Annotated in this window: 52 protein-coding genes (2 of these 52 cut by a window edge); 23 read left to right on the forward strand and 29 right to left on the reverse strand. The window is 51.9% G+C overall.

Annotation, left to right across the window (positions count from 1 at the left end):
* Positions 1-383, reverse strand: the 5' end (the start) of a protein-coding gene (bglX, locus tag OGY72_RS10485; protein WP_003834471.1) for a beta-glucosidase BglX. It extends 1,915 nt beyond the left edge of the window; 383 of the gene's 2,298 nt are visible here — the first part of the coding sequence; it begins with the start codon at positions 381-383; its stop codon lies off the left edge, out of view.
* 232 nt (positions 384-615) lie between these two features.
* Here bglX and dld point away from each other — a divergent pair, with 232 nt between their 5' ends.
* Positions 616-2,325, forward strand: a complete 1,710-nt coding sequence (gene dld, locus OGY72_RS10490) for a D-lactate dehydrogenase (RefSeq protein WP_003834473.1) — start codon at positions 616-618, stop codon at positions 2,323-2,325.
* A 101-nt stretch (positions 2,326-2,426) separates the two neighbouring features.
* On the opposite strand, the gene pbpG is transcribed toward dld, so the two are convergent.
* Positions 2,427-3,374 carry a D-alanyl-D-alanine endopeptidase gene (pbpG, locus tag OGY72_RS10495; protein WP_048234922.1) on the reverse strand — a complete coding sequence of 316 codons (948 nt, stop codon included), beginning with the start codon at positions 3,372-3,374 and terminating at the stop codon, positions 2,427-2,429.
* A 180-nt stretch (positions 3,375-3,554) separates the two neighbouring features.
* Entirely contained in the window at positions 3,555-4,142 is a 588-nt protein-coding gene (locus OGY72_RS10500; protein ID WP_003834475.1) for a Yip1 family protein, read from the reverse strand.
* Between the two features lie 248 nt (positions 4,143-4,390).
* Here OGY72_RS10500 and OGY72_RS10505 point away from each other — a divergent pair, with 248 nt between their 5' ends.
* Positions 4,391-4,960, forward strand: a complete 570-nt coding sequence (locus tag OGY72_RS10505) for a DedA family protein (protein ID WP_003834476.1) — start codon at positions 4,391-4,393, stop codon at positions 4,958-4,960.
* A gap of 37 nt (positions 4,961-4,997) precedes the next feature.
* Here OGY72_RS10505 and mdtQ read toward each other — a convergent pair whose 3' ends face one another.
* Entirely contained in the window at positions 4,998-6,437 is a 1,440-nt protein-coding gene (mdtQ, locus tag OGY72_RS10510) for a multidrug resistance outer membrane protein MdtQ (protein WP_286547746.1), read from the reverse strand.
* 169 nt (positions 6,438-6,606) lie between these two features.
* Between mdtQ and OGY72_RS10515 the strand changes: the two genes are divergently transcribed.
* On the forward strand, positions 6,607-7,341 hold the full coding sequence (locus OGY72_RS10515; protein ID WP_286547747.1) for a class I SAM-dependent methyltransferase: 735 nt from the start codon (positions 6,607-6,609) through the stop codon (positions 7,339-7,341).
* A 70-nt stretch (positions 7,342-7,411) separates the two neighbouring features.
* Positions 7,412-7,495 (forward strand): small membrane protein YohP, encoded by an 84-nt coding sequence (yohP, locus tag OGY72_RS24925; RefSeq protein ID WP_015572324.1) that lies wholly within the window; start codon positions 7,412-7,414, stop codon positions 7,493-7,495.
* Positions 7,496-7,598: 103 nt separating this feature from the next.
* On the opposite strand, the gene dusC is transcribed toward yohP, so the two are convergent.
* From dusC to mhbT, 6 genes are all read right to left on the reverse strand, one after another.
* Positions 7,599-8,543, reverse strand: coding sequence for a tRNA dihydrouridine(16) synthase DusC (gene dusC / locus OGY72_RS10520; RefSeq protein ID WP_003834483.1), 945 nt, complete (start codon positions 8,541-8,543; stop codon positions 7,599-7,601).
* 61 nt (positions 8,544-8,604) lie between these two features.
* The gene (locus tag OGY72_RS10525; protein ID WP_286547748.1) at positions 8,605-9,798 is read right to left on the reverse strand and encodes a 3-hydroxybenzoate 6-monooxygenase; all 1,194 of its coding nucleotides are present in this window, start codon (positions 9,796-9,798) and stop codon (positions 8,605-8,607) included.
* Between the two features lie 14 nt (positions 9,799-9,812).
* Entirely contained in the window at positions 9,813-10,457 is a 645-nt protein-coding gene (gene maiA, locus OGY72_RS10530; protein WP_003834489.1) for a maleylacetoacetate isomerase, read from the reverse strand.
* An 8-nt stretch (positions 10,458-10,465) separates the two neighbouring features.
* Positions 10,466-11,167 (reverse strand): fumarylacetoacetate hydrolase family protein, encoded by a 702-nt coding sequence (locus OGY72_RS10535; RefSeq protein WP_063940516.1) that lies wholly within the window; start codon positions 11,165-11,167, stop codon positions 10,466-10,468.
* Between the two features lie 15 nt (positions 11,168-11,182).
* Positions 11,183-12,220, reverse strand: coding sequence for a gentisate 1,2-dioxygenase (gene gtdA / locus OGY72_RS10540; RefSeq protein ID WP_240389222.1), 1,038 nt, complete (start codon positions 12,218-12,220; stop codon positions 11,183-11,185).
* Between the two features lie 11 nt (positions 12,221-12,231).
* Positions 12,232-13,590 carry a 3-hydroxybenzoate transporter MhbT gene (mhbT, locus tag OGY72_RS10545; RefSeq protein WP_128611991.1) on the reverse strand — a complete coding sequence of 453 codons (1,359 nt, stop codon included), beginning with the start codon at positions 13,588-13,590 and terminating at the stop codon, positions 12,232-12,234.
* Positions 13,591-13,716: 126 nt separating this feature from the next.
* Here mhbT and OGY72_RS10550 point away from each other — a divergent pair, with 126 nt between their 5' ends.
* The 6 genes from OGY72_RS10550 to OGY72_RS10575 all read left to right on the forward strand — a co-directional run bounded on the left by OGY72_RS10550 (position 13,717) and on the right by OGY72_RS10575 (position 18,011).
* Positions 13,717-14,625, forward strand: coding sequence for a LysR substrate-binding domain-containing protein (locus OGY72_RS10550; RefSeq protein ID WP_286547749.1), 909 nt, complete (start codon positions 13,717-13,719; stop codon positions 14,623-14,625).
* A 131-nt stretch (positions 14,626-14,756) separates the two neighbouring features.
* Positions 14,757-15,161: a CidA/LrgA family protein gene (locus OGY72_RS10555; RefSeq protein WP_003834497.1), complete on the forward strand. Its 405-nt coding sequence runs from the start codon at positions 14,757-14,759 to the stop codon at positions 15,159-15,161.
* Complete coding sequence (locus tag OGY72_RS10560) at positions 15,158-15,853, forward strand: CidB/LrgB family autolysis modulator (protein ID WP_003027380.1); 696 nt, start codon at positions 15,158-15,160, stop codon at positions 15,851-15,853. The genes OGY72_RS10555 and OGY72_RS10560 overlap by 4 nt, the downstream gene beginning before the upstream one ends.
* A gap of 148 nt (positions 15,854-16,001) precedes the next feature.
* Complete coding sequence (cdd, locus tag OGY72_RS10565) at positions 16,002-16,886, forward strand: cytidine deaminase (RefSeq protein WP_003834500.1); 885 nt, start codon at positions 16,002-16,004, stop codon at positions 16,884-16,886.
* Positions 16,887-17,049: 163 nt separating this feature from the next.
* On the forward strand, positions 17,050-17,769 hold the full coding sequence (gene sanA / locus OGY72_RS10570; protein ID WP_003027383.1) for an outer membrane permeability protein SanA: 720 nt from the start codon (positions 17,050-17,052) through the stop codon (positions 17,767-17,769).
* Positions 17,770-17,771: 2 nt separating this feature from the next.
* Entirely contained in the window at positions 17,772-18,011 is a 240-nt protein-coding gene (locus OGY72_RS10575; protein WP_003834502.1) for a DUF2542 family protein, read from the forward strand.
* 51 nt (positions 18,012-18,062) lie between these two features.
* Here the strand turns inward: OGY72_RS10575 and mglC are convergent, their stop codons facing one another.
* From mglC to folE, 6 genes are all read right to left on the reverse strand, one after another.
* On the reverse strand, positions 18,063-19,073 hold the full coding sequence (gene mglC, locus OGY72_RS10580) for a galactose/methyl galactoside ABC transporter permease MglC (RefSeq protein WP_003027393.1): 1,011 nt from the start codon (positions 19,071-19,073) through the stop codon (positions 18,063-18,065).
* A gap of 15 nt (positions 19,074-19,088) precedes the next feature.
* Positions 19,089-20,609 (reverse strand): galactose/methyl galactoside ABC transporter ATP-binding protein MglA, encoded by a 1,521-nt coding sequence (gene mglA, locus OGY72_RS10585; protein WP_003027396.1) that lies wholly within the window; start codon positions 20,607-20,609, stop codon positions 19,089-19,091.
* Between the two features lie 71 nt (positions 20,610-20,680).
* Positions 20,681-21,679, reverse strand: a complete 999-nt coding sequence (mglB, locus tag OGY72_RS10590) for a galactose/glucose ABC transporter substrate-binding protein MglB (RefSeq protein ID WP_003027399.1) — start codon at positions 21,677-21,679, stop codon at positions 20,681-20,683.
* 293 nt (positions 21,680-21,972) lie between these two features.
* Entirely contained in the window at positions 21,973-22,998 is a 1,026-nt protein-coding gene (gene galS / locus OGY72_RS10595) for an HTH-type transcriptional regulator GalS (protein ID WP_032943995.1), read from the reverse strand.
* 144 nt (positions 22,999-23,142) lie between these two features.
* Positions 23,143-24,300 carry a DUF418 domain-containing protein YeiB gene (yeiB, locus tag OGY72_RS10600; RefSeq protein WP_148361742.1) on the reverse strand — a complete coding sequence of 386 codons (1,158 nt, stop codon included), beginning with the start codon at positions 24,298-24,300 and terminating at the stop codon, positions 23,143-23,145.
* Between the two features lie 14 nt (positions 24,301-24,314).
* Positions 24,315-24,983, reverse strand: coding sequence for a GTP cyclohydrolase I FolE (gene folE / locus OGY72_RS10605; RefSeq protein ID WP_003027410.1), 669 nt, complete (start codon positions 24,981-24,983; stop codon positions 24,315-24,317).
* A gap of 322 nt (positions 24,984-25,305) precedes the next feature.
* Here folE and fghA point away from each other — a divergent pair, with 322 nt between their 5' ends.
* Positions 25,306-26,142, forward strand: coding sequence for an S-formylglutathione hydrolase (gene fghA / locus OGY72_RS10610; protein ID WP_008785267.1), 837 nt, complete (start codon positions 25,306-25,308; stop codon positions 26,140-26,142).
* On the opposite strand, the gene OGY72_RS10615 is transcribed toward fghA, so the two are convergent.
* The gene (locus tag OGY72_RS10615) at positions 26,143-26,532 is read right to left on the reverse strand and encodes a helix-turn-helix transcriptional regulator (protein WP_198579349.1); all 390 of its coding nucleotides are present in this window, start codon (positions 26,530-26,532) and stop codon (positions 26,143-26,145) included.
* Positions 26,510-27,892: an L-serine ammonia-lyase gene (locus tag OGY72_RS10620; RefSeq protein ID WP_095533120.1), complete on the reverse strand. Its 1,383-nt coding sequence runs from the start codon at positions 27,890-27,892 to the stop codon at positions 26,510-26,512. The genes OGY72_RS10615 and OGY72_RS10620 overlap by 23 nt, the downstream gene beginning before the upstream one ends.
* Before the next feature lie 216 nt (positions 27,893-28,108).
* On the opposite strand from OGY72_RS10620, the gene serB reads away from it, so the two are divergent.
* The 3 genes from serB (at position 28,109) to OGY72_RS10635 (ending at position 32,670) form a co-directional block, all read left to right on the forward strand.
* Positions 28,109-28,996 (forward strand): phosphoserine phosphatase SerB, encoded by an 888-nt coding sequence (gene serB, locus OGY72_RS10625; protein ID WP_148361740.1) that lies wholly within the window; start codon positions 28,109-28,111, stop codon positions 28,994-28,996.
* Between the two features lie 31 nt (positions 28,997-29,027).
* On the forward strand, positions 29,028-30,350 hold the full coding sequence (locus OGY72_RS10630; protein WP_125112601.1) for an MFS transporter: 1,323 nt from the start codon (positions 29,028-29,030) through the stop codon (positions 30,348-30,350).
* A 334-nt stretch (positions 30,351-30,684) separates the two neighbouring features.
* The gene (locus OGY72_RS10635) at positions 30,685-32,670 is read left to right on the forward strand and encodes a ligand-gated channel protein (protein WP_198579351.1); all 1,986 of its coding nucleotides are present in this window, start codon (positions 30,685-30,687) and stop codon (positions 32,668-32,670) included.
* A 65-nt stretch (positions 32,671-32,735) separates the two neighbouring features.
* On the opposite strand, the gene lysP is transcribed toward OGY72_RS10635, so the two are convergent.
* Together lysP and yieE are read right to left on the reverse strand one after the other, a co-directional pair.
* Complete coding sequence (gene lysP, locus OGY72_RS10640; protein WP_003834517.1) at positions 32,736-34,205, reverse strand: lysine-specific permease; 1,470 nt, start codon at positions 34,203-34,205, stop codon at positions 32,736-32,738.
* A gap of 193 nt (positions 34,206-34,398) precedes the next feature.
* Entirely contained in the window at positions 34,399-35,280 is an 882-nt protein-coding gene (gene yieE, locus OGY72_RS10645; protein ID WP_003834519.1) for a DNA-binding transcriptional regulator YeiE, read from the reverse strand.
* Between the two features lie 244 nt (positions 35,281-35,524).
* Between yieE and OGY72_RS10650 the strand changes: the two genes are divergently transcribed.
* Positions 35,525-36,574 (forward strand): YeiH family protein, encoded by a 1,050-nt coding sequence (locus OGY72_RS10650; RefSeq protein ID WP_043016967.1) that lies wholly within the window; start codon positions 35,525-35,527, stop codon positions 36,572-36,574.
* Between the two features lie 71 nt (positions 36,575-36,645).
* Positions 36,646-37,503, forward strand: coding sequence for a deoxyribonuclease IV (gene nfo, locus OGY72_RS10655; protein ID WP_003834523.1), 858 nt, complete (start codon positions 36,646-36,648; stop codon positions 37,501-37,503).
* 32 nt (positions 37,504-37,535) lie between these two features.
* Here the strand turns inward: nfo and hypT are convergent, their stop codons facing one another.
* Positions 37,536-38,447, reverse strand: a complete 912-nt coding sequence (gene hypT / locus OGY72_RS10660; RefSeq protein ID WP_286547750.1) for a hypochlorite stress DNA-binding transcriptional regulator HypT — start codon at positions 38,445-38,447, stop codon at positions 37,536-37,538.
* 352 nt (positions 38,448-38,799) lie between these two features.
* Here hypT and cuyB point away from each other — a divergent pair, with 352 nt between their 5' ends.
* Together cuyB and OGY72_RS10670 are read left to right on the forward strand one after the other, a co-directional pair.
* Complete coding sequence (gene cuyB / locus OGY72_RS10665) at positions 38,800-39,519, forward strand: cysteate racemase (protein WP_286547751.1); 720 nt, start codon at positions 38,800-38,802, stop codon at positions 39,517-39,519.
* 75 nt (positions 39,520-39,594) lie between these two features.
* Positions 39,595-40,893 (forward strand): anaerobic C4-dicarboxylate transporter, encoded by a 1,299-nt coding sequence (locus OGY72_RS10670; protein WP_286547752.1) that lies wholly within the window; start codon positions 39,595-39,597, stop codon positions 40,891-40,893.
* A gap of 106 nt (positions 40,894-40,999) precedes the next feature.
* Here OGY72_RS10670 and fruA read toward each other — a convergent pair whose 3' ends face one another.
* Genes fruA through fruB form a run of 3 tightly spaced genes read right to left on the reverse strand, consistent with a single transcriptional unit; the run spans position 41,000 to position 44,773 of the window.
* On the reverse strand, positions 41,000-42,688 hold the full coding sequence (fruA, locus tag OGY72_RS10675) for a PTS fructose transporter subunit IIBC (protein WP_286547753.1): 1,689 nt from the start codon (positions 42,686-42,688) through the stop codon (positions 41,000-41,002).
* A 16-nt stretch (positions 42,689-42,704) separates the two neighbouring features.
* Positions 42,705-43,643, reverse strand: coding sequence for a 1-phosphofructokinase (gene fruK, locus OGY72_RS10680; RefSeq protein ID WP_003834544.1), 939 nt, complete (start codon positions 43,641-43,643; stop codon positions 42,705-42,707).
* Positions 43,643-44,773, reverse strand: coding sequence for a fused PTS fructose transporter subunit IIA/HPr protein (gene fruB / locus OGY72_RS10685; RefSeq protein ID WP_279275694.1), 1,131 nt, complete (start codon positions 44,771-44,773; stop codon positions 43,643-43,645). Before fruB ends, fruK begins: the two co-directional genes overlap by 1 nt.
* A 368-nt stretch (positions 44,774-45,141) precedes the next feature.
* Here fruB and setB point away from each other — a divergent pair, with 368 nt between their 5' ends.
* A complete protein-coding gene (gene setB, locus OGY72_RS10690; protein WP_016150664.1) occupies positions 45,142-46,323 on the forward strand; it encodes a sugar efflux transporter SetB in 1,182 nt (393 codons plus the stop codon).
* On the opposite strand, the gene OGY72_RS10695 is transcribed toward setB, so the two are convergent.
* Positions 46,320-46,574, reverse strand: a complete 255-nt coding sequence (locus OGY72_RS10695; protein ID WP_081364641.1) for a YkgJ family cysteine cluster protein — start codon at positions 46,572-46,574, stop codon at positions 46,320-46,322. The genes setB and OGY72_RS10695 overlap by 4 nt on opposite strands.
* Before the next feature lie 157 nt (positions 46,575-46,731).
* On the opposite strand from OGY72_RS10695, the gene yeiP reads away from it, so the two are divergent.
* Positions 46,732-47,304: an elongation factor P-like protein YeiP gene (gene yeiP / locus OGY72_RS10700; protein WP_003027452.1), complete on the forward strand. Its 573-nt coding sequence runs from the start codon at positions 46,732-46,734 to the stop codon at positions 47,302-47,304.
* 716 nt (positions 47,305-48,020) lie between these two features.
* Here yeiP and torD read toward each other — a convergent pair.
* From torD to torC, 3 genes are read right to left on the reverse strand one after another with little or no spacing between them, the layout of a single operon-like run.
* On the reverse strand, positions 48,021-48,653 hold the full coding sequence (gene torD, locus OGY72_RS10705; RefSeq protein ID WP_063940528.1) for a molecular chaperone TorD: 633 nt from the start codon (positions 48,651-48,653) through the stop codon (positions 48,021-48,023).
* Positions 48,643-51,141, reverse strand: a complete 2,499-nt coding sequence (torA, locus tag OGY72_RS10710; RefSeq protein WP_286547754.1) for a trimethylamine-N-oxide reductase TorA — start codon at positions 51,139-51,141, stop codon at positions 48,643-48,645. The genes torD and torA overlap by 11 nt, the downstream gene beginning before the upstream one ends.
* Positions 51,142-51,150: 9 nt before the next feature.
* Entirely contained in the window at positions 51,151-52,284 is a 1,134-nt protein-coding gene (gene torC, locus OGY72_RS10715) for a pentaheme c-type cytochrome TorC (RefSeq protein ID WP_286547755.1), read from the reverse strand.
* A gap of 165 nt (positions 52,285-52,449) precedes the next feature.
* On the opposite strand from torC, the gene pdxR reads away from it, so the two are divergent.
* Positions 52,450-53,922 carry a MocR-like pyridoxine biosynthesis transcription factor PdxR gene (pdxR, locus tag OGY72_RS10720; RefSeq protein ID WP_286547756.1) on the forward strand — a complete coding sequence of 491 codons (1,473 nt, stop codon included), beginning with the start codon at positions 52,450-52,452 and terminating at the stop codon, positions 53,920-53,922.
* 45 nt (positions 53,923-53,967) lie between these two features.
* Here the strand turns inward: pdxR and uxuA are convergent, their stop codons facing one another.
* Positions 53,968-55,158 carry a mannonate dehydratase gene (gene uxuA / locus OGY72_RS10725; RefSeq protein WP_048215901.1) on the reverse strand — a complete coding sequence of 397 codons (1,191 nt, stop codon included), beginning with the start codon at positions 55,156-55,158 and terminating at the stop codon, positions 53,968-53,970.
* 202 nt (positions 55,159-55,360) lie between these two features.
* Here uxuA and OGY72_RS10730 point away from each other — a divergent pair, with 202 nt between their 5' ends.
* Together OGY72_RS10730 and OGY72_RS10735 are read left to right on the forward strand one after the other, a co-directional pair.
* Positions 55,361-56,827, forward strand: a complete 1,467-nt coding sequence (locus OGY72_RS10730) for a mannitol dehydrogenase family protein (protein ID WP_008785284.1) — start codon at positions 55,361-55,363, stop codon at positions 56,825-56,827.
* 119 nt (positions 56,828-56,946) lie between these two features.
* On the forward strand, positions 56,947-57,671 hold the 5' portion of the coding sequence (locus OGY72_RS10735; RefSeq protein WP_198579356.1) for a CobW family GTP-binding protein. It continues 262 nt past the right edge of the window; only the first 725 of its 987 coding nucleotides appear in the window; it begins with the start codon at positions 56,947-56,949; its stop codon lies beyond the right edge, outside the window.

Here is a 57,671-nt window from a genome sequence, read left to right on the forward strand (position 1 = left end):
GATGCCAGGCCGAGACTTATCGGGAACACGGTACGCTGGCCGTGCAATACGTCGTAGGCAAAAAAGAGAGGAATTTTCAGGCGGCTGAGCTCCATCACCTGATCCTGCATTTTGCGGATATCCTGGCGCGTGACGGTGTTAAAAATTGCCCCAACCTGCCCGTCTTTGATCATCTCTCGGATGGCTTCTTTCGGGTTATCAGGCCCGACGCTTATCAAGCGTAGTTGCCCAATTTTCTCATCCACGGTCATCTGTTTAAGTAAATCGGTAACGAATGCATCCCGCGCTTCTGGCGTCAGAGGATGGTTACCAAACAGCGTGTCCGCCAGCGCTGGTTGCAACGCCAGACTCACCGCGACACCTACAGAACATAGCCATTTCATGTTGATTCTCTCTTTATTTTTTCCCGACCAGGCAGCGAAAATATAACAAAAACCGCAGTTTGCCGTAAGACTAAACGGGAGTGATAAAGAAAGCTAAGGTTATTCTCCTAATTTTCAAAACCAGCGCGAATCAGTAGAAGACGAACCAGAGACAATATGAATGAGAAAGCGTATTGTCATACAAAGCGCTATGCTTGTTCCTGATATTGAGTCCCACCACAAGGAGTGGAGAATGTCTTCCATTACAACAGATAATAAAGCTTTTCTGAATGAACTAACCCGTCTGGTAGGTCATTCACACCTGCTCACAGACCCTGCTAAAACCGCCCGCTATCGCAAGGGATTCCGCTCCGGTCAGGGCGATGCACTCGCCGTGGTGTTCCCTGGCTCGCTTTTAGAACTGTGGCGCGTCCTCAACGCTTGCGTCGCCGCAGATAAAATTATCCTGATGCAGGCCGCCAACACTGGCCTGACCGAAGGCTCTACGCCGAGCGGTAATGATTACGATCGCGAGATTGTCATTATCAGCACCCTGCGCCTTGATAAGCTGCACGTCATCGGCAAAGGCGAACAGGTGCTGGCCTATCCCGGCACCACGCTTTATTCACTGGAAAAAGCGCTCAAACCGTTTGGCCGCGAGCCGCATTCGGTGATCGGATCTTCCTGTATCGGCGCTTCAGTGATTGGCGGTATTTGTAACAACTCCGGCGGCTCGCTGGTTCAGCGCGGTCCGGCATACACGGAGATGTCGCTGTTTGCGCGTATTGACGAGCAGGGTAAATTACAGCTGGTTAACCATCTGGGTATCGAACTGGGCCAGACCCCGGAACAGATCCTTAGCAAACTTGATGACGACCGTATCAAAGATGACGATGTGCGCCACGATGGACGTCATGCACACGATCACGACTACGTTACCCGCGTCAGAGATATTGAGGCGGACACGCCCGCTCGCTATAACGCCGACCCGGACCGGTTGTTTGAATCATCCGGTTGTGCAGGCAAGCTCGCGGTTTTTGCTGTGCGTCTGGACACCTTCGAAGCCGAAAAAAACCAGCAGGTCTTTTACATCGGTACCAACCAGCCAGAGGTGCTGACGGAGATCCGCCGTCATATTTTGGCAAAATTTGAGCATCTGCCGGTCGCCGGTGAATATATGCACCGCGATATTTATGACATCGCTGAGCAATACGGCAAAGATACGTTTCTGATGATCGACAAGCTCGGCACCGACAAAATGCCGTTCTTCTTCACCCTGAAAGGCCGCACCGATGCGATGCTGGAAAAAGTGAAAATTTTCCGTCCGCACTTTACCGACCGGGCAATGCAGAAATTTGGTCATTTGTTCCCCAGCCACTTACCCGCGCGCATGAAAAGCTGGCGCGATAAGTACGAACATCACCTGCTGTTAAAAATGGCCGGTGGCGGCGTGGCTGAAGCGCAAAACTGGCTAAGCGAGTTTTTCAAAACCGCTGAAGGCGACTTCTTTGCCTGTACGCCGGAAGAAGGCAGCAAGGCGTTTTTGCATCGCTTTGCGGCGGCTGGCGCGGCGATTCGTTATCAGGCAGTACATGCCGATGAAGTGGAAGATATTCTGGCGCTGGATATCGCACTGCGTCGGAACGATACCGAATGGTACGAGCATCTGCCTGCAGAGATCGACAGCCAACTGGTGCACAAACTCTATTACGGCCACTTTATGTGCTACGTCTTCCATCAGGATTACATCGTGAAAAAAGGCGTGGATGCGCATGCGCTGAAAGAGCAGATGCTGGAGCTTCTGCACGAGCGCGGAGCACAGTATCCGGCAGAGCATAACGTCGGACATCTGTATAAAGCACCGGAAACATTAACCCGTTTTTACCGCGAGAATGACCCCACCAACAGTATGAATCCGGGGATTGGTAAAACGAGTAAGCAAAAGTTCTGGAAAGAGTCGTAAACCAGAAAAAGATAAGCGCCACCGGGCATGTTGCCGGGGGCGCTTCGCTTGCCCGGCCTACCGCTACATTAGCTATGTGCATGCCGGATGAGGTGTCTTATTTAATCGTTCTGTGCAGTTTGCTCGCTCGTCGCTGAACCCGCCGCTGCCATCTGCGCCGCTTTTTGCTTTTTATAGCTCAGCGCCGCCGCCGGAACCGGCATTACCTTGCCCGTTTCGATCCAGGTACGTAAACGACTGGCATCGGCAAAGTGGGTATATTTACCGAACGCATCCATCACCACCAGCGCCACCGGTTTGTTATTGATCACCGTGCGCATCACCAGACAGTGTCCTGCCGCATTGGTAAACCCGGTTTTGGTTAACTGAATATTCCAGTTATCGCGGTATACCAGATGGTTGGTGTTACGGAATGGCAGCGTATAAGCCGGGTTGGCAAAGGTCGCCATATCTTCACGCGTGGTGCTTAACTGGCCAATCAGCGGATACTGCTTGCTGGCGATCAGCAGCTTGGTTAAATCACGGGCGGTCGATACGTTATGAATCGATAAACCGGTTGGTTCCACAAATCGAGTCTGAGTCATGCCGAGCGCTTTCGCTTTGGCATTCATGGCCTTAATAAACGCGTTATAACCGCCAGGGTAATGATGCGCCAGGCTCGCCGCCGCACGGTTTTCTGATGACATCAGCGCCAGCAACAGCATGTCTTTACGGCTAATTTCACTGTTCAGTCGCACACGAGAGTAGATGCCTTTCATTTCCGGCGTCTGACTGATATCAACTTTCAGTTTCTCATCCAACGGCAGTCGTGCATCAAGCACCACCATCGCGGTCATTAATTTGGTAATCGACGCAATCGGACGCACAAGGTCCGGGTGGTTCGAATAGATAACTTTGTTGGTATTCAGATCAACAATCATCGCGCTACCGGACGCTATCTCAGGTTGAGAAGCCGCTGCGGTAGTTGCCGTTTTAGCCACGGCTTGGGGTGCAAAAGGAACGGCCAGCACCAGGGCAAGGCTTAATAATGAAACTCGGAATTTCAGCATGATGAGATTTCTGATAATGGTTCACGCACGTCACAACGCACACCGCCAGAGACTAAGTATTATCTCAAGCTAGCTCAGGCATCATAGCGATCCAGCAGGTTTGCCGCCACAGGAGAATCGTCTCGAAATGCTGCGTTGCTGACTTTTACGTCAACAACGCAGCGCAGACAGGTTTATCCGTCAGAATAACCGATAGCCGTAACCCCACAGGATTACCGTAATCGCCAGCAGAACTTCCAGTACCAGCACACCGATCGCCAGCGTCGAACTGGAAAAGCTCAGGCCTTCCTCTTTAGAGATATTCAGGAACGTCGGTATGCCGAGATAAAGTAAATAGCCGGTGTAAAATAGCGCGATCGTTCCTACTAATGCACACAGCCAGACCAGCGGATAAAGTGCGACCAATCCGCTTAAAAACAGCGGCGTCGCGACATATCCTGCAAAGACCATACAGTGGGCCAACGACGGACGCTGCGGGTAATTACGTGCCATCCACCAGATAACCCGGCCCATGACAGCGACGCCTGCCAGCATGACCCCGTAAAACAGAATTGCCATCGCAAATCCGGTCAACAGAGATAACTTCAGGATATTGCCATCACCAAAATTCCAGCCGATTTGCGTGGTACCGATAAATGCGCAAACAACCGGGATTGCCGCCATCAGCAGTACATGGTGGGTATAGTGATGCGAAACACTTTCGTTTTCGCTGTTGATCACGTGCATTTCACGATCGGGATGGGAAAACAGCCCCCAGACATGGTTCATACCGCCCCCTTCTTGTCAGCTCCGGACCTCAACACTTCAAGTATAATTCAGCTTTTGATTATTTTATGTACACATGAAAAATACCGAAGCGCCGGGTAAAAAGTGTGTAAGCCGTAGGCTTGATAAGCGAAGCGCCGAAGCGCCATCAGGCATTAGGGAACTGAACGACGTTAAGCGCTACTATGCGTCTTTTCCGGCATCAAGTATTCATTGGGTGTATGCTATGACCAGTGGAGGTCATACAACGTATGGATATAACGCATTATGTTGCGCAATACGGCTATGCTGCGTTAATCATCGGCAGCCTGGCAGAAGGTGAAACCATTACCCTGTTAGGCGGCGTCGTGGCGCATCAGGGAGTCCTGAAATTCCCGCTGGTGGTGCTCTCGGTCGCGCTGGGTGGGATGATTGGCGATCAGTTGCTCTATTTACTCGGACGTCGTTTTGGCGGCAAAATTCTGCGTCGTTTCTCGCGCCATCAGGCGAAAATTCATTATGCGCAGAAAATGATCCAACGACGTCCTTACCTGTTTGTTGTCGGTACTCGCTTTATGTACGGCTTTCGCGTTATTGGTCCCTTACTGATTGGCGCCAGTCACCTGCCGCCGAAGATCTTTTTACCGCTGAATATTCTTGGCGCGTTTGTCTGGGCATTGCTATTTACCACCCTCGGCTACGTCGGTGGTGAAGTGATCGCGCCGTGGCTGCACAGCCTTGACCAGCATATCAAGCATGGCATCTGGCTGGTGCTGGTTATCGGGATAGTCGCGGGCGTCCGCTGGTGGATGAAACGCCGAAGCACGCGTAAAGCGCAATGAAGATGGCCCGACAGCGGAACACCGGCGGGCCGAACAATCAGGATGCGTGATAACCGCCACCCAGCGCGCTGGTCAACTGGATTGAGGCATCCAGCCACTGCCCTTGTAAAAGCAGACCGTTGCACTGCTCACGTAATGCCGGGATCTTTGCCTCGCTGACCCTGGAGCCCGCAATAATACCCGCATTAAAGCGCGCCTGTGCCAGCCCCACTACGCGCTGAGCGTCATGTTCAATCTGCTGCTGATGCTGATTTTTCTGCGCCAATGTTTCTACCTGCGATGCCGCACGTGCCACGTCATTCACCGCATCCACCACAGCTTTGTTGTAATTCGCCACCGTCAGATTACTTTGCGCTTTCGTTATATCGAGATTCGCATTCAGCCTGCCACTGTCAAAGATAGGCAGCGTCAGCCCGGCGGTTACGCCCATTTGCTGCGCGGAATGGCGGAACAGGTCACTCAGATGTAACGCATCCTGTTGTAAAAATGCCATCAGATTCACATCGGGATAAAACGCCGCTTGCGCCGCATCAATGCTACTCAGCGATGACTCAATGTACCAGTGAGCCGCCTGCAAATCTGGTCGACGGGCAAGCAGCGAATAACCTAGCTGGGACGGGAGCTGACTTTCAACCACGGGCAGTTTGGTCGAATGGAGCTTCAGGGCAACGGACTGCGAGTTGCTCAACGCGCTTAGGCGCGCCTCAATCACCTTCATTTTACCGCTGACATCATTCAGCTGCTGCTCTGTTTTGCTGGAATCGATATCGGTTTCGACGCCTTCCACCGAAGAAGTGAGGCCGTTTTGATACAGTTGACGATCGACGGTTATCACATTTTGCTGCTCGCTTTCGATTTGCGTCAGCACGGTTTTCAGCGCCGCCTGCGTCTGCCATTCCCAGTAAAGGCGGGAGACACCGCTCGCCAGCAGCTGTCGGGTTTGCTCGCGCTCAGCCTCACGCGCCTTAACGGCTCCTATACGCGCAGTCACTTCGGCTCGATTCTTACCCCACAGATCCAAATTCCAGCCTGCAGTTAAACCAAAGGTACCGTTGGTGTACCACGGCCCTGTTGTTCCAGCGGCGGGATCGGTAAGGGCAAACGGTCCCATCAGTCCTTCGGCTGACATTTTCTGACGCTCAACGTCTGCGGAGAAGTCGATCTCCGGGCCATCCTGCGCTTCCACGGCCTTGGCCTGCGCCTCCGCCAGTTGAATGCGCTGTTCCGCGACCTGCATATCAGGAGAATTTCGCAACGTGCTGTCAATCAACGCATTAAGCTGGGGGTCGTGATATGCCTTCCACCACTGGCTGTCCGGCCAGCCATTTTTTAACGCGGCAGGCAATGTGGTATCGACATTTGCGGCAGGCGTCTGCTGTGACAGAGACTGGCGGTCATCATGCATCGGCGCGCAGCCAGACATCAGAACAAAAAGCGGCAACAATGCCGTCGTGACAAACACAGAATTACGATTCATGGAGATATACAGGTAAGAAAAGATGTGCAGAGATTACGACTTGTCGCTGTTGCTTTTTTAGTTACGCGTGGCAATACATCTTTGGCAATAAAAATATATAATCAGAAAAATATACACCTCGCGAATAATATAGATTAAATAATTTTAATAATTAATGGATGGAGATGTTATGTCACAGAATATCTATGACGATCCTGAGTTCTTTGCCGGATATGCCACGCTGGATCGTTCAGTAAAGGGACTCGACGGCGCGCCAGAATGGCCGACAATACAAGCGATGCTCCCCTCTCTTCAAGGCAAAAACATTCTTGATTTGGGCTGTGGATATGGTTGGTTTTGCCGCTACGCGCGCGATAATCAGGCAGCCAGCGTAATGGGACTGGATATTTCACAAAAAATGTTAACCCAGGCACACAGTATGACGCAGGGTAATGGCATCGTTTATCAGCGTGAAGATCTCGAAACGCTTACCCTGTCCCCAAATTCCTTTGATTTGGTTTATAGCTCGCTCGCCCTGCACTATTTGCGCGATATAGAACGATTATTCGTAACCATTTACCAGTCATTAACACCGGGAGGCATGTTGGTTTTCTCTGCCGAGCATCCAATTTATACCGCACCGCTTAACCAGGGCTGGATAAAAGATAAAACCGGGCAACTGTCCTGGCCGGTTAATCATTATCAGCAGGAAGGTGAGCGCATCAGTAACTGGTTTGCTGAAGGCGTCAAAAAACAGCACCGTAAGCTGGCGACCTGGATTAATGCGCTGATTGCCGCCGGATTCGAGATCGTTTGTCTCGATGAATGGGGACCTTCCGGGCAACAGATTGCTGAAAACCCGGCTTTAGATGAAGAAAAAGAGCGGCCGATGGTGTTTCTGCTCAGCGCACGTAAACCAGCATAACAACGCCCCCAGGCAGAATGATTGATACTTTCCTATACTCAATCTGAACTTACCAAAAAAAGGAAAGTTAATGAAAATTCTGCTGTGGGTAATTCTGATTATTTTTCTGATTGGGCTATTGGTGGTAACAGGCGTGTTTAAGATGATTTTCTGATGTCGTCATTTCGCCCAAGCCTGATAGCAGAAATCTCAGGCTATTATTCTCTCTGATGCCGGATGGCGGCGTAAACGCCTTATCCGGCCTACTGGATCTGTGATCAGGCAGTAATCTCGATAGCCTGAATCGCTCGTGCGATATCCGGCGAATTATTTAACGCACGAATTTCCTGAAACAGTTCTGTTGCCTCTGAATATTCTTTGCGCAAATACCCTAACCACTGCTTAATCCGCGCTACATGATACAGCCCGGTGTCCCCCTGCTTTTCAAGGCGGGTATATTTTTGCAACAGCGTCACGACTTCAGGCCACGGCATACGCGGCTCGTTGTATTTCACCACGCGGCTCAGGTTCGGAATATTTAATGCGCCACGTCCGATCATCACCGCATCGCATCCGCTGATGGCCATACAATCCTGGGCGCTCTGCCAGTCCCAGATTTCGCCATTCGCAATAACCGGAATGGTCAGCCGCTGGCGGATCTCGCCAATCGCCTGCCAGTTAATATGTTCGGCCTTGTAGCCCTGCTCTTTGGTTCGGCCATGCACCGCCAGTTCGCTGGCACCGGCCTGCTGGACGGCATCGGCAATTTCAAACTGCCGGTCGCTGTTGTCCCAGCCCAGACGAACTTTCACCGTCACCGGAAGATGAGCCGGGACCGCCTCACGCATAGCTTTTGCGCCCCGGTAGATAAGCTCAGGATCTTTCAATAACGTTGCGCCACCGCCGCTACCGTTCACCAGCTTCGACGGACAGCCGCAGTTCAGATCGACACCGTACGAGCCCAGTTCTACCGCGCGTGCGGCATTCTCCGCCAGCCACTGCGGATACTGTCCTAACAGCTGAATGCGAACCAACGTGCCGGATGGCGTCCGGCTGTTATTATGCAGTTCCGGGCAGAGTCGATGAAATACTTTTGCCGGCAGGAGCTGATCCACCACGCGCACAAACTCGGTGATGCACAGATCGTAATCATTCACTTCAGTCAGCAGCTCGCGCACCAGTGAGTCGAGCACGCCTTCCATCGGCGCCAGTAAAACACGCATATCGTCACCCGCAAAAAAAGAGGCGCTATGGTAGCGCCTCCGTTCGGGAGATTAAAGAGGCTCAGCGCGGCAACAGGCAGTTATCTTCTTTCCAACCGTACAGCCATTCCATACCGCGATAAAACTCCGCCTGCGATTTGTCTTTCCACAGCAGATTACGCACCTGCCGCTCGACGCCTGCAGCATGGTAGACACGGCCCATTTCACGCGTTGACCAGACGATGCGTGCGGTACGCGGAATACGCACCGACTCATACAGCGCAAAGGCATCAGCCGCATCGCCATCACACTGCTGTAGCGCTTTACCGAGCGTTACCGCGTCTTCCAACGCCATACAGGCACCCTGCGCCATATATTGCGCCACCGGGTGCGCGGCGTCTCCCACCAGCGTGATGCGGTCGGATCCCCATTTTTCTACCGGCTCGCGGTCGGCGGTGGACCAGCGCCGCCATGATGTCGGTTTATCCAGCATCTGGCGCGGGCGCGGATGGATACCCGCAAAATAGGAGAGCACTTCCTCTTTGCTGCCATCCTTCACGCCCCACTCTTCCTGCTGACGACTGTGGAAGGTCACCACCAGGTTATACTGCTTACCTCCGCGCAGCGGATAGTGCACCAGGTGACAGTGTGGTCCGGCCCACAGCACCGGTGCGTTAATGCGTAAATCTTCCGGCATATCATCACAATCAATCACGGCGCGATAGACCACGTGTCCGGTAACCCGTGGCGCATCGCCAATCAGAGACTGACGAACGACCGATTTTACACCGTCACAGCCCACCAAAATATCCGCCGCCCAGCTGTTGCCGTGCTCATCAAATACCGTCACGTCATTCTCTGTCTGGCGAATATCAACCACGTTAGTTGAAGTGCGATACTCAACGTTAGGATGCACCAGCGCCGCTTCCCAAACGCTGGCGTGAATATCAACCCGATGGATAACCGCATAAGGACCGCCAAAGTGATCGCGGAACGCCTGCCCGGTTTCAATGCGCACAACCTCTTTTGCGTTTACCGCATCCATCATCGTGATGTGATCGGTAAAAACAGCACGCTGACGGGCGACTTCCCCCACGCCAAGGCTGTCCAGAGCAGAGAATGCATTCGGCCCGAGCTGAATACCCGCGCCAATTTCACCAATCTCGTGCGCTTTCTCCAGCAACATCACTTTAATGCCCTGACGGGCCAGCGATAGCGCGGTTGCCGCGCCACCAATCCCGCCACCCACGATAATTGCGCGTGTCACTTTAGCCATTGTCGTTCTCCTTATCAGGCTGGAATTTTATCTTGTTGATTCTCGGGCGCGGCGGCGATAAACGCCGGAAGCTGAGTACAGGCATCATATACCGCCTTACAGCGCGGATATCCGCTTAGATCGCAACCCATACGTAACGCATTCGCCCACTGTGGGATCAGACAGCAATCCGCCAGCGTCGGCGCATCACCCACGCAGAACTTACCCGAATGACTCTGGCGCAGCATCTGTTCCACCGCGCTTAACCCTTGCTGGATCCAGTGTGCATACCAGCGTTTTTTATCTTCTTCACTGACCTTTAACTCTTCGCTCAGGTAGCGCAGTACCCGCATGTTATTCACCGGGTGGATATCACAGGCGATGGCATAGACAATTTCCAGCACCTTACTGCGCACCGGGAAGTCGGCAGGCAGCAGCGGCGTTTGCGGAAAGTGGCCATCCAGCCAGTCAATTATTGCCAGCGACTGCCCAAGTGATTCTCCGTCATCGGTCACCAGCGTCGGCACCAGTCCCACCGGGTTCATCCGTCGGTAGGCCAGTTCGTTCTGCTGACCAATGCGAATGTTGACGCCCACCGTCTGGTAATCCAGCCCCTTCAGCGCCAGCGCAATGCGCACCCGATATGACGCCGAGCTATTAAAGAAACTGTACAGCTTCATCATCCACCTCAGACAATCTTCACGGCGATGGGGGTTAAACCGTCTACGTTTCCGGTGATCACATCCCCTTTCACTACCGCCCCCACGCCTTCAGGGGTACCGGTGTAGATCAGATCGCCCGGCTGCAGTTCGAAGAAGCCAGACAGATAGCTGATGGTTTCATTCACAGACCAGATGAGGTGGCGAATATCGCTCCGCTGATGATCGTCGCCGTTGACTTGCAACCAGATTGGCGCATGGTTAACATCCACACTTTCGCTGGCTTTATGCAGCGGCGCGATGGGCGCGGAGAGATCAAACGCTTTGCCAATTTCCCACGGACGCCCCATCTGGCGCATCTCCATCTGCCGATCACGGCGAGTCATATCCAGACCGGTGGCATAGCCCCAGATATATTCGTGCGCTTTTTCCAGCGGAATATCACTGCCCTTTTTGCCAATCGCCACCACCAGCTCTATCTCATAGTGATAGTTATCGGTTTGCGATGGGTACGGCAGTTCGAGGGTCTGACCAGCCGCCACCGGGACTACCGCATCGGCAGGTTTACAGAAAAAGAACGGCGGTTCGCGATCCGGATCAAAGCCCATTTCACGGGCATGAGCGGCATAGTTACGGCCCACACAGTAAACACGGCGCACAGGAAATTGTTCATCACAGCCAACAACCGGAACGGTAACAGGCGCTTGTGGTTCAAATACGTATTGCGTCATTTTCTCTCTCCCAAATTAATAACGTGCTTCGCGGAACAACCCCAGTGCTTCCTGAACCGGTCTGTCCGAAAAACTGAATAAGACGGTATCTTCGCGGGTCTGGAACGACACGCCGTGCCAGGTCGGCACCACAAAGATATCTTTTGGCGAAAAGTTGAAGGTCTCATTGCCGATGCTGACCTGCCCACTTCCTTCCACCACGTGGTAGATAGTGCTGTCGGTGGTACGCGCCATTCGTGAGGAAAAGCCCTGCGGCAACAGTTGCAGGAAGGTTCCCATTGAAGGCATGGGATAACCGCCGGTTACCGGGTTGACGTAACGCATCTTGTAACCGTCCCATTCATCGGCGTCACCCATGCGGGTCAGGTCATGCAGTGCCTCACGGCTGCGATCGTAGCGATAGTTAAAAATCGGCGATGAGTTACCTTTCTGATGACGCAGCGGCAGCATATTGGCCGCGTAGCGCGGTAAATAATCCCCTTCCTTTCGCGTGACCGGCTGCTGATCTTCCGGGTAGTCTTCCGCAAAGCCACAGCCCAGCAGGTTCACCAACGGCAGGTCCAGACCGTCCAGCCACACCACCGGTTCACTGCCCGGGTTGCCGTGATCGTGCCAGCGCCACTGCGGCGTCAGAATAAAATCGCCTTCTTGCATCTGGGTGCGCTCGCCATCCACGGCGGTAAATGCCCCTTTCCCTTCGACAATAAAGCGCAGCGCAGACTGGTTGTGGCGGTGACTCGGCGCAACCTCGCCCGGCATAATTAACTGCAATCCCGCGTACAACGTTGGGGTGATTGAAGACTGTCCGCGCAGCATTGGGTTTTCCAGCACCAGCACGCGACGAATCGCCTCTTTCGCGCCAATCAGATTGCCACTTTCTAACAGTAGTGGACGGATCTCCTGATAGTTCCAGTACGCTGGCGCGCAATGTGCGTTCGGAGTTGGCGGCACCAGACGATGCAGCGACTCCCACAGCGGGGTCAGATTCTGCCCGGAAATATGCTGGTAAAACTGCTGACGGCTGTTCTTAACATCCTGATTCAGTTCAGACATAGGGATTCTCCTTATTCATTCACAACACCTGCGCGAGGCAGAGTATTCGAGGCAGAGGCCGACTGGCGGATAACAACCGTCAGCAGCGTAAGCATTACCGCGCTGATGGCCGCCGGGACGGCAATAATGAAAAACAGGTTATCGAATGAGAAATTCATCGCCATCATCACGCCGCCGGAAAGCGAGCCGACAATCGCGCCGCAGCGTCCCACCGCATTAGACCAGCTGACGCCCGTCGCCCGGCTTTGTGTCGGATAAAGCGTGGCGGTTAACGCATTAAGACCAACCTGAGAACCGCTGATACCAATGCCGGTGCCAAAAATGGCCAGCGCCATCAGCCACAGGCCGTTCTCACTCAGACCAATCATGACGATGCATACCGCGCCCAGCGCATAGCTCACGGCCAGCACGCGGAAAGGATTGTATTTATCCATCAGCACGCCCAGCGCCAGCGCGCCAAGCGTACCGCCAATCTGGAAGGCAGCGGTCACCCAGGAGGCATGCTGCAGATCAATTCCACGGTGGTTTAACAGCGTTGGCATCCAGCTGGAGAGCAGATAAATAATCAGCAAGCTCATAAAGAACACTACCCATAGCATCAGGGTAATGGGCAGCTGTCGCCCGACGAACAGCTGGCGAATGCTGCCTTTAGCAATTGCGGCGCCCTCGTTGAGATAAAAATGGGTATTGTCATAACGTTCCCGGGTGATGGCGCTAACGGTTCTGGCAATCACGTTTTGCGGCAGCTGACGACGAACCTGCCAGCGTGGGGATTCCGGTAGCGCAAACAGCAGGGCCACAAACAGCATCAGCGGTAGAACGCCTCCCAGCACCAGGATGCCGTGCCAGCCAATCACCGGCACCAGCTGCGCGCTGACGATGCCGCCCATTGCCGATCCCAGGGTGAATCCGCAGAACATCATGGTGACCAGTGCCCCACGCCGACGCGCTGGCAGGTATTCAGACGTCATGGTGATGGTATTTGGCATTGCGCCGCCCAGACCTAAACCGGTCAGGAAGCGCAAAATAACCAGCGTTTGTAGATCGGGTGAAAAAGCCGAAATTAGACTTAGCGCACCGAACAATGCCACGCAGAGTTCTATCACTCGTTTGCGGCCAAAACGGTCGGACAGCGGGCCACAGAGCAGCGCGCCAGCGGTCAGTCCCAGCAGACCTGCGCCGAACAGCGGTGCCAGATCGCCGGCAGTCAGCTGCCAGTGAGTGCGAATGTCGGGTGCGATAAAACCAATCGCCGCGGTATCAAATCCGTCGAGCATGACAACCAGAAAACAGCAGATGATAACGCGCCACTGGGTCTTACCGACGGGGGCGGAATCAATCAGCGCTTGTAGATCACGTTGTTGAGTCATAGTGAATGCCTCAGTGCAGGTAGAGTAGATGTCTGTTTTGTTTTAGGTATGTTGCGACTTTGTATGTTTGGAGATGAAATGTACAATGGCTTTTCATGCAGAGGTATAACCTGGAGGTTATAGCAAATGGCAAACTGGGCGCAGAAACTGAAGTTGCACCACCTGCAAACGCTTATTGCACTGGGCGAACAGGGAAATCTGACTCACGTCGCCCGGATGATGAATATCACCCAGCCCGCGTTGTCGAAATGGTTATCACAACTCGAAGATGAGATTGGCATCACGCTCTTTGAACGTCATAGCAAAGGCTTGCGTCCTTCCGAAGGCGGCAAACTGCTACTGCAGCATGCCCAACGCCTGATCAATGATATGGAACGTTCGCAGTATGAGATCGCCCGTTTTAAGCAAGGCGGCCTTGTAGGGAGTCTGAAGATTGGCTGCTCGCCGGTCGCGACCGACTGTGTTTCTCAGGCAATACTGGGGTTGCTTAAAGAGTTACCAACCCTGCATCTTAATATTGAAGAGAAAGTGATGACCCCGCTGCTGCACGATCTGCTCGCGGGTTCGGTGGATGTCGTCGTCGGTCGCGTCGGTGGCCGGGCGCTTCAGTTGCCGCTCAATTACCAGGTGCTGTATACCGAGCCGGTCTGTTTCGTCGCCCGTCCCGATCATCCCCTGGCAAAATATCCCCTGCTCACCTGGCACGATCTGGCGAACTGGCACTGGATTGTCTGGCCGACAGGAACCCCTATCCGGATAAGCATTGATAACGCGCTGGTTGATAACGGTGTCATGTTGCCGGAAAACATCATTGAATCGGCATCGATCAACGTCAGCACCAATCTGCTGCAAAGTAGCGACATGATCTCTATTCTTTCTTTGCGTCTGGCACAAAGGTATGCCGCCCAGGGACAGCTGGCTATCCTGAATCTGCCGAAGATTGAACAAAAAGGCAGCGTCGGCGTATTCTGGCGCAACAACGAAACGCCGACTACCGCCCTGAATCGTTTTTTGTATTATCTGGCACAGGTTTAGCGCGGAGAGTTAGGGCCATCGCCCGATGTTCCAGATATCTATTTCCTCTATGCTTAGAATTCATGATGTGATCGGTAGCACGTTTTTAAGTTTAATTGTATGATGAATGAGTCTCGTCAAGGGTTTCAACTATGAGCAAAGCACTGAACGTTATCTGGCAATATTTGCGCGCATTCGTCCTGATTTATGCCTGCCTCTATGCAGGTATTTTTCTTGCATCGCTACTCCCTATCACCATTCCGGGCAGCATTATCGGCATGCTGATCCTATTTGTCTTACTGGCTTTGCAGGTGTTACCGGCAAAATGGGTTAACCCTGGCTGCTACGTGCTGATTCGTTATATGGCCCTGTTGTTTGTCCCGATTGGCGTGGGGATCATGCAGTACTTTGACCTGCTCCGCGCACAATTTGGTCCGGTGGTGGTGTCTTGTACCATCAGTACGCTGGTCGTTTTCCTGGTGGTGAGCTGGAGCTCGCACATTGTGCACGGTGAGCGCAAAATCGTTGGGCAAAAAGAGGCTAAAGCAAAAAAATGATGTCGTATATATGGTGGTCGTTACCTCTTACGCTGGCGGTATTTTTTGGCGCACGTAAGCTGGCAGCTCGCTTTAAAATGCCTTTGCTGAACCCTCTGCTGGTGGCCATGGTGGTAATTATTCCCATTCTGCTGCTGACCGGCATTCCCTACGATCACTATTTCAAAGGCAGCGAAGTGCTGAACGATTTGCTGCAACCTGCCGTGGTCGCGCTGGCCTATCCGTTATACGAACAGTTGCACCAGATTCGCGCCCGCTGGAAATCAATCATTGCTATCTGTTTTGCCGGCAGCGTTGTGGCGATGGTTACAGGTACAACAATCGCCTTGTTGATGGGCGCATCGCCGCAAATTGCCGCGTCAATCATGCCAAAATCGGTCACTACACCTATCGCTATGGCCGTGGGTGGCAGTATTGGCGGTATTCCGGCTATCAGTGCCGTTTGCGTCATTTTTGTCGGCATTCTCGGGGCAGTATTTGGTCATACGTTGCTTAATGCGATGCGTATTCGCACCAAGGCCGCTCGTGGGCTGGCAATGGGCACCGCGTCGCACGCCCTGGGCACCGCACGCTGTGCGGAACTGGACTATCAGGAAGGTGCGTTTAGCTCACTGGCGCTGGTCATTTGCGGCATTATTACCTCGCTGGTAGCCCCGTTCCTGTTCCCGATTATTCTGGCAGTGGTGGGTTAACCTTCATTTTTTAGCTATTTATTTGCGATGCGTTGCACATTTTTCATTTAAGTTTCATAAGTTGCATACACAATGAGATTTGGATCACATATAAAGCCATAACAGGCCCGTAAACTACGATTCCATTACATTGTTATGAGGCATCGCCATGCATCCACGTTTTCAAACTGCTTTTGCCCAACTCGCGGATAACTTGCAATCAGCCCTGGCCCCTGTTCTGGCGGATGCACATTTCCCCGCCATGCTGACTGCTGAGCAGGTCTCTTTGCTGAAACGCGAATCGGGACTGGACGAAGACGCGCTGGCATTCGCTCTGCTGCCGCTGGCTGCGGCCTGCGCACGTACTCCGCTATCCAACTTCAACGTTGGGGCAATTTCTCGCGGCATCAGCGGCAACTGGTACTTCGGTGGGAACATGGAGTTCCTGGGCGCGACCATGCAGCAAACCGTTCATGCCGAGCAAAGCGCCATCAGCCACGCCTGGCTGCGCGGTGAAAAAGGGCTCGCTGCCATCACCGTCAACTACACGCCGTGCGGCCATTGTCGCCAGTTTATGAACGAACTGAACAGCGGACTGGATTTACGTATTCATCTGCCGGGACGTGCACCACACGTGCTGCGCGATTACCTGCCAGATGCCTTCGGCCCGAAGGATCTGGAGATTAAAACGCTGCTGATGGACGATCAGGATCACGGCTTCGCGCTGCAGGGCGATACGTTGACTCAGGCGGCAATCACCGCTGCCAACAGATGCCATATGCCGTACAGCAAATCCCCAAGCGGCGTGGCGCTGGAGTGTAAAGATGGTCGTATTTTTAGCGGCAGCTATGCTGAAAATGCCGCCTTTAACCCGACCCTGCCACCGCTGCAGGGCGCGTTAAACCTGTTGAATCTCAACGGTTATGATTATCCAGATATCCAACGTGCTGTACTTGCTGAAAAAGCCGACGCGCCATTGATTCAGTGGGATGCAACCTCCGCCACGCTGAAAGCACTGGGCTGCGACAATATAGAGCGCGTACTTCTGGGTTAATCGACTCAATAACGCCAGTTCGTAGGCCGGATAAGGTGTTTACACCGCTATCCGGCACTATGCGCAATGCCTAAAATCCCCTCAATCAGACTGCTGTTTCTTGCGCTACGTCTTCCGGTACAGTAGCCTGATTGAAATTCCATCCAAATAACGAGTTTTCTGCATGTTAAAGCGCGTGTTTTACAGCCTGTTAGTCCTGCTAGGCTTGCTGCTTTTGACTGTGCTTGGACTCGATCGCTGGATGAGCTGGAAGACGGCTCCCTACATTTACGACGAACTGCAGGATTTACCCTACCGCCAGGTAGGTGTGGTTCTGGGCACGGCGAAGTATTACCGCACCGGCGTCATCAACCAATATTACCGTTACCGCATTCAGGGCGCATTGAACGCCTATAACAGCGGGAAGGTAAACTATCTGCTGTTAAGCGGCGATAATGCCCAGCAAAGCTACAACGAACCCATGACGATGCGTAAGGATCTGATTGCCGCAGGCGTCGATCCCGCTGACATCGTGCTTGATTACGCAGGGTTCCGGACACTCGACTCCATCGTGCGTACCCGCAAGGTCTTTGATACCAACGATTTCATCATTATTACTCAACGATTCCACTGTGAGCGCGCCTTGTTTATTGCGCTGCATATGGGTATTCAGGCCCAGTGCTACGCCGTACCTTCGCCAAAAGATATGCTCACCGTGCGGGTACGTGAATTTGGCGCCCGTTTTGGCGCACTCGCCGATCTCTACATTTTCAAACGTGAGCCCCGTTTTTTAGGCCCACTGGTGCCCATCCCTACTATGCATCAGGTACCGGACGATGCGCAGGGGTATCCGGCGGTCACGCCTGAACAATTACTCGAATTACAAAAGAAACAAGGAAAATAAGCATGGAAGGAAAAACGATCTTTATCGTTATTGGCGTACTGATGATTGTTCTCTGGACGTGCAGAGAAGGCCTGAAGGGACTGCGTTCCGGTATCGTCGAGAAAACAGTGAAAGGTTCGCAGACGCCAATGATCATTTCTCGCGCTAAAGAACCCAGCACTTACTGGAGCTATATCATCGTTTATTTCGGTATGGCCATTGGTGCACTGTTCACTGGTATCTGGTTACTCTTTATCAAATAAAAAAACCGATGCAGAACGCCTCTGCACCGGTTTTATTTTTCTCTTCCCAGATTACTTCTTACGCGCGTACTTCAGTGAGTCCAGCGCGACCGCGAAGATAATAATGCCGCCCTTGATAATATACTGCCAGTAAGGGTTCACGCCGATGTAGGTCAAACCGTAGTTGATGACGGTGAAGATGATCACACCGGTTACTACGCCAAACACGGTACCTACCCCGCCGCTGAATGACACGCCGCCAACCACGCACGCCGCAATCGCATCCAGCTCATACATAAAGCCGAGGTTGTTGGTCGCCGAGCCGATACGCCCGGCTTCGAGCAAACCGCCGAAGGCATAGAACACGCCAGACAACGCATAGATAATCAGCAGGTTCAGCGCAACGTTTACCCCGGACACTTTCGCAGCTTCCGGGTTTCCGCCGATGGCGAAAATGTTTTTACCGAAGCGGGTCTTGTTCCACAGCACCCACACAAAAGCCACCGCAATCAGCGCATAGAAAGTGATGTAGGAGAGTCGGAAACTGCCCAGTGCAATAAAGCCCTGCGCAAAGGTTGAGAATCCGCTGTCAAAGCCAGAAATTGGCGATGCGCCGACGAAGTCGTAGTACAGGGAGTTGATCCCGTAAACGATAATCATCGTACCCAGTGTGGTAATAAACGGTGTTACGTTCAGATAAGCAATGATAATACCGTTCACCAGACCGATAATGGCGCCAATCACGCAAACAATCAGCACCACTACAATGATTGGCATCGTCGCCATTTCCGGGAATACCTTGTTGGCATTCTCCATCGACTGCAACAGAGTTGCCGCCACCACTGCCGCCAGGCCAACCTGACGCCCCGCCGACAGGTCGGTCCCTTGGGTAACAATCAGTCCAGCCACACCCAATGCGATAATAATACGCACCGAGGATTGCGTGAGAATATTACTCAGGTTCAGTAAGCTTAAGAAAGTGGGATCCTGGAAAATAATAATCGCCAGCAAAACCAAAAGAACAACGTAAATTCCGCCTTCTTTCAGGTAAGTAAGAAAACTTTTCTTATTTAACGCACTCATGAGGAGCCCCTAATCTTAAAGGTGCAAAGACGCAAGACGGAGGATTTCGTTTTGCGTTGTTGTTTTAGTGTCAACAATTCCAGCGACGAGACCATTGCTCATCACCAGAATACGATCGGTAATACCCAGCAGCTCCGGCATTTCAGAGGAAATAATAATAATCCCCTTATCCTTTTTCGCGAGTTCGGCAATCAACTGATAAATTTCAAATTTCGCGCCAACATCGATTCCACGCGTCGGTTCATCCAGCATCAGAATTTCTGGCTGGGTTAATAACCAACGACCAATAACCACCTTTTGCTGATTACCGCCAGAAAGTGAACCGATTTGCGTACGATGACCCGGTGTTTTTACCCTCATGGAGTCAATTACCCACTGGGTATCACTCTTCATGCGGGAATTATCCAACAGACCAACTTTGTTTTTATAGTTTTGGATATTGGAGATTAACGAGTTAAAACCAATGTCCAGATATGCATAAATACCGGTTGAGCGGCGCTCTTCCGTGACCAGTGCAAAACCATGGTTGATGGCTTCATTTGCACTGTGGTTATTAATTTTTTTGCCGTGTAGCGTAATCGTACCTGATGATTTCTCACGAATACCAAAAAGCGTTTCAACGATATCCGTGCGTTTTGCGCCTACCAGACCTGCAATCCCAAGAATCTCCCCTTTGTGCAAATCAAACGAGATATCACGAATCGACGGCTGGCGCAGCGAGGTCAGGTTACGCACTTGCAGAATGACTTCACCAGGTTTGTTTTCTTTATCCGGAAAACGTTGGTTCAGTGAACGTCCGACCATCATGGCGATGATCTTATCCATATCCAGCCCTTCCAGCGGCTGGGTCGCAATCCACTGACCGTCGCGTAGTACGGTAATTTCATCGCACAGCTGGAAGATTTCTTCCATTTTGTGAGAGATATAAACAATACCGCATCCACGCTCTTTCAGCTTACGGATGATGGTGAACAGATGGTTAACTTCTTTTTCAGTTAACGATGAAGTTGGTTCATCCATGATGACGATTTTGGCGTCATAGGAGAATGCTTTCGCAATTTCAATCATCTGCATTTGTGAAACGGATAATGTACCGACGCGCGCACGCGGATCGATATCAATATCCAGTTCATCAAATATCGCTTTGGTATCGCGGTACATTTTTTCCTGATCGACAAACATGCCTTTGGTGGGATAGCGTCCCAGCCACATGTTGTCCATCACAGAACGTTGTAATACCAGGTTTAATTCCTGGTGTACCATCGAAATACCATTTTCAAGCGCTTCTTTAGCAGAATGAAAATCGATTTCTTTACCCTGAAATAAAATACTGCCGGAATCTTTTTGATAGATGCCGAAAAGACATTTCAATAATGTTGATTTCCCCGCTCCATTCTCTCCCATTAGGGCGTGAATAGAATGCGGGCGAACTTTTAAATTGACATTATCAAGCGCCTTAACGCCGGGGAAGGACTTGTTGATGCCGGTCATTTCCAACAAGTATTCGCCTGACGACTGAGTATGTGTGCTGACCATAATTATACCTTGTTGGCCTTGCAGAGTGCATTATTAAGGGCGCAATGAAATTGCGCCCACATACGGAGTATTTATTTGTTGGTGAACTCTGCCAGATTATCTTTATCGACACCTACGTACGGAACGCGAACAATCTTGTTCTCAATTTTCCAGTTAGTGCCATCTGCCGCACCTTTGCCGTCAGCCAGGTTTTTCGCCAGATCGAAGGTGGCTTTCGCCTGGTTGTTGGCATCGTTCAGGACGGTACCGGCCATGGCGCCAGATTTCACCAGAGCCAGCGCTTCAGGCAGCGCATCCACACCAAATACCGGTACGCTGGTTTTGTTGTGCGCTTTCAGCGCTTCAACTGCACCCATTGCCATCGCATCGTTGTTAGCGATAACCACTTCAATTTTGTTCGCGTTTGGACCAGACATCCACGCATCCATCTTATCTTTCGCCTGAGCGGTATCCCACATTGCAGTATCTAACTGCAGCTGCTCAGTTTTAATGCCCTTGTCGTTCAGCTCTTTAATCACGTAAGTGGTACGTGCTTCAGCATCCGGGTGTCCCGGTTCGCCTTTCAGCAGAACAAACTGAATTTTGCCGTCTTTGTTCAGGTCCCAGTTCGGGTTAGCTGCCCAGTGTTTGGCAATCAAATCACCCTGAATAATGCCGGACTCTTTAGAGTCGGTACCGACGTAATACGCTTTGTCATAGCTGTCCAGCGCTTTACGAGAAGGTTCTTTGTTGAAGAACACGATCGGTACGTTCTGTCCGCGTGCTTTTTCAATGACCGTGCCAGCAGCTGCCGGGTCAACCAGGTTAATCGCCAGTGCTTTAACGCCTTTTGCCAGTAGCACGTCGATCTGATCGTTTTGTTTGGACTGGTCGTTCTGCGAGTCGTTCATCAGCAGCTGTACATCTGGTGCCGCTTTGGCATCTTTTTCAATAGCCTTACGTACTACAGACATAAAGTTATCGTCATACTTATAGATAGTCACACCAATGCGGGTATCAGCAGCGTGCGCAGCCGCGCCGAATAACATGCTTGCCATTACAGCAGACAGGGTCAACACCTTCTTATTCATGGTATCTCCGGTTTTATTATGCAGGGTAGTACTTGAGATAAATGCTCGGCAGGCAGAACGTTACTGAAGTGTTACTGAACGCCGAAGCTCACTTTTAAAAAATATTTCTTCCGTGTCTGGCAACGCTCCAAAAACAGGCTTTAATTTTTGTTTAAGGCACCTATACCTCGATGAAAGTGATTATTCACCGTTACATAGTAGTTACAGCGCAACAAACAGTGTCATCATAGCTATCGCATTGTTAATATACTGTGAATTTACTCACATATTGAAAGCGGTTACATCGCGCAACGTTATGAGTTAGTGATCGGTGCCGCATTCTGCCGCAGCGCTACTGAATGGCGACGCACCAGCGTTGGCATAAAACAATGCGACGCCTGCGGATCCAACGTGCCAGCCGCCCCCTGTAGCGCAAGCTCCGTCGCCATTTTTGCCATTGAAGCAATGGGATAGCGCACAGTGGTTAGCTGCGGATCGGTGTAACGCGCGATGGGAATATCATCGAAGCCAATGATAGAAAGGTGTAATGGAATAGCGATGCCGTTATCTTTTAGCGCGGTCAGCGCGCCGGCTGCCATATTGTCGTTATAAGCGAAGACCGCCGTCAGTTGTAAGTTACGCCCCAGCAGTTCCACCATCGCGGACTCTCCGCCCTGCATATCGGGCGAACCGGTGCCGACCCAGCTTTCTGCCGCAACAATCCCCTGCTCTTTCAGAGCAGTTAACCACCCTTCTTTGCGCATGGCGTCATCTTCAATGCGGTGGCTTGATGCCAGATAACCGATGCGTTGATGACCATTATTTAGCAGCATTCGGGTAGCCATTTTGGCACCGCTGATGTTATCCAGGCAGACGCAACGGTGGGCGTAGCCAGGAACAAGGCGGTTGATCAGTACCATGCCGGGGATTTGATCCATAAACTCGGCCAGTTCCCGATCGCTCAGCGCTTTAGAGTGTACAATCAGCGCGTTACAGCGTTGGCGAATCAACACCTCAATGGCATGACGTTCTTTTTCCGCCTCATGGTAGCTGTTGCCAATCAGGACATACTTCTGATGCTGCTGAGCAACCATATCCACGGCTTTTACCAGCGCGCCAAAAAACGCATCTGATACATCCATGACGACAACACCAATCGTGTCGCTTACCTGCGTCGCCAGCGCTTGTGCGTTGGCATTAGGTCGATAGCCAAGCTGAGTGACTGCCTTCATTACCGCTTCACGCGTATCGGGACTCACCAGCGCACTGTTGTTCAGTACGCGGGAAACGGTCGCTACAGAAACGCCAGACTGCCGTGCCACATCACGAATGGTTACCATATTCACTGCCCTGTTTTAGATTGCGGCTGCCCGCAGACACCCCAGGCTGGGTATTTTGTCAGCACAATGAAACGGACTGCGTGAGTGATGTCACAGGAATGAAAGCGCTTACATCCATTTTGTTAATGAATGTGATCCAGATCGTTATCTGGATGTTCGTGGTAATGATGTCCCCGAAGCACGCAGGGTTAATTGACGCCACAGCCATTCCACCGGGCCCTGCCGGTAGAAACGCAGCCATATGACAGAGAAAAGTAAGTTAATCGCCCAGACCGGGATGACGAAAAGCAGCAGCTCCAGCCGGTCAAATTTCATAAATAAACCGGCCTGATAAAACAACGTGGTGCAGATTAAGGTCTGTAACAGATAGTTGGTTAATGCCATGCGACCCACACAGGCGACGGCAATGACCCATTTTAAGCGACTAAGCTGTGGCCAGAAACCAAACATCAGCGCGGCATAACCAATGGTCTGCAACGGCGCCCCCAGTTCTCGCGGAGCTTGCAACAGGAAGGCACACCAGCGGTAGGCCCAGTCCAGTTGCCACTGGGCGATGACAGCAGGCAGGTTAATCGCCATGCCGATAATAACCAGCAGAACGCCAGTGCGACGATAATGCTGCAAACTGTACTGCCCTTTTAGCCAGCCGCTACGCATTAATGCCGCGCCGAGCAGCATCATCCCCGCCAGTTGCCAGCCATATTGCGCACCTAACGCCAGCAAGCTATTGGACATCATATCCACGCGATTGCTGATTGCTTCCATTCCGCCGTTCACTTTCCAGTATTTTTCATACAGCAACGCTGAAGCATCCGGCGTCCAGGCCCGGCTGGTTTCGCTCCCGGAGATCACACCCAACAGCAGCAATACACCAACGCCCGCCAAATAAAGCACCACGCCGGTGTTAAACAAGCTTTTCACCGACGGCGCATCCCGGATCAGCCGCCAGCAAATCAGGCCGATCAAGCCATATGCCAGCAGGATATCGCCATCCCAGAAGAGTAAACCGTGAATGAATCCCAATAGCACCAGCAACGTAAGCCGCGACTGGATCCAGCGTTTACCACGCGGGAGCAGCATTTGCAGACCAGCACCAAACAGCAGAGCAAACAGGGTAAGGAATTTTACCTGCGCGAAGAGATCGAGCAGCGCCCAGGTCCAGGCGTCAGATAAGGTAATGTCGCCATACCAGGCGGGATTGAGGTATGCCGCCTTCGGCAGGCCAAAGGCGCTAATATTGAGAAGCAGGATACCAAGAATGGCAACGCCACGAATAAAATCCAGCGTGACATTACGCTCCATGGTTCCTGCCCTAATCAGTTGTGATGACGTACTGCGCGCAGAAATTCCTGACGCGTGTTCTGGCTGGACTTAAACAATCCGCCAAGAGAAGTGGTGGTGGTCGCACTGGTCGCATCGCGAATGCCGCGCGCTTTCACACAGTAATGCACCGCATCAATCGATACCGCCACATTATTCGTCCCGAGCAGCGTTTGCAGCGCGGTGAGAATTTGCTGGGTCAGACGTTCCTGTACCTGCGGACGCTGTGCAAAGAACTGCACAATGCGGTTAATCTTCGACAGACCAATGACCGAATCTTTCGGAATATACGCCACCGTCGCTTTGCCATCGATAGTGACAAAGTGGTGTTCGCAGGTGCTGGTCAGCGTGATATCGCGGACCGTGACCATCTCGTCCACCTTCATTTTGTTTTCAATGACGGTGATTTTCGGGAAGTTGGCGTAATCGAGACCAGAGAAAATCTCATCGACATACATTTTCGCAATGCGATGCGGAGTTTCCATCAGACTGTCATCGCTCAAATCGAGATTGAGCAATTGCATAATCTCGGTCATATGGCCAGAGATAAGACGTTTGCGTGTTTCGTTATCCATCTCTTGCACAGGCGGGCGCAGCGGGGTTTCGAGACCACGCGCAACCAGCGCTTCATGAACCAGTGCCGCTTCTTTACTGAGTGATGACATTTCTTCTTCTCCTGCAGGTGGGGCGCCTCTGCCCTGCATGGGGCAAAGTTTTTAGGCTGTGTCACAGCCAGAACATTGTGCGTGAGGCGGCGCACATAATCCAGTATTCACCGTGATAATTATTGAAATTGGCACAGCCTTTCAGCGTCGCTGATTTCACTTGTCGTTCAGCCCGGTGACGTCGAGTGTTAATGTAAAGTTATATAGATGATGAAGTATGTTTGCTCAATGCGGAAGTGAAAGTTACTCACAGTGCTATGAATAATCTGTATTATGATGAGTTCGCAAACACATTCAGGTTCAACACAACAAGGAGCCACGCATGGAAATGCTTGAAGAGCACCGCTGTTTTGAAGGCTGGCAGCAACGCTGGCGTCACGACTCCGCCACGTTAAATTGCGCCATGACCTTCAGTATTTTTCTTCCACCACCCCGTGATAACGCCGCGCCTCCGGTGCTGTACTGGCTGTCGGGCCTGACCTGTAATGATGAAAACTTCACCACCAAAGCAGGCGCGCAGCGCATTGCAGCTGAGCTGGGTATTGTTCTCGTGATGCCGGACACCAGCCCGCGTGGCGAACAGGTTGCCAACGATGATGGCTACGATTTAGGTCAAGGGGCCGGATTTTACCTCAATGCCACCCAGCAGCCGTGGGCAACGCATTTTCGTATGTATGACTATCTGCGTGATGAGCTTCCGGCACTGATTCAGTCGCAGTTTAACGTCAGCGATCGCTGCGCCATCAGCGGACACTCCATGGGCGGCCACGGCGCATTAATTATGGCGCTGAAAAATCCCGGGAGATACACCAGCGTTTCCGCCTTTGCGCCGATCGTAAACCCTTGTCGTGTTCCGTGGGGTGAGAAGGCTTTTAGCGCTTATCTGGGCGAAGATAAAACACAGTGGGCAGAGTGGGATAGCTGCGCGTTAATGTTGGCCAGCAAACCCGCAGACGCGATCCCGACGCTAATCGATCAGGGAGACAGCGATCAGTTTCTTGCCGATCAGTTGCAGCCCGCGGTACTGGCCGAAACTGCCCGTCAGACCGCATGGCCAATGACGCTACGTATCCAGCCTGGTTACGACCACAGCTATTACTTTATTGCGTCGTTTATTGAGGATCACCTGCGCTTCCACGCCCAGTATTTGCTGAAGTAATCACCAGTAAAGAGTGTTTTCTATTGCCGCGCTGTAGCTCATCTCTTCTGATTGCGGCGCGGATGCTTTACGATTTAGATCGGCCGCCTGTTGGCGTACCTGTAATCGCCCCACGCTCTCACCGCCTTCATGACCTTCGTTAAAATTACGCACTTCAGACTCGAATAAGATTGCATCCAGATGGTGCAACTTATTCAGTGCCCGCAGCAGGGAGATAAGCGTGTCCAGATTGAGGCCACCGCCTTTCTCAATGCGTTTAATGGTCGCAATGCCCACCTCTGCGCGGTCAGCAAGCTGCTGCTGCGTTAGCGCCAGAGAAATCCGTGTTTCTCTGATGCGAGCGCATAATGACAAGATGATTTCATCATTATTCATGGTGTGATATTTCATGCCGCCCTCCCCGATTTTTTGGCTGAATTTTCCCAAGGCAGCCGTGATACGTTTCACGGTACTTCGCACTCATGTCTTTACCCGTTTCATACATGGCAGCAATCACCTCATCGAGCGAAACACATGGCTCGCTGACACGGCTCATCGCCATCGTTGCGGCGTTAATCGCTTTTACGGACGAAATCGCGTTTCGTTCGACACAGGGAATTTGTACCTGTCCGCCAACCGGATCGCAGGTCAGCCCGAGATGGTGCTCCATGGTGATTTCTGCAGCGTTCAGCACCTGAGCAACTGACGCTCCCATCAGTTCCGCTAATCCGGCCGCGGCCATCGAACTGGCCACACCGATCTCTCCCTGACACCCGACTTCAGAACCTAAGATAGACGCGTTTTGTTTGAACAGTAGCGCAATGGCGCCAGCAGTGAGGAAAAAGCGGATAACCGATGCACTATCCAGCTTACAGACAAACTTATCGTACCAACTGAGGACCGCAGGGATGATACCACTGGCACCATTGGTCGGCGCGGTCACCACTCGCCCTCCAGCGGCGTTTTCCTCGCTGACGGCAATCGCAAACGCATTCACCCAGTTGAGGTTCGTGAGAAAGTCGTTAGCAGAGGGTTTCATTGCCAGTAATTTATAGAGCGAGCAGGCCCTGCGCGGCACCTGATACGAGCCGGGCAGTAGCCCTTCTGTATGCAGTCCACGATGGACCGCCTGCTGCATTATCGCCCAAACGTGCGCGAAATAGTCATGCAACGCCGCCTGAGAATGCATCTGTAACTCATTTTTCATCATTAATGCCGCAACGGATAATCCATTACGCTGACACAGCGCCTGCAGCTGCGCGGCATTTTGAAACGCAAAAGGAAATGCGTTTTTTTGCGCGGTTCTCTCGGGCACCGACTCGCCGGGTTTGCGAACCTGGCCGGCGCCGGTTGAAAACCATGTTTCTTCATACAAGGTAAAATAATCATCCCTGGCGCGAAACGTCATCGCGTAGGGATGACCAGAATGCGGTTGTTGATTCGGCTTAATTACGACCGTCACGGTAACTGAAGGAGAAAGCGTCAGGGTGCCGTCCTGTTCAGCACGTTTAATGAGATCCATCTGCTGGCGTAATTCAACATCATCCGGCTGATTGCCCAACAGCCCCAGATAAAGAGCGATATCAACGTTATGACACTTGCGGCTTAATGAGAGCGCGCCATATAGCTCAACCTCGATTTCTCGCGTTAGCGGTAAGATCTCCTGTAGCTTTAATTGTGAAATGAAGTTAAACGCGGCACGCATTGGCCCTACTGTTCTTGAACTGGAAGGCCCAATGACGACTTTAAAAATATCAATACAACTTTCCATTTTAGACCCATCCCTGTTAGTCAAAATAGAATATACCGCCAGTAGCAACAGACCGTGACGTGTATATCAAAAACGATACCTTTCAGACTTTGTTTATTTATTGGTATAAAAAACAATACTATTTTAGCTTTTTTTTAACATTCACATCTGTGATAAAGCTGGATTCAATCGTCACTCCCCACTATTACAATAACCTCAGTTTACAGGAGTGACAAAATGGCAATTATTTATTTTATTAGTGCAAAAGATACTGAAAAACTTCAGGCATGGCTGCACAATACGTTTTTAAATACCGAGACCAAACAATTTCCGTGCGCACTGGAACAGTTGTCTATAGCCGCATTCAATAAACCGTATTTAAAATTATCAATACCCGATGAAATATTCACCGATGACATATACAAGAAACTAAGGGCTACATCGTTCACTAAGCAATTTGATTTTTTCCTTAAACCACAAAAGATCCCGAAGAACGGAATCATCGCCTTTGACATGGACTCGACGTTTATCGAGGAAGAAGGTGTGGATGAGATAGCCCGCGCGCTAGGCATCAGCGATCGGATAACGGAACTGACACAGCAGGCGATGGAAGGAAAACTGGATTTCAATAGCAGTTTCACCCGACGCATCGGAATGTTAAAAGGGACGCACATAGATGTCATCAATGCCGTATGCGATCGGATGACGGCCTCTCCCGGCATCACCACCATTTTGCCATTCCTCAAGCAGAAAGGTTTTAAAACAGCAATTATTTCCGGCGGCCTGGATATTTTCACCCACCGCTTACAACAGAAATATCAGCTGGATTATGTATTTTCCAATACTGTTGAGGTCAGGGATGGCATGCTGACTGATAATATTTCCACGCCAATCATGAACTCAGAAAATAAGAAAAAAACATTGGCCGGACTTGCCGACTCTCTGCTGATGCATCAGCATAATATTATCGCCTGCGGTGATGGCGCCAACGATATTCCCATGCTCACGTATGCTGGCACAGGTATTGCTTGGCAAGCAAAGCCCGCGGTCAGGGATTTAATTACCAATCAGATTAACTTTCACGGATTCGAGTCGCTTTTGTTCTTTATCGAAAATGGATTATAACCCAACGAGCACTGTCTGAAGGGAAGATCATATGAGCTTGAAATCATTTATATTCAGCCAGGCTGATAAGCCGGTTGTAAAAGAAAAAAAAGAGATTGACCATACTTACAAAAAATTCAGGATAGAGATTATTAGCTCGGTTTTTATCTCTTACGCCGTCTTTTATTTAACACGTAAAAACTTCTCAGCCGCCATGCCGGCCATGCTGTCAGATACCGCTCTGACCGCAGAAGATTTTGCCATCATGTCTTCACTGTTTTACATCCTGTATGGCTCAATGAAGTTTGTTGGCGGCATGCTGGTTGATAAAATCAATCCGAAAGCCATGACCGGTCCGGTGCTCATTGGCGTGGGGATCGTTAATATTCTGTTTGGTTTTTCCGACAGCGTTGCCGCGTTTTATGTGTTGTACAGCCTCAATGCTATCCTCCAGGGCACCAGTTTTCCGCCAATGGCAAAAATCATGGCATCCTGGTTTTCCAAGAATGAACGCGGACGTTGGTGGGCGGTCGTTGAAGCGGCGCATAATATTGGCGGTAGTCTCGCCCCACTGCTGACAAGTTTCGCGATTGTCTGGAGCGGTAGCTGGAAAATGGGTTTTTATGTACCGGGCGCGATCTCCTTGCTGATGGGGGTCATTGCGCTCTTTACAATTAAAGACCGTCCCGGGACCTTAGGTTTGCCTAACGTAGGTGAATGGCGCAAGGATCCAACAGAGCTAGCCCAGGTTAAAGCCAGCCCGGTTAACCTCTCCTTTTGGCAGATTTTCGTTAAATATATTCTAATTAACCCGTTGGTGTGGATTATTATCATTGGCGATATGTCGGTTTATATTGCCCGCACCATCCTCAACGACTGGCCACAAATTTACTATTCTCAGGTACATGGCTGGAGCCTGATTAAAGCCAACTCGATTATCTCGTGGTTTGAAGCCGGAGGACTTGCCGGAGGTTTACTGGCAGGTTACTTATCGGACTTTATGTTCAAAAGTAACCGCTGGATGACAGGATTAATATTCGCATTAATGCTCTGCGTGTGTATTACCTTAATCCCACTGGTTCAGGATACTTCATATACCATTACGGCCATTCTCTTCACCATTATGGGTTTCGCCCTGTACGGCCCGCATATGCTTTTTGCCGTAGGTTGTCTGGACGTCACTCACAAAGATGCGGCAGGATCGATAACCGGCTTCCGAGGATTGTTTAGCTATGTTGGTGCGGCGCTAGCGGGCGTACCGGTGATATTAGTGAAGAACAGTTGGGAGTGGTCTGGAGTCTATCTCTATGCCGTGATCGCTATCCTGTTAACCACCTTGTCACTGGCCTTACTCGCCAAATTCCATCGGTTATAAGTAAGCCATAACAGGACAGCGGTGCAATTGCCGCTGTCCTTCAGCCTGGTTCTTCCAGCATCAAACAAGATTCCCACCCTCTTCATTTCTCCATCATTCCTTCACTTTTTCTCCTTTTTTCTTCCCCAACTATCTTATTGATTAAAAAAGAATTTCACTCCAAATCACATCAAACACAAATGATTTCTATTATCATTTGTGTTTACAAATATTCATACTTTTGTACAATCCACTCGCTTCTTTACTGAAAAGAGTCCTTAAAAGACAAATACATACAATTGTCATGGCCTTTCACATGACGCGCAGTTTGATTCATTTAAATGGAATGATACAAATGACTATACCTCACGTTAAGGCTGTAGCTGCCGCAGTATGCGTCGCCTGCCTCCCATCACTCGGCCATGCCGCTGAACAAGACACCGTGGTCGTTACCGCTACCGGTTTCGAGCAGAAAATTCAGGATGCCCCGGCTTCAATATCTGTTATTACCAAGCAGCAGATTGAGGACAAAGCCTATCGAGATGTCACCGATGCGCTAAAAGATGTCCCTGGCGTCGTCGTCACTGGCGGGGGGAGCAGTAGCGATATCAGTATTCGCGGTATGGCTTCGCAATACACTCTCTTCCTGGTCAACGGTAAACGCATCAGCACCCGCGGTACACGTCCTAACAGCGACAACTCAGGTATTGAGCAAGGTTGGCTGCCGCCGCTGGAATCCATTGAGCGTATCGAGGTAATCCGCGGCCCGATGTCATCCCTCTACGGCTCCGATGCGATGGGCGGCGTCATTAACGTCATCACCAAAAAAGTGTCGAATACTAAAGCCTGGACCGGCTCTTTGCACGGCGATGCCACTTTCCAGGAAGACAGAGACTCCGGCGATATTTACCAGACCAACGCCTATGCGTCTGGACCACTGATTGACGGATTACTTGGCGCGAAGGTGACCGGATTATTCTCCCACCGCGCGGAAGATGAAATCGTAAATGGCTACAATGAACAGCGTATGCGTAGCGGGGGATTAACCCTGAACTTTACGCCAGATGATAAAAACGACATCGATTTCGATTATGCACGTGAATTGCAGGATCGCGACAGTACGCCGGGCAAATCCATGGCCGAGGAAAACTGCCGCAACGGAAGCTGTAAGCCCAACAGTAAAAGCGAAAACAAGTATGTGCACACCACGTACTCAATAACCCACAGCGGTTATTACGACGACTTCAACTCCACCAGCTATGTCCAGCAGGAAGAGACCGACAACCCCGGTCGCCAGATGAAGTCCTACAACACGATTTTCAATAACCAGAACCAGGTATTCCTTGGGGCGCACACCCTGACGTTGGGCGGGCAATACCGTTATGAAAAACTGCGCGATAATGGCAACCAGCTGCAAGCTGCTGATGGACTGAACAAACTGACTCGCTGGAGCTGGGCGCTGTTTGCTGAAGATGAATGGGCCGTTACCGATACCTTCACGCTGACCGGCGGTCTGCGTATGGATAAGGATGAAAACTACGGTGACAACTGGACGCCGCGCGGCTATGGCGTATGGCATCTGAGCGATCAGTGGACCTTAAAAGGCGGCGTTTCCGCGGGCTATCGCGCACCGGATCTGCGCCAGTCTTCTGCCAGTTGGGGACAGGTCACCGGCGGCGGTCGTCTGAACGGAATCATTGTCGGCAACCCGGACCTGAAACCGGAGAAAAGCCTCAGCGAAGAGATCGGTTTACTGTGGGATAACGGCAACGACCTCAACGCAGGCGTTACGTTGTTCAATACCGACTTTAAAAACAAAATCACCGAAGTTCGCCGTTGTAACAGCAGTTCCGATCCGGCCTGCACCATCGGCGGCACCCATTATGACTTCATCAGCGATCGCGTTAACGTCGATAAAGCCAATATGCGCGGCGTAGAATCCACCTTCGGCTGGAAAATAACCTCTGACGTCAACTGGACCGCGAACTACACCTACACAGAATCTGAGCAGAAAAGCGGTCAGTTCTCAGGCCAACCGTTGAACAAAATGCCGAAGCATATGTTTAACACGACACTGGACTGGCAGGCTACGCAGGATCTCGGTTTCTGGAGCCGTCTGAATTTGCGCGGGAAAACGTCTGAATACCTGAGCCGTACCTCCATGGCACAGGGCACCCCGTCCTATACTCAGGTCGACGTTGGTTTACGTTACTATGCTACCAAGGATCTGTTGATGACCGCTGGCGTGTATAACGTGCTGGATAAACAAATCGATTACGATACCTACGACACCGTCCTTGATGGACGTCGTTACACGGTTGGCATGACTTACAGCTTCTAAGTTAGGCGCAATAAAAAAACCCGGCACTCATCATGCCGGGGTTTTTGTTATGCTTTTTTATACTGTTACTTCTTTACGCGGCCCGGGAATTTCATTTCGCTGTAGCGAACAAAACGGGTTCCTTTGGTCAGCTTATAGCCAAACCAGATAATCAGGAACAGCGGGATACCGATATAGGTCGCCATCACGCCGCCCCAGTCAATGCTGTCTTTCAGGAACGCTTCGTAGTTCTGACCCAGGGTGATAATCAGGCACAGCACAAAGGCGAAGATCGGACCCAGCGGGAAGAAGCCAGAACGGTACGGCAGATCCTTCACATCGTGCCCCTGCAGCACATAACCGCGACGGAAGCGATAGTGGCTAATAGCAATCCCCAGCCAGGCGATAAAGCCCGTCATCCCGGAAGTATTCAGCAGCCACAGGTACACGGTCTGGTTGCCAAACATTGAAGTCAGGAAGCACAGCCCCGCCACCACGGTGGTCGCATACAGCGCGTTACGCGGTACGCCGCCACGAGACAGTTTGCCGAAAATACGGGGCGCTTTACCGTCACATGCCAGGGTGTAAAGCATACGCGTGGAGGCGTACATCCCGGAGTTACCTGCGGACAGCACCGCCGTCAGGATAACTGCGTTCATCACCGCTGCCGCAGACAGCAGACCCGCATGCTGGAATACCAGCGTGAACGGGCTAACGCTGATGTCTTTTACATCGTTACGCAGCAGGCTTGGATCGGTATACGGAATGATCAGGCTGATAATCAAAATTGCGAACACATAGAACAGCAGGATTCGCCAGAATACCTGACGTACCGCACGTGGAATGTTCTTTTCAGGATCTTCAGATTCGCCAGCCGCGATACCGATAAGCTCTGTCCCCTGGAAGGAGAAGCCGACTATCATCGCCACGCCAATCATCGCAGCAAAACCACCGGCAAACGGTGCATCGCCGGTCGTCCAGTTGCTCCAGCCCACCGGCTGAGCGCCTTTGAAGATACCGAAAATCATCATCACACCAACCACGATGAAGATAATGACGGTGGTAACTTTGATCAGTGAGAACCAATATTCCGCTTCACCAAATCCACGAACGGAAATGTAGTTCAGCAGGAAGATAACGCCAAGGAACAGCGCACTCCAGATCCAGCCCGGCGTGTCCGGGAACCACCAGCTCATCACCAGCTGTGCGGCCACCAGGTCAACGGCAATCGTTACCGCCCAGTTGTACCAGTAGTTCCAGCCCAGCGCGAAGCCAAAGCCTTCTTCTACGTAGTTCTGACCGTAGGTGGAAAACGAGCCGGAAACCGGCATATAGGCAGCCAGTTCACCGAGGCTGGTCATCAGGAAGTACACCATCAGACCGATCAGAATATAAGAGAACAACGCGCCACCTGGACCCGCTGCAGAAATAGTTGCACCAGATGCAACGAAAAGACCTGTACCGATGGAACCTCCAATGGCAATCATCGTCAGGTGACGCGCCTTCAGTTCACGACGTAGCGTGGGCGCTTCTGTGGTTTTAGTTTCGGAAACCATGTGAAAATGCTATCCATCCAAAAAATGAGGCGCGATTGTAGCAGACGAAATGGCATTCTTCCGGCACAAATACGCTGTTATAAGAGACCTTCATGACTGGCCGCGGATTATAAGTAAAGCAGAAAATATGCTGTGTAAGGCGGTTAAATTCTAACCGCCGTTCTACAGAGGTGACATTACGACAGTAAGCGCCCTATTCGCCCAGCTCGACCTGATCGCTGTAATGTAAAAAACGCGTAATGGCATTGGAGATGTGTTTTTGCCTGTGATGCACGCGCCAGAGAGTACGGACTAAACGCGGCAGCGGCACGGGAACTTCGCTCAGCGTTCCCGCCTGCAACTGCTCCGCAATAACCCGACGCGACAAGCAGCTGATCCCGAGACCATGACGCACCGCATGCTTAATGGCCTCGGAGTTACCCAACTCCATTGCCATCTGAAATCTCGGCAGATGAGACAGCAGCAGGTAATCCACCAGTTCGCGCGTACCCGATCCTCGTTCACGCAGGATCCACGGCGAAGCAGCCAGCTGTTCCAGCGTAACAGGCCCCTTTGTGAGCGGTGACGACGGTGCGGCAAACACCACCAGCTCGTCTTCCAGCCACGGTTCAGAAATAATTTCAGTACTGTGACACGGCCCTTCGATAAGCCCAATGTCTACCCTAAAATCCAGCACCGCATTAATCACATCCTGACTGTTACCCACGCTCAGCTCGAGCGGCAAATCAGGAAAATCCTGCCGATAGCGGGCGATCATAGCAGGCAAGATATAGTTACCAATGGTGCTACTGGCATAGACCCGAATGGCACCATTATCTTCGCGAAAAAGCTGTTCGATTTCGGTTGTTTGCTCAAGTAACGCCAACGCTCGTGGGTAGAGCAAACGCCCGTGCTCGTTGACCACCAGTCGTTTACCGACACGGTCAAACAGTTGCACGCCGAGTTGCCCTTCCAGATCGGTAAGTGCCGCACTCACCGCCGACTGCGACAATGCCAGCATGACAGACGCCTGGGTCGTTGAACCGCTTTTTAGTACCTCAGCAAACACTTCAAGTTGTCGCAGGGTGATATGCATAGTCGTTTTCCACCGGATAACCGTCACTTATACCCTAAATAATTCGAGTTGCAGGAAGGCGGCAAGAGAGAGCATCCCCGGGAGCGTACTTAAGTACGTGACTGGGGTGAACGAGCGCAGCCAACGCACATGCAACTTGAAGTATGACGGGTATACCACTTATATAGATTAATTATAAATATATAATCAATTTTATTTTTAAACCACTTCGCCGTACTCTTTTACCCAGATAAAGGAGAAGGATATGACAGAACTCACCTTGCAGACTCATCGTCGTACAGCGTGGCATTTTATTCCGGGGCTTGCCCTGAGTGCAGTTATCACTGGGGTTGCCTTATGGGGTGGATCTATTCCCGCCGTCGCAGGTGCCGGGTTCAGCGCCCTCACCTTAGCAATCTTGTTGGGGATGGTCCTCGGCAACACCGTCTATCCGCACATCTGGAAAAGCTGTGACGGCGGCGTGCTGTTTGCTAAACAACATTTATTACGTCTGGGGATCATCCTCTACGGCTTCCGCCTCACCTTCGCGCAAATTGCTGACGTCGGCGTCAGCGGTATCGTGATTGATGTGTTAACGCTGAGCAGTACCTTTATGATTGCCTGTTTCCTGGGGCAAAAAGTGTTTGGTCTGGACCGCCACACCAGCTGGCTGATTGGCGCGGGGAGCAGCATTTGCGGTGCCGCCGCCGTGCTGGCAACCGAGCCGGTAGTGAAAGCGGAAGCCAGTAAGGTAACCGTCGCTGTCGCCACCGTGGTGATCTTCGGTACCATCGCTATCTTCCTGTATCCGGCAATGTATCCGCTGCTGGCACACTGGTTTAGCCCAGAAACCTACGGCATTTACATTGGTTCCACCATGCATGAAGTGGCGCAGGTAGTGGCTGCCGGGCACGCCATTAACCCGGATGCAGAAAACGCCGCGGTTATTGCCAAAATGCTGCGCGTCATGATGCTGGCACCGTTCCTCATCCTGCTGGCAGCTCGCGTTAAACAACTGTCTCCGGCTACGGGTGGTGAGAAAAGCAAAATCACTATTCCATGGTTTGCCATCCTGTTCATTGTGGTCGCGATTTTTAACTCGTTCCACCTGCTGCCGCAGTCGGTTGTGAACATGCTGGTAACGCTGGACACCATTTTGCTGGCAATGGCAATGGCTGCACTGGGGTTAACCACTCACGTTAGCGCACTGAAAAAAGCCGGTGCCAAACCGTTACTGATGGCCCTGCTGCTGTTTGTCTGGTTGATTGTCGGTGGTGCTGCGATTAACGTCGCTGTCCACGCCCTGATGGCATAAACGATCACGACTCACCTCCATTAACCCGCTATACTCTCCCTTTTTGTATTTGAGTATGGCGGGTTAAATTTATGAAATACATCGGAGCGCACGTAAGCGCCGCTGGCGGTCTGGCTAACGCCGCTATTCGAGCCGCAGAAATCGAAGCGACCGCATTCGCCCTGTTCACCAAGAATCAGCGCCAGTGGCGTGCCGCGCCGCTGACCACCGAAATCATTGATGATTTCAAATCTGCCTGTGAGAAGTACCACTACACCTCTGCACAAATCCTGCCTCACGACAGTTACCTGATTAACCTCGGTCACCCGGTCAGCGATGCGCTGGAAAAATCGCGTGATGCGTTTCTTGATGAAATGCAACGCTGTGAACTGCTTGGCTTATCCCTGCTGAACTTTCACCCTGGCAGCCATTTGATGCAGATCCCGGAAGATGAGTGTCTGGCGCGCATTGCCGAATCCATCAACATCGTCCTCGCTCAGACCCAGGGCGTTACGGCAGTTATCGAAAATACCGCCGGACAAGGTAGTAATCTGGGATTCAAGTTTGAGCACCTGGCCGCCATTATCGACGGCGTCGAAGATAAGTCCCGTGTTGGCGTTTGTATTGATACCTGCCACGCTTTCGCGGCGGGTTACGATTTGCGTTCCGCAGAAGAGTGCGAAAAAACGTTTGCGGAATTTGAACGTATTGTCGGTTTCAAGTATCTACGCGGTATGCACCTGAACGACGCCAAGAGCGCGTTTGGCAGTCGCGTTGACCGTCATCACAGCCTGGGTGAAGGCAATATTGGCCATGATGCCTTCCGTTGGATTATGCAGGATAATCGTTTTGACGGTATTCCAATGGTGCTGGAAACCATTAATCCGGATATCTGGGCCGAAGAGATCGCCTGGCTGAAAGCCCAGCAAACAGAAAAAGCAGTGGCGTAACGATCTCCGCGCGCCAGACAAGCTGGCGCGTATCAAGTGAGCGTAACCAGATCCTCTGGCATATGGTTGTACAAAATCCGCCAGAAATGCTCAGCCGTTTTATTCAAACGGGTATCCATTCGGTAAATATAGGCCTGAATTGGCACCATCAACTCCGGCGTGTCCAGACAAACCAGGCGCTTATCGCGCAATTCGTTCACGATCGTCCACGCTGGCAGCCAGGCGATACCATGACCATCTAATGCCATATTCTTCAATAGCTCACTCATCGAAGACATAAACAGCGTACGCGCCGAAATACTGCCCACCTCCGCCAGGTGACGGTTAACCAATCTTCCCATGTAGGAAGTGCTGGTATAGTTCAGAATCGGCACCTGCGGCTGATAGATATCAAACAACGCCTTACCCTGTGCATCCGCAGCACAGACGGGATACAGCTCAGACTCAAAAACCTTCAAGCCGCAGAAAGGTGACTGCATTAAGTCTTCATCGCGAAAGGAGATAATAAAATCACTTTTCCCCTCGCGCAGCGTATTCACCGCCTGGACTACGTCAATCGCTTCGACGTGGTACACAAACTCCTCGCCCCATGCCGACATTGAATGTACTAATCTGGGCAACATCGTCAGCGACAAAGAATGTGCCGCCGCTATTTTGATATTGGGAACGCCAAGCAGGTTGTGACCACTTAGCTCATCTAAATTGCATTCCAGTTGTTGCAGCAGGCTACGGGTCTGCGAATGGAATAACTTACCCTCCTCCGTCAGCTGCAGTGGACTCGTCGTACGGTCAAACAGCAGCACCCCAACAGCGGATTCGAGCGCCTTGATCCGCCGGCTAAATGCCGGTTGGGATAGGTTGCGCTCCTCCGCGGCCTGGGAAAAATGACGACTCGCTTCCAGCGTCAGAAAATCATATAACCATTTTGTCTCGATATTTTTCATGCCTGTCACGCGGATGTTTAAATATGTCGATTAGTCTTAAGCATCATGCCTGAATATTCCCGGAGATGATATTCAACATCAGTATCTGGTGATTCATTTTTTGCATAATGCCTTCGTTTTTGACATTAACATGTTTCTTTACTCATCGACCACGACCGCTCACCCACCGCGTAACGTCGGGCCTCTGGCTGATTGCCGGCCAGCTGAGGTGGTAAAAGACATCACACTCATGCGTTTTTTGCATTGAACCAAACATTATTGCATTTCTCCTCACGACACTCTGCTGTTAAACATAAGCACCAGATAGACACCAGCTCTGAATATTAAATATCGGTAAATAGAGGTATATATCGTGAAAGGTTTAATTGGCGTACTTGGTGGTATGGGGCCTGCTGCAACCGTCGATCTTTTTAATAAATTCGTCACCTTTACCGCAGCGCAACGCGATCAGGAACATATCCCATTAATTATTTCATCCATCCCTGATATTCCAGACCGAACTGATGCGTTAATGCATCATGGTCATTCCCCACTTCCGGCAATGCGTGATTATATGCGCAAACTGGAAGATGCTGGTGCGGAGTGTATTGTGATCCCCTGTAATACCGCCCACTTTTGGTTTAATGAATTAAAAGAATGCTGTCATACAGAGTTACTCAGTATCGTTGAAACAACCATGAATGAGGTCAAAAACTGCGGAAAATCACGTATCGGTTTACTTGCTACTAACGCCACCCTTTACATGGGACTCTACCAAAAAGGCATAGAATCTCTTGGTTTAGCCTGCATCAGTCCTGATTCATCCGGTCAGGAAAAGGTCATGGAAAGTATTTATTGCTTAAAAGCCGGCGACCTTAAGCGGGCACAAACGCTGATGAGTGAACAGGCTGAAGTGCTCTTCTCACGCGGCGCACAAATCATTGTACTGGGATGTACTGAAGTCCCCGTCATTCTTGCCGACGCAGTCAGAAAGTCTCCAGATAAATATATTGACTCAACCGGATCATTAGTTCGCGCCGGTATTAAATGGTACGAAAAACGAGTTGGCAAACATCATCTTCTGGCGCAATAACAGCCATTACAAGATTAATAAAGCATTAAACAACCACTTATTTTAATAACAAATTATTCTCTGGCGGAGGCCATTATGGTTTGGTTAGAAATTATCGTCGTGTTGGGTGCAATATTTTTTGGTATCCGCCTCGGCGGAATAGGTATCGGTTTATGCGGTGGTCTGGGGCTGGCTATTTTAACGTTGGGATTTGATCTGCAAATTGGCTCGCCACCCGTTGACGTTATCCTTATTATTATGACAGTTGTCGTGGCAGCATCGGCGCTACAGGCCGCAGGAGGTATGGATTATCTGGTTCGTGTTGCCGGTAATTTCATGCGGCGTAACCCTAAATATATCAATATTATTGCACCGATTATCACCTGGTCGATGACCATAATGGCCGGAACAGGGTTCATTGTATTTTCTACCCTGCCAGTGATTGCCGAAGTCGCCAAAGAGTCCGGTATCCGCCCTTCTCGTACGCTCGCCGGATCCGTAGTCGCCTCCCAGGTGGCGATATCCGGTTCGCCGATCAGTGCCGCAATGGCGGCGATGCTGACCATTATGGAGGGCAACGGTATCACCTTTATTCAGGTCATGGCGGTATGTCTACCAGCTTCGTTTGTCGCCGCGATGGTTGCCGCTTTTATCGCCTCACGTCAGGGATGCGAGCTTCAGGATGATGAAGTCTATCTGGAACGCCTGCAAAAAGGATTAGTGCGTAAATATGAAGGGCAAAACAGCACCACGCCGGGTGCCAAACTCTCGGTCGCCCTGTTTATGCTGGCAACGGTCGTCATCGTTATTCTTGCCGCCTGCCCGCAGCTACGCCCTGGATTCGATGCAGGCAACCCAATGAATACCCGGGATATCATCATTATCTGTATGTTGGCTGCCGCTTGCCTGATGGTGGTGTTATGCAAAACATCAACCGATGCTATTGTCCTGACATCCACGTTTAGATCAGGGATGAGTTCACTGGCGGTCATTCTCGGGATTGTTACACTGGGAACGACCTTCATTGATGCCCACTTAGCGGAGATTAAGGATATCGCAGGCGATATTCTACGGGCTTATCCCATGCTGTTGGCACTGGTGCTGTTTGGTACCTGTGCGCTTCTCTACTCGCAAGGCGCCACCACGCCGCTGATCATCCCTCTGGCCATTGCGCTCGGCGTGCCTACATGGGCAATTCTGGCCTCCTATGTGGCGGTAACCGGGGTGTTTGTTCTACCAACATACCCGACTTCGCTGGCGGCAATGGAGTTCGACACCACAGGGACAACGCGCGTGGGCAAGTATGTCTTAAACCATCCGTTTATGCTGCCAGGACTGGGTGGGATCATTGCTGGCGTTGCCTTTGGTTTTATCATCGCGCCAATGATTACCTGACCCGTTTTATTAAGGCTGGATGGATTATTGTGGCGATGCTGCAACGGTATAGGTAAAAGCATAAAAAAGGGGCAGAGAATTCTCTGCCCCTGGTATTGACGTTAAATCAGGCCGCCTTTGCCACAACCTCAGCTTCCGGGCGCTTCAGCACCGCGTAGGAGAGACCGGCTACCAGCGTACCGGCAATAATTGCCAGCAGGTATCCCAACACCGGCGTGATTGCACCTGGGATTAACAGGACAAACAGCCCGCCGTGTGGCGCCATCAGCTTCGCACCCACCGCCATCGAGATAGCCCCGGTAATCGCACCACCAACGATACAGCAAGGCAGAACGCGCATTGGGTCACGGGCAGCGAACGGGATTGCCCCTTCGGTGATAAAGCACAGGCCCAGTACCAGGGCAGCTTTGCCGCCTTCCTGCTGCGCTTTGTCGAACTTACGACGCGCAACCAGCGTTGCCAGACCCAGAGCCAGCGGAGGTACCATACCCGCAGCCATGATGGCCGCCATCGGCGCATAAGTTTGTGTACTCAGCAGACCCACACCGAAAGCATACGCCGCCTTGTTAACCGGACCACCCATGTCGGTACACATCATGCCGCCAAGAATCGCGCCAAGCAGCACCGCATTGGCCGTACCCATGGTTTGCAGCCAGTGAGTCAAACCTTCCAGAATACCCGCCACCGGTTTGCCGATCAGGTAAATCATGGCCAGGCCAACCACCAGGCTTGAGAACAGCGGAATGATCAGGATCGGTTTCAGCGCTTCCATACTCTGCGGGAGTTTCAGCTTCGTGCTGATAAGCTTCGCCACATAACCGGCAAGGAAACCAGCAATAATCCCGCCAATAAAGCCGGAACCGGTGCTTACCGCCAGCATACCGCCGATAAGACCCGGCGTCAGACCCGGACGGTCAGCGATGGAAAATGCGATATAACCTGCCAGTACCGGCACCATCAGCGCGAAGGCTGAACCACCGCCAATCTGCATCAGCGCCGCCGCCAGCGTACCCTGCTCTTTAAACGCTTCGATACCAAAAGCGAACGAGAGTGCAATACACAGGCCGCCAGCAACTACCATCGGCAGCATATAAGAGACGCCCGTCAGCAGGTGACGATACGCCCCCGCGCTCTCTTTCTTACTTTCGGTTGCTGAAGTCTGCGCTTTACCGGTTGGCTGGTACGGTGTTGCTTCTTCCAGCGCTTTGTCCAGCTCCTGCTTTGTTTTCTTCAACGCAAGACCGGTAGAGGTGCGATACATCGGTTTGCCGGCAAACTTCGCCAGATCAACTTCAATGTCAGCTGCCACAATCACCAGATCAGCCTGAGCCACCTCTTCCGGCGTAATAGCGTTACCTGCGCCAACAGAACCTCGGGTTTCAACCTTCACCCACCAGCCACGTTTTTTCGCTTCAGTTTCAATCGCTTCAGCGGCCATAAACGTATGAGCAACACCGGTCGGACAAGCCGTCACCGCCACCACGCGTTTTGGACCACTGCTGGCCACAGTTGCTGTTGCAACCGGGGCACTGTAAGGTTTTGCATGGCCTTTAGCTTCGCTAAGGAAGAGTTCAGGATGCGCAACCGCACGACCAATGTCGCCCAGCCAGACTTTTTTGCCATTCAGCGAACTGTCGGCAGGAAGCGTATCGCCCAGAACAATTGCCAGTTCGGCATCATTCGGATTATCAATAATTTCCAGATGTGCTTTCTGTGCCGCCGCTCCAAGCAGGGTTTTCGCCATGTAAGCGCGAGCCTGGCCGAGATTAGCGTCAATAATCAGCAGCGTTTTCATTATGCCTCTCCTGCTGTCAGTTAAACGGTTTTAAGTCGACACGCGCCATCATTGCGGCCAACTGAGGACGATCGGTAATGCCTACATTACTTTGGCTTACCGCCAGGGCGGCAACAGCCGTCGCCAGACGCAGGGTATGTTCGCTGGACTCACGCATCAGCAGGCCGTAAATCAGACCGCCAACCATTGAATCACCCGCGCCGACGGTGCTGACCACCTCAACTGACGGCGGTTTAGCAATCCACTCGCCTGAGGCGTTAACCCACAGCGCACCTTCCGCGCCGAGTGAAATCACCACATGAGCGATCCCCTGCTCGCGAAGCGCATGCGCCGCTTCAATCACATCTTTCATTTCCGGCAGCTTACGACCGGCCCAGATTTCCAGTTCGCGACGGTTTGGCTTCACCAGCCATGGCGCCGCTTTCAGACCTGCTACCAACGCTTCACGACTACTATCAAAGATAATGCAAGGACACTGACTACGCAGGCGCGTCATCCAGTCGGTGAAGGCTTCCGGGCTCACGCCGGTTGGCAAACTGCCGCTGACGCACACCATGTCGAACTGGCCCAGCCAGCTCAGCGAATCATTTACAAAGCGTTCCCAGTCAGCCGGGGTGACTTCAAAGCCGGAGAAGTTGAAGTCAGATACTTCACCGTCTTTTTCGGTCAGCTTGACGTTAATACGGGTACGGCCCTGCACGACCTGAAAACGGTTGGCAATGCCCAGCTCGCTGAACAACTGCTGAAAACCATCCTGGTTGTCTTTACCCAGGAAGCCACCCACAGTGACATCGATACCTAAATCCTTCAAAACCTTAGCGACGTTGATCCCTTTCCCTGCCGCATGCAGACCGGTGGTTTTAACCAGGTTCACTTCACCGCGTTCAATTTCCGGGCAGAAACCCACCAGGTCGTAGGCCGGGTTAAGGGTGATAGTAGCAACACGTCTGCTCATTACGCGCCCTCCCCAAGACCTGCTGCGATGGCTTCGCCAATCGCCTTCAGCGCCTGTTCAGCATCTTCGCCCTGTGCAGTAAAGCGCAGGTGATGTCCTTTCTTCACGCCTAACGCCACAACTTTCATCAGACTGCGTCCATTCGCCGGCTTGCCGGTTCCATCAAGATTTGTCACGGTAATTTCACTGTTAAATTGTTTAATCGTATTCACCAGCATGGTGCCCGGGCGGGCATGTAAACCATGCTCATTGCGCACAATAAATTCGGCGCTCAGTACATCATCAGTTAAGGCGTCATCGCTGGTCAGCAGCGCCAGCACCGTTGCCGCATCAGCTTTCAACAAACGGTCAGCTTTATTATTCAGCAGGAGATCGCCAAGGCGCTTCAGCACCGCAACCGGTTGATCGTCATTCATGGCGACGGTCACCAGCAAGGCTGCCGCTTCACCTTGTACATCGAACGCTGTTGCTGCACGACTAACCGCAACGGCGCTACGCACGTTACCTTCAGCACAGTCATTCAGCCAGATCCCCTGACCGAGATTCATCGGTTGCTCATTGATTGCTCTGGCCACAAAGGTGGCGTCAACCGCACCGACTTCTTTCAGCCGTGCCGCGTTGAGTGCCTGCAGCGTCACCAGCGAGTTGGCCACGACATCCAGCGACAGCGTTTCGTTATCAAGCTTCAGCTGTTCACTTTGCTTTTCACCCATCAGCAGCGCACGCAGTTCTTCCGCCGTGGTCGCAGATTTCAGCTGTTCAGCGACGGAGTCATCGCTCAGCACGTGTGTCAGCTGACGCAGTAAACCGAGGTGTTCATCAGAACTTGCGGCGATGCCGATTGCCACATAAGCAACCTGCCCTTCGCCCCAGGTCACGCCCTGCGGAAACTGAAATACCTGCACACCGGTTTTCAGCACCCGATCGCGCGTGTCCGTCGTACCGTGAGGAATAGCAATACCGTTGCCGAGGAACGTGGACGTCTGTTGTTCACGCGCCAGCATGCCATCGACGTAGCCTTCCGCCACGTTACCCGCCTGTACTAAGGCAGCGGCAACCTGGCGAATAGCCTCTTCTTTATTCCCGGCCTGTTCGCCCGGGTGAATATCCTGAACAGATAACTGGAACATGGTTCTCCTCTCCCGCTGATTTGAAACGATTCAGCTAACATGAGAAAAAAGGCGTCACCTGACTCTATCAGTTATGGCGAGATGACGCTGAAACGTTTCAAGAAGTCTTGCTCTTTTTTCTTCAGCACACAAGTAAAGTTGACAAATTACTTGCTGAATTTAGAGATAACGCACACTTTCTCTGCGTGGGAGAAAAAAATGCTGACGAAAAATCGGCGTCAGCATGTCAGATTCAGCAGCGTCAGCAAACGGCATTCTCTGACTGAAATGCTATTTTGATTTTTGATGCCGATTTTGATTTGGCTCCCTGTTTATTTTCTGACAAGCAGCGTAAACTCCGCGTCTCTTCACATCATTGATATCAAAACATGCATAACACCCCCGTAGCCGCCACACCCAAGGCGTTTGATTTAACGTCTTCGGCGTTCCTGCTTGTCGCATTTCTGACGGGTATCGCCGGTGCGTTGCAGACGCCAACGCTTAGCCTTTTTCTGACGGATGAAGTCCATGCCCGTCCCGGCATGGTCGGTTTCTTTTTTACCGGCAGCGCCGTGATCGGCATTTTGGTGAGTCAGTTTCTGGCCGGACGCTCGGATAAAAAAGGCGATCGCAAAAACCTGATTGTGTTTTGCTGCGTACTGGGGATGCTGGCCTGCGTGCTGTTCGCCTGGAACCGTAACTATTTTATTCTGCTGTTTATCGGGGTATTCCTCAGCAGCTTTGGATCGACCGCCAACCCGCAAATGTTTGCTCTCGCCCGTGAACACGCCGACCGCACAGGTCGGGAAGCCGTCATGTTCAGCTCAATATTACGTGCGCAGGTTTCGCTAGCCTGGGTAATTGGCCCGCCGCTGGCCTACGCGCTGGCCATGGGATTCAGCTTTACAGTGATGTATCTCAGCGCGGCGGTGGCGTTTGTTGTCTGCGGCGTAATGGTCTGGCTGTTTTTACCCTCAATGAGTAAAAACGTGCCTCTCGCAACAGGCGCAGTTGAGGCCCCGCGCCGCAATCGACGCGACACGTTGCTGCTGTTTGTTATCTGCACATTAATGTGGGGAACCAATAGTCTCTATATCATTAATATGCCGCTGTTTATCATCAACGAACTGCATCTGCCGGAAAAACTGGCTGGCATCATGATGGGCACCGCAGCCGGTCTGGAAATCCCGACCATGTTGATTGCTGGCTATTTTGCAAAGCGTCTGGGTAAACGTCTGTTGATGAGAATTGCCGTCGTTGCCGGATTCTTCTTTTATGCCGGTATGCTGCTGGCTCACTCTCCGGCGATATTGCTTGGCTTACAGCTGCTGAACGCGATTTACATCGGTATTCTCGGCGGGATTGGTATGCTCTATTTCCAGGACCTGATGCCGGGACAGGCGGGTTCAGCCACCACCCTCTATACGAATACCATTCGCGTGGGCTGGATTATTGCCGGATCGCTGGCGGGAATTGCCGCTGAAATTTGGAACTATCACGCGGTGTTCTGGTTTGCGCTGGTGATGATCGTCGCCACCGTCGTATGCCTGGCGCGCATCAAGGACGTTTAAGGCGCGGTTAGCGCTTCAAGCTCGATGAGATAAACCATGGCCTGGTGCGTCGTCCGCCCGCACATTTCCGCACTGGGCTGTAAACCGGCGCACACCTTTGGTCGTAGCGGCGACGCAAAAATTTTGCAACGCAGGGATTCATCCAACTGAACGCAGGGCGTATTAGCGGGCTTGCCATCAGGCATACCGGGGATGGGACTGGAGATTGAAGGCGCGGTGCAGCATGCACCACAATCCGGACGGCATTCCATACAGTACTCTCTTTATCGTAAACCATCGGATTGTGCGGGAAGGGCACAGTACCACCTTTTTTGCACCAGCAAAAGCATGAATTCCGCTTGCCTGAATGCCCCGGCGCGAGTAGTTTTACGCGATATTTTAGACACTCCTCACTACAGGATTTTTTCGATGCCAAGAGCGAACGAAATTAAAAAAGGTATGGTACTGAACTACAACGGCAAACTGCTGATTGTAAAAGATATCGATATTCAATCACCGTCCGCACGTGGTGCTGCCACGCTGTACAAAATGCGTTTTTCTGATGTGCGTACCGGTCTGAAAGTTGAAGAGCGCTTCAAAGGCGACGATATCGTGGATACCGTCACTCTGAGCCGTCGTGGTGTTGATTTCTCCTACGTCGATGGCAACGAATACATCTTTATGGATAAAGAAGACTATACCCCATATACCTTCACCAAAGACCAGATTGAAGAAGAGCTGCTGTTCATGCCGGAAGGCGGTATGCCGGACATGCAGGTACTGACCTGGGACGGCCAACTGCTGGCGCTTGAACTGCCGCAGACTGTAGACCTGGAAATCGTTGAAACCTCACCGGGTATTAAAGGCGCTTCAGCGAGCGCGCGCAACAAGCCAGCAACCCTGAGCACCGGTCTGGTGATCCAGGTTCCTGAGTACCTAAGTGCGGGTGAAAAAATCCGTATTCATATCGAAGAACGTCGCTATATGGGCCGTGCAGATTAATCTCCTGTCGTTACAGGTGAACCAAAGATAATGACATGTTGTCTCTGGCAAAATGTTCCGTTCACTTTAGTGATATCACTTATCTGAAACAATACTGCCTGTGAACGTGTTAAGGGTACTATCGCCGTACCCTTAACAATCCCGGCTCCCAGCGGGAAAATTGCCACTTCGTGGTCCCCTCCGCTTATTTCTTCAGGCTATCGGGCCGGGCGCGAGGTAGCATCCCTGCAAAGCGCGCCCTGAGCCAGCATCCATGCTGGCTCTCCCGGCCTTACGAAAACACGTCGGCAATTTTCAGCCGGACCAGCCCACACCTGACCATCTGCGTATTTTGTTTAAACAGCAAAAAAGATTTAACTGGAAGTCAGAGCGTTAAAGCGATGACACCGGTCCGGCTGAAAATCGATGAGGCGTTGACGGCTGACCGGGTCTGTCCGCAGGGATGCGGACAGAGGGGACGGCCTGCATGGATGCAGGCTCGGCCCCGACCCGACAGGCAGACGACATAAGACGAATAACTCGCATCGCGACGATTTTCCCGCCGGGAGCCTGGGATGCAAGGGAGACGGCGGTGAGTCTCCCTTGCACGTTCACGCGTATCTGCGCTTCCAGAGAAATGACTCCGCTGAGGTGAACGGAATCCTATGCCGCAATAGAATGTTTTCCATAATACTTTACTGACTGGCATTACAGCACCAGCTGTCCCTTTGTCATATTCAGCGCTGGCTGCTGAGATAAAAATCATCCATCAACAATGACTCCAGATACTGTTCATCCTCTTGCATAAAACGCACTATCAGATTAACCGCCTGAGGATAAAACCCCTCGTTATCCCGCACCAGACAAGCGTCGCGAAATAACGGTGCCCAGCACAGAATATGATGATGCAAAAAGTAGTATTGCGCCGATAGCCTCTCCTCTTTAGCAACCATCCTCGCCATTAATGCCAACTGCACGGCAATATGATCGGAGGGCTCATTCTCTCTCGCTGCCAGACCTTGCTCAATCAGCAACACATTCATTTGCCGACGTTCTTCTGCCGCTGTCGTGTGTGGATAGTGCCCTGCATAGGGAGAAACACTAGCCGGCGGGGCCAGCAGAAACAGCGAAGCAAAATCTGCTGCCAGCTCCAGCTGTCGGGAGTCGCGCCGCAAAACCCGGCCCAGGCTACGCTCAAAACGTTTAACCTCGGCAGACACTCCAGGAACCGCCGCCAGTGAGGCAATCCAAGCCTGGCTATCGCCGTTTTCCAGACTGGCGAGCTGTTTTTCATCCAGCTCACGAAATAACAGTTGCGAAAACCACTGGTACACAGCCGCCCGCTGCTGATGAATTTGCTTATGCTGCACTGGTCCCCTCCTCTTTCACAATCTGCGGACCACCGAAAGCCGTCACTTGCGGGGCTTTCTGCTGATAACGCTCGACCTCCACCAGCACGGTATGCGCTGAAGGCCCCTGGGCCAATTGTGAAGTACCGATATCCGCGCTCAGCACGTTCGGGTCGCCATAGGTGCATAATGTCCCGGCTTTCCCCCCTTCCTGCGGGGAATACCACGCGCCTTCATGAATACGAATCACGCCAGGGGAAAAATCCGGACTGACAACCACGCCAGCCAGTACCTGACCACGAGCGTTATAAACGCGGGCGATATCACCGGCTTTTAAGCCACGAGCGGTGGCATCCTGTTCACTGATATAAAGCGGCTCTCTTCCGGCAACCGCATAGGTGTTGCGAAACGCCTCGCTAGAGCACAGTTGGGAATGCAGACGTTTATCCGGATGGCAGGATTGCAGATGCAGCGGGTATTTATCTTTTTTGCCGCTATGGGTACGCTCAAAGGGTTCCATCCACACGGGATGCCCTGGACAATCCTCATAGGCAAAGCCCGCGATGGTTTTGCTGTAGATTTCAATCAGACCTGACGGCGTTCCCAGCGGATTCAGGTCTGGCTGGTCGCGAAACTCACCGTGCCGTACCCACGGCTGACCCGGCGGATATTCAATATATCCGTCACCCTGCCAGAACGTTGTGAAATCCGGTAATGAGACACCGAGCGACGCTCCCATCTTCACGCCTTCATCATAAAGCACCTGTATCCACTGCATTTCATCACGGTTTTCACGGTACACCGCTTCCTTGTCAAAGCGCTTACACAGCCCGGCAAACACATCAAAATCATGTCGCGCTTCATATTGCGGTTTGACGATCTGATGCAACGCCATCAACCCTTTATTCGAATGCGTACCGAACTGCTCAATATCGTTACGTTCAAAGCGGGTGGTAACGGGCAGGACGATATCGGCAAAACGGCACGACGCGGTCCATTGGTGATCCAACACCACCACGGTTTCCAGCTTCTTCCACGCGTCGATCATGCGATTCCTGTCCTGCTGCGCATGAAATGGATTCGCCGCGCTGTAGATCGCCATTTTGATGTCAGGCCAGGTTAACGTCTCGCCGTTAAAGGCAACCTTTTTGCCCGGCTCAAGAAGGCAGTCAACGATACGCGAAGTAGGGATATGCTCCGATACGCCGCGAAAATCCGCGTTGTACTTTGCCTGCGGGGGATTCGTGATCCCTCCCAGCCCAGAGAGCACAGGCCCGGCGGATGTTACCGTACCACCGCCGTTGTAGTGCCAGCCAAATCCTACCCCGCCGCCGGGCAAACCAATTTGACCGACCATGCTGGCCAGCACCACCAGCATCCACGGATACTGCTCACCATGGTGCATGCGTTGTACGCACCAACCGCCCATAAACTGTGTCCGACCTTTCACCAACAGGCGGGCGAAGTCTCGGATCTGCTCTGCCGTCAGGCCGCAGATTTCTGCCGCCCATTCGGCATTTTTCGGCTGTTTATCGGTTTCGCCCAGCAGATACGGCAAAAACTGTTCAAAGCCGACGGTGTAATCGGTAATAAACGCCGTGTCGTACAGTTTTTCTTCGTACAGGGTATGCGCCAGCGCCAGCATTAACGCGACATCGGTTTGTGGCCGTAACGCCAACTGCTCGCAGCCAAGATAGTTTTGCGATTTGCTACGCACTGGATCAACGCTGATAACGCGCATCTTACCCTGCGCTACCGCCTCTTTAATCTGCTGCCAGTAGCCAAACGCATCGTGATCGGGAACCAAAAACTCGATCTGCAAGTTCTTGATCGGATCGCAGCCCCACAACACGATGGTATTGCTGTTTTGAATCACCAGCGGAAGCGACGTCTGCTGCTCATAAACTTCCAGCGAACCAATCACATGCGGTAAAATGACTTGTGCCGCTGCCGCAGAATAGTCGCCGACGGTTGTCACATAGCTACCATGCAGGCCAAGTCCCCGGTCCATCGCCCCGCCCGCTTTATGGTATTTGCCCACCATCTGCCAGTCGGCAAGCCCGGTAAATACGCCTGATGAGCCATAGGTTTTTTGCACCCGCTCCAGCTCTTCGTAAAACAAATCCAGCGCCTGATCCCAACTAACCCGTACAAAACGGTTATCTCCGCGCTGGCTGCGATCCGACTTCTCACGCTTACGCAACCAGTCCAGACGCACCATTGGGTAGCGCACCCGCGACGGGTTGTAAACCACTTCACGCACCGCGTTCAGCATATCGCAGGGGTATTTGTCATGTTTGAACGGACGGGTTTCGGTCCACTCACCGTTGACCACTTTGGCTTCAAAAGCGCCATAGTGCGAACCAGATTGAATCCACTGTTCGGGATTTTCCCCCGCCGCCCACACTTTTGATATCAGCGGATTAGGCGCCAGTGCGCTGGCAGCCCCCACCGCCAGCATTCCGTTGAGAAAACGGCGGCGGGACGGATTAAAGTCATGAATATCCATACATTATCCTTACTTTTTGTTGGTTTCAGACACATCGCTGGCGTGGGTCTGGAGGTATTTCAACAACGTACGTTCCTCCACCGAATTAAGCCGGTAATAGGTCGACATGGCTTTCAGTCCGGCGATCCAGCCGTTAGCGGTATATCGGGTTGTAGGAGGAGTGCTATGACAGGCGCTACAGGTGGATTGCAGCATTTGATCTGAGTACTCCCAGATTGGCGCGAGCGTGTTGATAAAGTCCTGATCGGTGGTCCAGGCGGTGACGCTCACCTGCTGCCATTCCTGATGTGAGTCAGGATCGACCTGGGTTTGTAGCACTTTTACGTTCGCCATCAGGGGCTCATCGAGAACGGCGGAGAAAACGCGTTTCCCCATATACTGGGTGATCACCCGTCCGCGTCCTTTGCTTTCACGCCAGCCCGTGATTTCGAGCTGCACGTTACGGCCTTCTTTTTTCACCACCTTGACCTCGGTGGCGGGAAATAACAGCGCCTTCCCGGCAGGACTCCCTGCCGTTGCCGCCAGTGATTTTTCGCTTAATGAGAACAGCGTGGTCGCATCCGTTGGCGTATCTCCCTGACGCTGTAGCTGCTTATAGCGATCGCGAAAACCGCTGCTCATATCGGGTTTGTGATGGGCTATTCCTTTGTGACAATCGATACAGTTACTGTCTTTTGCTGCCGCTGCGGTCATTTGCGCAGCCGCGTTTGCCGATTGCTTGCCATGATCCATTGCCTCATAGCTATGGCAGGATTTACACGCCGCTGAATTATTCGCGCTCATGCGTGCCCACTCCCGCTGGGCCAGCTCCGGGCGTTTGGCAGCAAACTTTTCAGGAGTATCAATAGAAGGAGAAATAAAGGTGTGATAGAGGTCGTTTAAGGCTTCAGTTTTACGAATAAGCGTTGGAACAACGCCCGGGGGGATATGACAATCCTTACACTCAGCCCGCACGCCAGATGCGTTACGAAAATGCACGCTGGTTTTATATTCCTCTCCAGCCGTGCGCATCGAGTGACACGATAAACAAAATTCGGTGGTACTGGTGTAATGAACGCCTTGCCACGTTCCCCAAATAGCCAGGGCCATTGCCACCGCCCCAGCCAATACGCACCACAATGCGTTCTTTCTTATCCACGACATGCTTGCCTCCATTTTTTTAATAGCGACACGCTAAGGGATAATAAAAATCAAAAATAGAGACAGCGATGGCAAGCTATAGGAACAGCCGCTACTCCATGAGGTGTATCAAATAGTAAAAACGAGAAATTCGTAATATAGTGGCTATATATTAATAAGGAATTCCTCATGCTTACATTAACGCTCAATAGAGAACTCCGCACTCCGCTGCAATTGCAAATTTTTCAATTTTATTTCCAGGCTATTCAGCAGGGAGATTTGCTTTGTGGCGATAAGCTTCCCTCTATTCGCGAGCAGGCTCAGGTATTGAACGTAGCCAAAATAACGGTAGTGATGGCCTATGATAAGCTTATGGCTGCAGGGTTAATCAAGAGCCGACACGGCATCGGCTATGAAGTGATATTCACCACGCCTGTACGTATAACACCAACGCATGTGCCCATTACCCAAGGTTCTCCGCCGACAAAACCTAAAGCTGCCGGAGTCTCAACCGATGTTTACGCCGAGCCTGGACGAGAGTGCTACTGTCGGATGGGCGTCCCCGATCCCAACGCTTTTCCCTGGTCAAGCTGGCGGAAATGGAATAATGCTCCAAGCATACTTAAAGAACAATTATTTACTCGATACCATTCACCAAGTGGATTATTTTCACTGCGTGAGCAATTGGTCAGATACCTTAATTTATCCCGCGGAATTAATACCCGAGCAGAGAACATCATCATTACCAACGGGATTCAGGAAGGATTATCACTGCTCAGCCAAATATTTATTATTCATCATGCCGTCAGTCAGCAAAAAAAGTGCCATATTGTGACCGAATCCCCTTGTTATTCTGGCGCATGGCATCTTTTTAATTATTACGGTGCAGACATTACGTCAATTGCTGTAGATAACCACGGGCTGCAAACAGATAATTTACCCGAGTATGAAACCCAGCTTTGTTATGTTACTCCAGCGCATCAGTATCCGATGGGAAGCGTGCTTTCACTGGAGCGCCGTCAGTCATTATTAACGTGGGCGCAACGCGTCGGCGCTTACATCATTGAAGATGATTACGATGCCGTTTTTACCTATGGGGAAAATCCCCTTCCCGCGCTGAAAGCCATGGATTATCACAACCGGGTTATCTACATGGGGACATTTTCTAAAACGCTGGGGCCAGGCGCACGGCTTGGCTATCTTATTTGCCCTGATGAACTGCTTCCGGCGGTACAGAATATGAAAGCGCTCAATAACAACGGCAGTCAGTGGTTGTTGCAGCAATTTTTGGCCGAACTGATGCAAAACCAGGTGTTCTATACGCATATCAGCAAGCTGGCCTGCAGCTATGCGACGCGCCTCACCCTGTTACGCGATGGCCTTTCCACTCTGTTTCCCGAAGGGAAAATCGCTGGCGCAACGGCAGGTCTGCACCTCTCGTTACGCATTGCCAGACACGCAGAACTCATCACCAGGTTGCAGCAATGCTGCCTGTTGGCCGGGATCCGTTTCGACACTCTGCCGGATATAGAAAATGGATCAGAAGCCGCATGGCGCAAAGAGAACAGCGATGCTGTTATGTTTTTTGGGTTTGGTGGATTGCAGATACAGCAGATCAATAAAGTGCTGACAGTGCTGGAGCAGGCGCTCGCGCAGCCTTGATGAAAAACAGGGATCGCGCCTGTCGCGCAATCCCTGTGGTTAGACTTACAGCAGATCGCGGAACTGCGTTTGTTTCAGCGCCAGCTCAACGCCACGGACTTCTGCCAGGCCTTTCAGGCGGCCAATCGCAGAGTAGCCCGGGTTGGTTTTCTTGTGCAGATCGTCAAGCATCTGGTGTCCATGATCCGGACGCATCGGGATAGGACGCAGGTCGCCCGCTTTTTTACGCCGCTGCTCTTCGCTCAAAATGGCAGCCACCACCGATACCATATCCACATCGCCCTGCAGGTGCGCACCTTCATGGAAGGTTTTCGGGTTATCTTCACGACAGGTTGAGCGCAGGTGCGTGAAGTGGATTCGATCGCCAAAGGTTTCGATCATTTTCACCAGATCGTTATCAGCGCGCACGCCGTAGGAACCGGTGCACATGGTAAAACCGTTATTAATGCTATCGACCGTTTCTTTCAGCCACTGCATATCTTCGATAGTCGAAACGATACGCGGCAGGCCAAGGATCGGGCGCGGCGGATCGTCAGGATGCACGGCCAGACGCACGCCGACTTCTTCTGCCACTGGCACAATCGCCCGCAGGAATACCGCCATATTATCGCGCAGATCGTCCTTGCTGATGCCGTCGTATTCAGCGAGACGCGCACGGAACTGATCCAGCGTATAGCCCTCTTCTGCACCAGGCAGGCCAGCAATGATATTGCGGGTCAGCTTTTCAATTTCTGCATCGCTCATGGCATTGAAGTAGTCCAGCGCCTGGCGTTGTTCTTCGGCGGTATAATCCGCTTCAGCTCCCGGGCGTTGCAGAATGTGAAGTTCGAAGGCCGCAAAAGCAATCTGGTCAAAACGCAGCGCTTTGGAACCATCCGGCAGCTGATATTCGAGGTCGGTACGCGTCCAGTCGAGGATCGGCATGAAGTTATAGCACACCGTATCGATACCACAGGTCGCCAGATTACGGATACTCTGCTGATAGTTGGCAATCCACGTTTGATATTGACCTGAACGCGTTTTGATATCTTCGTGGACAGGGATACTTTCCACTACCGACCAGGTCAGCCCTTTTTCAGCCAGAATGGCCTGACGCTGCTGAATTTCTTCTACCGGCCACACTTCACCGTTAGGAATATGGTGCAAGGCGGTCACAACACCCGTTGCGCCAGCCTGACGCACATCATCAAGCGATACCGGATCGTTAGGTCCGTACCAACGCCAGGTTTGTTCCATTGTTTCACCTCACAAGTTGTTATACCAAATTAAGTCATCTTAATGACGACTACCATACAGGCATCCGTCAACTGATCAACACATTGCCGATGATTGGTTGATCAAGCTCACATTCCCCGGATAAATGAGGCACACCAATTCAATTTGTTGTCATATAACTTTATACTGCCATTGTTAATTTATGGTTAATCAGGTGTATTAAATGAAAACTATTGCCTCAGCGCCACTGGCGGAAAATGTCATGATGCCGCAATACGACCGCCAGCAATTAAAAACGCGGATTGTGCATTTTGGTTTCGGTGCTTTTCACCGCGCCCATCAGGCGTTACTAACCGACAGGGTGCTGAATGCGCAGGGTGGAGACTGGGGTATTTGTGAGATCAGTCTGTTCAGCGGCGATCGACTGATGAGCCAACTGCGCGAACAGGATCATTTATTTACCGTGCTGGAAAAAGGGGCCAACGGCAACCAGCCAATTGTTATCGGTGCCGTCAACGAATGTCTCAACGCCAGGCTGGATTCGCTGGCGGCCATTATCGAAAAATTCTGCGAACCTCAGGTGGCTATTGTCTCGCTAACCATCACAGAAAAAGGCTACTGCATCGATCCGGCGACAGGTTCGTTAGACCTCAGTAATCCACGTATTGCTCACGATCTGCAAACACCGACTGAACCGCACTCTGCCCCCGGAATTATTGTTGAAGCCCTACACCGCCGACGTGAACGCGGGCTACAGCCGTTTACCGTCCTCTCTTGCGATAACATCCCGGACAATGGTCATGTGGTAAAAAACGCCGTCCTTGGAATGGCGGAGAAACGTTCACCAGAACTGGCAACCTGGATTCAGGAGCATGTCAGTTTCCCAGGCACCATGGTCGACCGCATTGTCCCTGCCGCCACTGAAGAGTCACTGGCCGAAATTGCCCGCGAGCTGGGGGTTGCCGATCCTTGCGCAATCAGCTGCGAACCGTTTATCCAGTGGGTGATTGAAGATAATTTTGTGTGTGGCCGCCCACAATGGGAAACGGCGGGCGTCCAGATGGTCGAAAATGTTCTGCCGTGGGAACAAATGAAACTGCGGATGCTGAACGGCAGTCATTCGTTTCTTGCTTATCTCGGCTATCTGGCCGGGTTCCAGCACATCAGCGACTGTATGCAGGACAGCGCTTTTCGTGAAGCCGCTTACCGCCTGATGCTCAACGAACAGGCACCCACGCTGCAAATTACCGATGTGGATTTAGACCAGTATGCCCTAAGCCTGTTGGAGCGTTTTGCCAACCCAGCGTTGAAACATAAAACCTGGCAAATCGCGATGGACGGTAGCCAGAAATTACCCCAGCGCATGTTGGAAGGGATCCGCGTACATTTAGCCCGCCAAAGTGAGTGGCCACTGCTGGCGCTCGGCGTCGCAGGCTGGATGCGTTATGTGAGCGGCGTGGATGATTCAGGCACCGCTATTGATGTTCGTGACCCGTTGAGTGAGAAAATTGCCGCTCTGGTTAAACAGAGCACAGAGTCAGAACGCGTCAACGCCCTACTTTCGCTGCGCGAGATTTTCGCCACCGATCTCGTACAGAATCCGCAGTTTGTCGCGGCCATTCAGCAGGCCTGGCAACGCATTGCCCAATACGGTGCGCATCAGGCTGTCATTGAGACGTTAAAAAGTTAACGATTTCTGCCATTAAGCAGGACGAAGCGCCTCTTCGTCCTCTCCCCCCTTCTCTTTTTCCCCGTTTTTCGCCAGGATTGTTAAATGCCATTACGGTAATTTATGATTCTGGAGTAAATGTGACTAAAACCAATCTCATCACCGGTTTTCTCGGCAGTGGCAAAACCACCTCTATTCTTCATTTATTGGCAAACAAAGATCCTGCTGAGAAGTGGGCCGTGCTGGTTAATGAGTTTGGCGAAGTTGGCATTGATGGCGCGTTGCTGGCCGACAGCGGTGCGCTGCTAAAAGAGATCCCCGGCGGCTGTATGTGCTGTGTTAACGGCCTGCCAATGCAGGTTGGCCTCAATACGCTGCTGCGTCAGGGAAAACCCGACCGTCTGCTGATTGAGCCCACCGGCCTCGGGCATCCCAAACAGATTCTGGATTTACTCACTGCACCGGTTTATGAGCCGTGGATCGATCTGCGCGCAACCCTCTGTATCCTTGATCCTCGCCTGTTACTGGATGAGAAAAGCGTCGCCAATGACAATTTCCGCGATCAGCTGGCCGCCGCTGATATCATTGTTGCCAACAAAACCGACCGTGCCACGACGGAAAGCGAAAACGCCCTGCAAAGCTGGTGGCAACACTACGGCGGTAATCGCCAGTTAGTTCATGCCGACCATGGGCAAATTGACGGACAGCTACTGAATTTGCCCCGACTAAACCTGGCGGAGCTTCCTGCAAGCGCGGAGCACGCCCATAGCCATGCCAACAAAAAGGGGCTGGCAGCGTTGAGCTTACCCGCACAGCAGCGCTGGCGTCGTAGCCTGAACAGCGGTCAGGGCCATCAGGCCTGCGG

It is taken from the genome of Citrobacter sp. Cpo221 (assembly GCF_030332345.1).
Taxonomy (GTDB): Bacteria; Pseudomonadota; Gammaproteobacteria; order Enterobacterales; family Enterobacteriaceae; genus Citrobacter; species Citrobacter portucalensis.

Bases quoted from the DNA above. Each gene is read 5' to 3' on its own strand.
- dld (WP_003834473.1), top strand. From the start codon at position 616: ATGTCTTCCATTACAACAGATAATAAAGCTTTTCTGAATGAACTAACC.
- pbpG (WP_048234922.1), bottom strand. From the start codon at position 3,374: ATGCTGAAATTCCGAGTTTCATTATTAAGCCTTGCCCTGGTGCTGGCC.
- OGY72_RS10500 (WP_003834475.1), bottom strand. From the start codon at position 4,142: ATGAACCATGTCTGGGGGCTGTTTTCCCATCCCGATCGTGAAATGCAC.
- OGY72_RS10505 (WP_003834476.1), top strand. From the start codon at position 4,391: ATGGATATAACGCATTATGTTGCGCAATACGGCTATGCTGCGTTAATC.
- mdtQ (WP_286547746.1), bottom strand. From the start codon at position 6,437: ATGAATCGTAATTCTGTGTTTGTCACGACGGCATTGTTGCCGCTTTTT.
- OGY72_RS10515 (WP_286547747.1), top strand. From the start codon at position 6,607: ATGTCACAGAATATCTATGACGATCCTGAGTTCTTTGCCGGATATGCC.
- yohP (WP_015572324.1), top strand. From the start codon at position 7,412: ATGAAAATTCTGCTGTGGGTAATTCTGATTATTTTTCTGATTGGGCTA.
- dusC (WP_003834483.1), bottom strand. From the start codon at position 8,543: ATGCGTGTTTTACTGGCGCCGATGGAAGGCGTGCTCGACTCACTGGTG.
- OGY72_RS10525 (WP_286547748.1), bottom strand. From the start codon at position 9,798: ATGGCTAAAGTGACACGCGCAATTATCGTGGGTGGCGGGATTGGTGGC.
- maiA (WP_003834489.1), bottom strand. From the start codon at position 10,457: ATGAAGCTGTACAGTTTCTTTAATAGCTCGGCGTCATATCGGGTGCGC.
- OGY72_RS10535 (WP_063940516.1), bottom strand. From the start codon at position 11,167: ATGACGCAATACGTATTTGAACCACAAGCGCCTGTTACCGTTCCGGTT.
- gtdA (WP_240389222.1), bottom strand. From the start codon at position 12,220: ATGTCTGAACTGAATCAGGATGTTAAGAACAGCCGTCAGCAGTTTTAC.
- mhbT (WP_128611991.1), bottom strand. From the start codon at position 13,590: ATGACTCAACAACGTGATCTACAAGCGCTGATTGATTCCGCCCCCGTC.
- OGY72_RS10550 (WP_286547749.1), top strand. From the start codon at position 13,717: ATGGCAAACTGGGCGCAGAAACTGAAGTTGCACCACCTGCAAACGCTT.
- OGY72_RS10555 (WP_003834497.1), top strand. From the start codon at position 14,757: ATGAGCAAAGCACTGAACGTTATCTGGCAATATTTGCGCGCATTCGTC.
- OGY72_RS10560 (WP_003027380.1), top strand. From the start codon at position 15,158: ATGATGTCGTATATATGGTGGTCGTTACCTCTTACGCTGGCGGTATTT.
- cdd (WP_003834500.1), top strand. From the start codon at position 16,002: ATGCATCCACGTTTTCAAACTGCTTTTGCCCAACTCGCGGATAACTTG.
- sanA (WP_003027383.1), top strand. From the start codon at position 17,050: ATGTTAAAGCGCGTGTTTTACAGCCTGTTAGTCCTGCTAGGCTTGCTG.
- OGY72_RS10575 (WP_003834502.1), top strand. From the start codon at position 17,772: ATGGAAGGAAAAACGATCTTTATCGTTATTGGCGTACTGATGATTGTT.
- mglC (WP_003027393.1), bottom strand. From the start codon at position 19,073: ATGAGTGCGTTAAATAAGAAAAGTTTTCTTACTTACCTGAAAGAAGGC.
- mglA (WP_003027396.1), bottom strand. From the start codon at position 20,609: ATGGTCAGCACACATACTCAGTCGTCAGGCGAATACTTGTTGGAAATG.
- mglB (WP_003027399.1), bottom strand. From the start codon at position 21,679: ATGAATAAGAAGGTGTTGACCCTGTCTGCTGTAATGGCAAGCATGTTA.
- galS (WP_032943995.1), bottom strand. From the start codon at position 22,998: ATGGTAACCATTCGTGATGTGGCACGGCAGTCTGGCGTTTCTGTAGCG.
- yeiB (WP_148361742.1), bottom strand. From the start codon at position 24,300: ATGGAGCGTAATGTCACGCTGGATTTTATTCGTGGCGTTGCCATTCTT.
- folE (WP_003027410.1), bottom strand. From the start codon at position 24,983: ATGTCATCACTCAGTAAAGAAGCGGCACTGGTTCATGAAGCGCTGGTT.
- fghA (WP_008785267.1), top strand. From the start codon at position 25,306: ATGGAAATGCTTGAAGAGCACCGCTGTTTTGAAGGCTGGCAGCAACGC.
- OGY72_RS10615 (WP_198579349.1), bottom strand. From the start codon at position 26,532: ATGAAATATCACACCATGAATAATGATGAAATCATCTTGTCATTATGC.
- OGY72_RS10620 (WP_095533120.1), bottom strand. From the start codon at position 27,892: ATGGAAAGTTGTATTGATATTTTTAAAGTCGTCATTGGGCCTTCCAGT.
- serB (WP_148361740.1), top strand. From the start codon at position 28,109: ATGGCAATTATTTATTTTATTAGTGCAAAAGATACTGAAAAACTTCAG.
- OGY72_RS10630 (WP_125112601.1), top strand. From the start codon at position 29,028: ATGAGCTTGAAATCATTTATATTCAGCCAGGCTGATAAGCCGGTTGTA.
- OGY72_RS10635 (WP_198579351.1), top strand. From the start codon at position 30,685: ATGACTATACCTCACGTTAAGGCTGTAGCTGCCGCAGTATGCGTCGCC.
- lysP (WP_003834517.1), bottom strand. From the start codon at position 34,205: ATGGTTTCCGAAACTAAAACCACAGAAGCGCCCACGCTACGTCGTGAA.
- yieE (WP_003834519.1), bottom strand. From the start codon at position 35,280: ATGCATATCACCCTGCGACAACTTGAAGTGTTTGCTGAGGTACTAAAA.
- OGY72_RS10650 (WP_043016967.1), top strand. From the start codon at position 35,525: ATGACAGAACTCACCTTGCAGACTCATCGTCGTACAGCGTGGCATTTT.
- nfo (WP_003834523.1), top strand. From the start codon at position 36,646: ATGAAATACATCGGAGCGCACGTAAGCGCCGCTGGCGGTCTGGCTAAC.
- hypT (WP_286547750.1), bottom strand. From the start codon at position 38,447: ATGAAAAATATCGAGACAAAATGGTTATATGATTTTCTGACGCTGGAA.
- OGY72_RS10670 (WP_286547752.1), top strand. From the start codon at position 39,595: ATGGTTTGGTTAGAAATTATCGTCGTGTTGGGTGCAATATTTTTTGGT.
- fruA (WP_286547753.1), bottom strand. From the start codon at position 42,688: ATGAAAACGCTGCTGATTATTGACGCTAATCTCGGCCAGGCTCGCGCT.
- fruK (WP_003834544.1), bottom strand. From the start codon at position 43,643: ATGAGCAGACGTGTTGCTACTATCACCCTTAACCCGGCCTACGACCTG.
- fruB (WP_279275694.1), bottom strand. From the start codon at position 44,773: ATGTTCCAGTTATCTGTTCAGGATATTCACCCGGGCGAACAGGCCGGG.
- setB (WP_016150664.1), top strand. From the start codon at position 45,142: ATGCATAACACCCCCGTAGCCGCCACACCCAAGGCGTTTGATTTAACG.
- OGY72_RS10695 (WP_081364641.1), bottom strand. From the start codon at position 46,574: ATGGAATGCCGTCCGGATTGTGGTGCATGCTGCACCGCGCCTTCAATC.
- yeiP (WP_003027452.1), top strand. From the start codon at position 46,732: ATGCCAAGAGCGAACGAAATTAAAAAAGGTATGGTACTGAACTACAAC.
- torA (WP_286547754.1), bottom strand. From the start codon at position 51,141: ATGGATATTCATGACTTTAATCCGTCCCGCCGCCGTTTTCTCAACGGA.
- torC (WP_286547755.1), bottom strand. From the start codon at position 52,284: ATGTCGTGGATAAGAAAGAACGCATTGTGGTGCGTATTGGCTGGGGCG.
- pdxR (WP_286547756.1), top strand. From the start codon at position 52,450: ATGCTTACATTAACGCTCAATAGAGAACTCCGCACTCCGCTGCAATTG.
- uxuA (WP_048215901.1), bottom strand. From the start codon at position 55,158: ATGGAACAAACCTGGCGTTGGTACGGACCTAACGATCCGGTATCGCTT.
- OGY72_RS10730 (WP_008785284.1), top strand. From the start codon at position 55,361: ATGAAAACTATTGCCTCAGCGCCACTGGCGGAAAATGTCATGATGCCG.